We start from the raw sequence: 44,170 nt of genomic DNA on the forward strand, positions 1-44,170 counted from the left end.
CGCGGGGCCGCCGAGGACCTGTGCGCACGCGGTCACGGCATGCTGACTTGCGGCTGCGTCTTCACCACATTACGTTCGCGAACCGCGTGCGCACGGGTCCTCGGCGGCCCCGCGCACCCTACGCATGTTTACGCGCCGCGTGCCGATACGAAGGGCTTCAGGTCGTCACGCTCTGCGCCCACGCCAGCGCCGACAGGTGCGCCTTGTTTACGTCCAGCGGGCTGATGCCCAGCGACAATGCCAGCGAGGCCACCAGGTTCGAGTTCAGCTCGCACGCTTCGGCCAGCGCCAGGTAAGGGCCGTACATGCCTTCGCGCGTGAGCAGCGCGCGCACCACCTCTTCCGGCAGCTGGATCGTGTCCAGCACTTCCTGCATCGGCAGCCCGAGCAGGCGGTCGAGCAGCGAGAACATGCCCGCCACAAACAGGTTTTCGCCCTCCCCGCGCGCGAGGAATTTTTGGCCGAGCAGCTCGGCCAGGCGGCCGCGCACCACCGCCGTTTCCATCAGCACCGGCGAATAGCCGCTGGTGCTGGCGGTGGCGAGCAGCAGCGTCAGCCAGCGGTACAGCGGCGCATAGCCCAGCATGGCGATCGCCTGCCGGATCGACTGGATTTCGCGTCCCGAGCCGAAACTGGCTGAGTTGATATAACGCAGCAGTTTGTAGGTCAGCGCCGGGTCGCGCTTGAGCACGCCCTCCAGCTTGGGCACGTCCTCATTGTTCTGGACCATCCGCATCAGCTGCAGGATGATCTGTTGCGCCGGGTTCATGCCCGCCACCGGACTACCCGGGCGCGGCGTCAGGTGCAGCTTGCCGACGAACGCGTCCAGGCCAAGCGCGGCGCAGGCGTCGAAATCGGCCCAGGTGGTCACGGGACGCCCGACCATGCGCACCGCCGAGTTCTTGGCGGCAGCAAAGGCGCGCGCCTGCGCGGGCACATCGGCGCCGGTGAAGCGCACTTCGGCCCAGGATGCGACCGGGCTCAGGTTGCGGCTCAATAGATTGAGGTCGGCGCCGCGGATCGAAATGCCCACGTTACCGGCGCGCAGCCCCTTGACCGCGGCGCGGATGTCGGCATCGGCCAGGTGGCGCACATTGAGCGACAGCACCGTGTGCTCGGCCGGCAGCGCATGCAGCGCGTCCAGCGACAGCATCGCGGGCACCGCGTCGAGGAACAGGATCTTGTCGCGCAGGAGCCAGCCTTGCTCCTCGTCGAGCACATGCTCGGCCACGAATCCGACCAGCGATTCGAGATCGGCGTCCGTGACCTGCCTGTCGTGCTGCTGCCAGGACAGTTCATAGCCCATCACCCGTTGCTGCGGACTGAGTAACGGTTCACGGACGATAAAGTTTGTTTGATGCATTATTGGCGTGGCTGCGAGGCGGGTGTTGCGATACTTCTCAGAAGCCGAGACTGTCGAGCAGGTCGTCGACCTGGCCCTGGTTGGCCACGACTTCGCTGTTTCCTTCTGGCTTGATTTGCGGGCCGTTGAGCAGGCCGTTGTCGAACTCGCGGCGGATCTCCGCCGGCGCAAAGTCGACCAGCACCTGCACCAGCTGCTGCTCCAGGTTCTGGGCGATGCCCGTGATCCGGCCGATCACCTGGCCGGTCAGGTCCTGGAAGTCCTGCGCCAGCATGATGTCCATCAAATGGCCCTTGGTGGCGCTGGCCGCCTCGCGCGACTGGCCAAGCGCGCCGACGGTGCGCTGCGCGAGCGCGCGCCAGGCATCGGGACCGCCTTGTCCGTCGAGCAGTGCCTGCCACTGGCCCGCCAGCTCGCCCGCCGCGGCGTCGATGCCGTCCTGCAGCGGATTGGCGGCGTCGGTGGCGTCGAGCACCCTCTTGGCCGCTTGTTCCGACAGGCGCGCCACGTAATCGAGGCGATCGCGCGCATCCGGGATGTCGCTGGCCGCCTTTTCGATCAGCTTGTCCAGGCCCAGGCCGCGCAGGCTGTCATGCAGGGCGCGGGTCAGGTGGCCGATCCGGCCCAGCACCTCGTCATGCCCGCTGGCTGGCGCAGTTGGCTCACCCATGTCACGCACCGGCTTTTTCCATTTTCTCGAAAATCTTGTTCAGCTTTTCGTCCAGCGTCGCGGCCGTGAACGGCTTGACGACATAGCCGTTGGCGCCGGCTTGCGCTGCCGCAATGATGTTTTCTTTCTTTGCTTCCGCGGTCACCATCAGCACCGGCAGTTTGGCCAGCGCGGGATCGGCGCGAATGTTCTGCAACATGGTCAGGCCGTCCATGTTCGGCATGTTCCAGTCCGAGACGACGAAGTCGAACGATTCGCTGCGCAGCTTGGCCAGTGCCTGGACGCCGTCCTCTGCCTCGTCGACATTGGCGTAACCAAGTTCTTTCAACAAGTTCTTAACGATGCGGCGCATCGTCGAGAAATCGTCTACAACTAAAAAACGCAACTTTGGATCAGCCATGAAATACTCCGTTGATTCTCTTACTCTGGTTTAATGGTTTGAAATGGCAAACAAGCAGGCTTAAGCATAGCATTTTTGTTGCTCTACGGCGATAAAACCGCGGGGAAATGACAGGACGCGGATCAAACGCGCAACGCGCGGCCGCCATGCGCGGCCAGGTGCCCCAGCACCAGCCCGGGCAGCGCGGTCAATGGCGCGACCTCGTGCGCGGCGCCCAGCGCGATCGCCTCGCGCGGCATGCCGAACACCACGCACGACGCTTCGTCCTGGGCGAAGTTGTGTGCGCCCGCATTGCGCATCTCGAGCATGCCGGCGGCGCCGTCCTTGCCCATGCCGGTCAGGATCACCCCCACCGCGTTCTTGCCGGCCGCCTCGGCCGCCGAGCGGAACAGCACGTCGACCGACGGCCGGTGGCGGTTCACCGGCGGCGTCTGCTCGATCCGGGTCACGTAGTTGGCGCCCGAGCGCGCGAGCAGCAGGTGCGAATGGCCCGGCGCGATGTAGGCATGGCCGGGCAGCACCCGCTCGCCGCCCACCGCTTCCGACACGCTGATCTTGCACAGCGAATCGAGGCGCCGCGCGAACGAACTGGTGAAGCCTTCCGGCATATGCTGGGCGATCAGAATGCCCGGGCAGTCCGACGGCATCTGCATCAAAAATTCGCGGATCGCCTCGGTGCCGCCGGTCGAGGCGCCGATGATGATCAGCTTTTCCGACGAGGTGAGCGGGCTCCTCAAAGCCGGCAGCACCGGCGCCTGCGGACCCTGGTGCACGCTGCGCGGCCTGATGCGGGCGCGGCTGGCGGCGCGGATCTTGTCGGCGATTAGTTCGGCGTACTCGCGCATCCCGGTCTGGATCGACAGCTTCGGCTTGGTCACGAAGTCGACCGCGCCCAGTTCCAGCGCGCGCATCGTGATCTCCGAGCCGCGCTCGGTCAGCGAGGACACCATCAGCACCGGCATCGGGCGCAGGCGCATCAGCTTTTCCAGGAAGTCCAGGCCGTCCATCTTGGGCATCTCGACATCGAGCGTGAGCACATCGGGATTGGTCTTCTTGATAAGCTCCCGCGCCACCAGCGGGTCGGGCGCGACGCCGACCACCTCCATGTCCGGCTGCGAGTTCACGATCTCGCTCATCACACTGCGGATCAGGGCCGAATCGTCGACGATCACTACCTTGATTGTCATGGTTTGTCCCTTTCCTAGAACAGGTCGATTTCGCCGCCCACCGGCTCGACCTTGAGACGCTTGGCGTAATCGAGCTCGCGCCGCGCCAGCGTATCGTTATGGGTTTGCATCAGCTTCTTGACCAGCACCTTGCCGGTGCGCGGGAAGAAGTACACCTTGCGCGGGTGGATGTCGTTCAGGTCCTCGGCCATCACCGGAATGCGCTCGGTCTTGAGGAAGCTGGTGACAAATTGCGCGTTGCGCTCGCCCACGTTCATCGCGGTAAAGCCGCGCAGCACCGCGCCGCCGCCGAACACCTTCGCTTCCAGGTGCTCGCGCCGCGCGCCGGACTTGAGCAGGTCGTTGATCAGCACTTCCATGGCGTAGGTCCCGTAGCGCATCGAGGCCGACACCGGGCCCGAGTCGCCGCCATCGGGCAGCATGAAGTGGTTCATGCCGCCCAGGCCCGTGGTGCGGTCGCGGATGCAGGCCGACACGCACGAGCCCAGCACGGTCACGATCAGCATGTCGCGCCCGGTGTAGTAGTACTCGCCCGGCAGGATCTTCGCCGCGTCGCAATCGAAAGTGCGGTCGTAGTAGACGTTGGTGGCGAAGTGGCTATTCATAATTCATGGTCGCTTTCGTGAAAACGGCTAGCCGGCCCGGTCATCGAGCTGGTAAACCGTCTTGCCGCGCAGGCGCAGCGCGTCCGACACGTACAGGAAGTTTTCGGAGTGGCCGGCGAACAGCAGCGCGTGCGGCTTCATCAGGGGCACGAAGCGCGACAGGATCTTGCGCTGGGTCGGCTTGTCGAAATAGATCATCACGTTGCGGCAGAAGATCGCGTCGAACGGCCCCTTGATCTGCCAACCGTCCTCCAGCAGGTTCAGCTGGCGGAAGGTGACGAGCTGGCGCAGCTCCTGGCGCACCCGCACCATGCCCTGGTTGGCGCCTTTGCCACGCAAGAAAAAGCGCTTCAGGCGCTCCGGCTCGAGCTTGTCGACCCGCTCGATCGGATAGACGCCTTCGCTGGCGGTGGCCAGCACGTTGGTGTCGATGTCGGTGGCGAATATCTGCACCGGCGGAGTCAAGGTGCCGAACGCCTCGCACATGGTCATGGCGATCGAATACGGCTCTTCGCCCGTGGAGCTGGCCGAGCACCAGATCGACAGCTGCCCGCCTTCGCGCTGGCGCACCGCCAGGGCGTGGTCGGCCAGCAGCGGGAAGTGGTGCGCCTCGCGAAAGAACGACGTCAGGTTGGTGGTGAGCGCGTTGGTGAACGCCTCCCATTCATCCTGCATATGGCCGGCCTCGAGGCTGTCGAGGTAGCTGGTGAAGGCCGCAATACCGGTGGCGCGCAGGCGCCGCGCCAGGCGGCTGTAGACCATCTCCTGCTTGCTGTCGGCGAGCGAAATGCCCGCACGCTTGTGGATGAGCGAACGCACGCGCTCAAAGTCGCTGCGCGTGAACTCGAATTCCTTGACCGTTTCCTGTTTTTGCTGCGGCACGTTGCCCTACTTTCGTCTTCCTGTTCGGAGCGCGCGGCACTGGCCGCGATCCCCGCTGCTCGTGCCTACTACCTGCTTACGCCGCGATCTTGTCGATCAGGCCCATTTCGCTGGACGACATCAGCTTGTCGATGTCGATCAGGATCAGCATGCGCTCGTCGACCGTACCCAGGCCCATCAGGTATTCGGTGTTGAACGCGGTGCCCATCTCCGGCGCCGGCTTGACCTGGTCCGGCGTCAGGGTGGTCACGTCCGATACGCTGTCGACCACCATGCCCATGATGCGTCCGCCGATGTTCAGGATGATCACCACCGTGAACTGGTCATAGGTCGGGGTGCCCAGGTTGAACTTGATGCGCATGTCCACCACCGGAATGATGATACCGCGCAGGTTGATTACGCCTTTGATGAATTCGGGGGCATTGGCGATACGGGTGACAGCTTCGTAGCCGCGGATCTCCTGCACCTTCAGGATGTCGATGCCGTATTCCTCGGAGCCCAGGGTAAAGGCCAGGAATTCGCTGCCCGCGCCATCGCGCGCGTCGGGCTTGGTGGTGGGTTGAGTGGACATTCTTCAGTTCCTTTTGTTGATGTCAAACGATTCATAAGACGACGGCGTCGTCGGCGAGTTGGCGCGAGGAGCGCAACAGCGCCGCCACGTCCAGGATCAGGGCGACGCCGCCGTCGCCGAGGATGGTGGCACCCGAAATGCCTGCCACCTTACGGTAATTCGCTTCCAGGTTCTTGACCACGACCTGCTGCTGCCCGACCAGTTCATCCACAAACAGCGCCGCCTTGCGGCCCTCGGTTTCGAGGATCACGACGATCGCGTCGACCGGGTCGGTGAAGCGCGGCTCGATGTCGAACAGCTGGTGCAGCGGGATCAGGGGCAGGTATTCGCCGCGCACCTTGATCACGCGCCCGCGCCCGGAGATGTCCTTGATGTCGTCGCGCGCCGGCTGCAGCGACTCGACGACAAAGCCGAGCGGAAGGATGTAGATCTCGTCGCCGCAGCGGATCGACATGCCGTCCAGGATCGCCAGCGTGAGCGGCAGCGAGATCGAGATCGTGGTGCCGAAGCCCTTGGCCGAACGGATATCGACCGAGCCGCCCATCGCGGCGATGTTACGCTTGACCACGTCCATCCCGACTCCGCGCCCGGAGACGTCGGTGACGGTGTCCGCGGTCGAAAAGCCGGGAGCGAAGATCAGCTGCCAGACCTCGGCGTCGGTCATGTTCTCGTGCACCTGCAGGCCGTTCTGCTTTGCCTTGGCCAGGATCTTTTCGCGATTCAGGCCACCGCCGTCGTCGGCCACCTCGATCACGATGTTGCCGCCCTGGTGGCCGGCCGACAGGAACAGGCGCCCTGCTTCGGTCTTGCCGGCGGCGACGCGCGCGGCCGGCATCTCGATGCCGTGGTCGATGCTGTTGCGAACCAGGTGCGTGAGCGGGTCGACGATGCGCTCGATCAGGCCCTTGTCCAGCTCCGTCGCGGCGCCGTGCGTGATGAAGTCGACCTTCTTGCCCAGTTTCCCGGCCAGGTCGCGCACCATGCGCGGGAAGCGCGAGAACACGAAGTCCATCGGCATCATCCGGATCGACATCACCGCCTCCTGCAGCTCGCGCGTGTTGCGCGTGAGCTGGCTGATCGATCCGAGCAGGCGCTCGTGCGCCATCGGGTCGAGCGTGCTGCTGCGCTGCTCGATCATGGCCTGGGTGATCACCAGTTCGCCGATCAGGTTGATCAGCTGGTCGACCTTCTCCACCGACACCCGGATGGACGACGATTCGGAGTGGGCGGCGTGCGCGGCGCTGGCCGCCTGCGCCTTGTCGTCCTTCCTGGCCGCCCTGGCGTCAGGCGTGGGGGCTTCGGTCAGCGCGGCGGCATTCGGGGCGGCGGGCGTGGCTGGCGCGATGCCGGCCGCGGCGCGAATCTGTTCGATCGGCTGGAAAAAGCCGTAGCCGCGTTCGTCGTCCGACTGTGCCTGCTGCGCGGCCGGCGTCTCGTCGAGCGGATCAAAGAAGCCGTAGCCCTGCTGGTTCTCGATGCGTGCGCGCTCAAGGGCCTCGATCGCCCGCTGTTCGGGGGTGAGCGCCGGCGCTTCGAATATCTTCAGGTCTTCCGGGTCGAGCACGAACGAGCAGATCGCGATCAGGTCGTCCAGGCTCTCGTGGGTGGTGATGATCAGGGCGCTGCGGCCGCCTTCGAGCGGAGTCACCTGGACCCGGCCCAACAGGCCAAGCTCGTCGACCAGCGCATTGATGTCGCGCGGTTCGAGGTGCGGCAGCTCGATCTTGTAGCGGTGCGCGCCCTCCTCCGCATGGGCCTGCGCCTTCGGCTCGGCGTGCAGGAACGACGGCGCAACGCTGGGCGCGGCTGGCATGATGCCCTCGGCCAGGTCGTGCAGCACCATGCGCACGTTGGCAACAAGGTCCTGGTCGACGGCGGTGCCGATGCGGTGCCCGTCGAGCTGCATCTTGAGGATGTCCTTGGCCGCCAGGAACGCGTCCACGTGCGCGGCGGTGAGCGCCATTTCGCCCTTGCGGATGCGGTCAAGCAGCGATTCGAGCACGTGCGTGACTTCGCACATGTCGTTCAGGCCAAACGTCGAGGCGCCGCCCTTGATCGAGTGGGCGGTGCGGAACACTGCGTTCAGGTGCTCGGGATCAGGCGATGCGATATCGACGGCCAGCAGCAGTCGCTCCTTCTCGGCGAGGAGTTCTTCCGCCTCGTCAAAGAAGACCTGGTAGAACTGGCTGATGTCGATGGTCATGATGTTGTCCTGTTACGCGGCACGCGGCACGCGTCAGCCGATGACTTTCTTGACCACCTCGATCAGGCGCTGCGGATCGAACGGCTTGACCAGCCAGCCGTTGGCGCCGGCGGCGCGGCCCTTGGCCTTCATCTCGTCCGAGGACTCGGTGGTCAGCATCAGGATCGGCACCTTCTGGTAGGTCGGCAGGCCGCGCAGCATCTTGATCAGCTGCAGGCCGTCCATGCGCGGCATGTTCTGGTCGGTCAGGACCAGGTCGACGGTCTGCTGTTTCGCCTTGTCGAGACCATCCTGGCCGTCCACCGCCTCCACCACGTTGTAGCCCGCAGCCTTCAGGCTGAAGGCCACCATCTGGCGCAGGGAACTGGAATCGTCGACTGCGAGAATTGTTTTTGCCATCGTATGCTCCTGCTGTTTTATCTCTGGAATATCGGTCCGGGTGTTGTCATTGTCTGGCGTCCAAGCGTCAGAACAGCTCGATGTCGCCGCTCTCAAGGTGACGCTGCTCGACCGACTTGCGCAGCACGCTGCGCAGCTCGAGCGACTTGATCGCCAGCGCCATGCTGACCTTGCCCAGGCGGTCGATGATCTCCTCGTTGCCCGATTCGAGCGTGATGTCGGCGCCATGTTCGTCCAGCGTGCACAGGAACTCGCGCAGGCCCGACACGCGCTTTAAGGTGCGGTCGATCAGCTGGCTGGTCATGTCCTGGAACTGCATGCTGGTGATGGCGGTGTTCACGTGCTGGCCGATCTCGCCCGACATGCCGGCCAGCTGGGCGCTGTCCTCCGCGCTCGGTACGCCGCCCGCGAGCAGGCGGTTGATCGCATCCTGGCGCGCGCCGACCACGCTATGGATCGCCATGAAGCTGCCCGTCAGCTTGTCGATCGCCTCCTCGAGCAGCAGCTCGGTCTGCAGCAGGTCGGTCTCGACCTCGGTCAGGTGCCGGCGCCCATGCGCCGACACGCCGGAGAGCAGGCGCTTGACATGCGATCCCAGAATTTTTTTTCTTTTCATGAGAATGCTCCTCTACTTGGCCGCCTGGCTCGCGGCGGCCGTCAGCGCGCCCGCGCTCGCGGCCGCGCCTTGCACATCGGGCACGTCGAGCGTGGAGCTGTCACGCCGGATCGCCTCCTCGGTGCGCTTGTTCATCACGATGATGCTGATGCGCCGGTTGATCGGGTTGAACGGGTCCTTGCTGTCCAGGTGCACCGCCGAAGCCAGTCCCACCACGCGCAGGATCTTGTCGTCGGCCAGCCCGCCGCGCACCAGTTCCCGGCGCGACGCGTTGGCGCGGTCGGCCGACAGTTCCCAGTTGCTGTAGCCGGTCTGGCTCATGTACGGCGTCGAATCGGTGTGGCCCGACAAACCGATCTTGTTGGGCACCTCGTTGAGCACCAGGCCCAGCACGTCGAGAATATCGCGGGTGTACGGCTGCAGCTCGGCCTTGGCGAGCGCGAACATCGGGCGGTTCTGCTCGTCGACGATCTGGATCCGCAGGCCTTCGCTGGTAATGTCGAGCAGCAGCTGGTTCTTGAACTTGCGGGTCATCGGGTTGGCGTCGATCGCCGCCTCGATGCGCTTTTGCAGCGCCTGCAAGCGCACGTGTTCCTCGTGTTCGAGCGCGGCCTTGGCCGCCTTGAGGTCGTAGGTCTTTTTCTCGGCGGGGGTGTCGCCTTTCTTGACCTGGCCGGTGCGCCGGGTCAGGTCGTTGCCGCCGCCCTGGATGACCGACGAACTGTCGCCGCTGCCCGAGCCGCCCGACATCGCCACCTTGAGCGGGGTGCGGAAGTATTCCGCAATGCCCAGCAGGTCGCCCTTGGTGGTCGAGCCCAGCAGCCACATCAGCAGGAAGAACGCCATCATCGCGGTGACGAAGTCGGCGTAGGCGATCTTCCAGGCGCCGCCATGGTGGCCGCCGCCCTTCTTGATGCGCTTGACGACGATGGGCCGCAAGCCTTCATCTGCCATGGTGACCTCGGGTGTCGAATCGGTTCGGGTGCAGCATCGTGCTTACTTGCTCTTCGCCTTCTTGATGTGGTCTTCCAGCTCGGCAAAGCTCGGGCGCTCGGTCGAGTACAGCACCTTGCGGCCGAATTCGACCGCCAGCGCCGGCGCGTAGCCGTTCAGGCTCGCCAGCAGCGTCACCTTCACGCACTGGAGCATCTTGCTCGACTCTTCCAGCTTCTGTTCCAGCACAGTGGCCAGCGGGCCGACGAAGCCGTAGGCCAGCAGGATGCCCAGGAAGGTGCCGACCAGCGCGTGCGCGATCAGCATACCCAGCTCGGACGGCGGGATGCCGACCGATTCCATCGTGTGCACCACGCCCATCACCGCGGCGACGATGCCGAACGCCGGCAGGCCGTCGCCGATCTTGGCGATCACGTGCGCCGGCACCGAGCCTTCGTGGTGATGGGTCTCGATCTCGTTGTCCATCAGGTTCTCGATCTGGAACGCGTCCATGTTCCCGGATACCATCAGGCGCAGGTAGTCGGTCATGAATTCGACCACGTGGTGGTCGGCCAGCACCGCCGGGTACTTGGAGAACACCGGGCTCTCGTGCGGGGCCTCGATGTCGCCTTCGATCGACATCAGGCCTTCCTTGCGCACCTTGGACAGCACGTCGAACAGCAGCGCCATCAGCTCCATGTACAGCTCACGGGTGTAGCGCGAGCCGTGGAACACGGTGGGCAGCGCCTTGAGCGTCGCCTTGACCGCCTTGCCGTTGTTGCCAACGAAGAAAGCGCCCAGTGCCGCGCCGCCAATCATGAACAGTTCCTTCGGCTGAAACAGCGCGGCCAGGTGCCCGCCCTGCCAGGCAAAGCCACCGAATACCGCCACGAGGACGACGACGTATCCAATAATGACTAACAAGCGCTCACACTCCCAATGCAATATCCGGTTACGGCAAAACCCGGCAAATCCAAAAACGTTGAATTTAGAAAATATTTACGTAAGGAACTACTCTAGCCTGAGAATGACTTAGCGGCAAGAGGAAACCCCGGGATTGTCGCCTAAAAGTGCCATACGTAAAGAGGTAAAGCACCATCTGTAGGTACAACGCAAAGATTTGGCTCATGACCTGGCACAGGGAATTCGTAACTGACAAGCATTGAGCCCGGGCGCATCTCGCGTGCGGCCTTGCGCCACAGCGCCTCCATGGCGGCCGGCGACAGGTAGGCGAAGATCGCGTCGTACTGGCCGAAGTCGAGCGTTTCGTAGTCGCCGCGGAGAAAAACCGCCTGGCTGCCCGAGCAGGCGGCGCGCAGCCGGCTCACCAGCCACGGCAGCGGCGCCAGTTCGATCCCGCTCGCCCTCGACTCGGGACGGCGCCGCGCCAGGTCAAGCACGAGACCACCCAGGCCGCTGCCGATATCGATCACGCAAAGCGGCCGGTCCTGCGGCAACAGGCGCGCAAAGGCGTCGCGCACGGCGCGGCTTGACGGGTAGTACGGCACCTGGGTGCGGAAGGTCGACCAGAAAACCAGCAGCAGCAACAAGAAGGCGGCCATGAAGACCGACGGCGGCAGGTCAAGCCGATGGGCCGCCACGAGCGCCAGCGGGAACAGGAACTGGATCGGCAGCCACCAGCGCGCCAGGCGCGGCCAGCTGATGACGGCGGCAAGCAGCCCCTGCAGCAAGGCCACGTGGACGTAGCCGACGCCAATTCCCGCCCGGGCCGTGACGAACACGGTCAGCAGCATCAGCGGAAAGGCAAGAAACTGGATCAGGAAAGCCCGGACCGCAGGCGCAGTCCGGATACGACGAAGGGCGGGGTTCAATCCCCGCCCTTCCCTGTGAAGATGGTCATGCTCAGGCAGCTTGCAGGGCCGCCGCGTCCCTGGCCTTGCGGGTCTTGCCGGCCCGCGAAGGCATGTGGCACAGGCCGCAACGGTAGCCCTGGTTCAGGTCGAGCGCATTGACGACGAACTTGCCCTTGCACTCCTCGCAGCTGGTCAACCCCAGCATGTCGCTCTGGAAGAAGCGCACCAGGGTCCAGGCGCGGGTGAGCGAGAGCAGCGGCTCCTCGCCCGGCTCGGGCGGCATCTGCTCGAGATACAGCTTATACGCCTTCATCACGGCGTGAATGCCGGTGGCGCCCGCGTGCTCGATCAGGAATTTGTGGATGTTAATGAACAACGAGGAATGGATATTCGGCTGCCAGGTCAGGAACCAGTCGGTCGAGAATGGCAGCATGCCCTTCGGCGGCGAGACTCCCTTGAGCTCCTTGTACAGCTTGAGCAGGCGTTCGCGCGACAGCGACACCTCGGTCTCCAGCAATTGCAGGCGCGCGCCAAGCTGGATCAGTTCGATGGCCAACTGAATTTCCTGAGCCTCCGACACGACGCTTTTCTTGCTCATTTTCCGCTCCCTCGACAACAAGTTAAGCGATCTCTTCCACCGGCTGGCCGGCCATCAGGATCGCCGCGTGCGACTGGGCCAGCGCGCGGTCCTTGTTGTAGTTGGTGAGCATCGACAGGATGGCGGTGTCGTCGAAGCGGAAACGGGCCAGCATCATGTTGCTGCCGGCGAGCTTGAGGATCTGGGCATTGCTCATGCTTTCGATCAGGTCGGCGATCTCGCTCGAAATCCCGAGACGGAAAATAGCGGTGACTTTATCGGCGCGGATCATCTGCTGCGCGAGCATCAGGTAGCTCAGATTAGCATCACGAATTTCAGCCATCATGTCGTTCGCAGTCATTTTCCTTCTCTCCATTGAAACCGTTTTGGAAATCTGGCCCTGAATCAATATTGCCAGTGGGATACATTCTGACTGTCTGGAAACTTTTGCGGTATAGGGGGAAATCTGTATTTTTCGTCCGCGCAAGACGAAGTCGACCCGTAGGAGTTTGTCTGACAAACCCTGCCGGATCGTGGTGGCGCCCCTATGAAAAGGGGACGAAGAAGCGGTGTGAAAAACGGTGCTGACTACACTGGCTGCGAGCGCCTTGACGTGCATCTGAATTGGTTTACGTCAAGCTTTTGGGGAACTTTAGGGTTGTTCCAAAAAAATTTTTGGCCCCATTCACAGTCTTCAGTCAGCTTTACGGCAACGCCAGCGCGAACTTTAGGGTTGTCCGAAAATATTTTTGAATAACCAAGTAATTTAGTCAGGAAATCAACATGGCCGCGATTGCAAACGAAGCGTAAGGGGTGCAAGGCCGCCCAGGAGGCGTGCGCACGCTACAAGGTTAGCTCCAAAAATCGTCGTTCCCGTACGCCTCCGGGAATTTCACCTCCATTTGATAGCAGACTTGCATCCCTCGCGGCCGACCCCCTGCCTTTTCTTGCTAAACTGCGCACTTGAGCCCCCATCCTTGAGGCTTCAACCATCAAAGGGTATTGCATGCAATCTCCTCTACTCTGGGATATCAGTCCGACGATCTCGGCTGATCTCCCGGTCTGGCCCGGCGACACCCCGTTCGCGGCCAGCCCCACCTGGACCATCGGCGGCGGCTGCCCGGTCCACGTCAGCCGCATGACCATGACCACCCATCTTGGCGCACACACCGACGCGCCCTCGCACTACGACCCGCAAGGCGCCGCCATTGACGCCGTCGACCTGACACCCTATCTCGGTCCGTGCCGCGTCATCCACTGCATCGGCGCACGCCTTGTCGAGGCGCGCCACATCGCGGCGCAGCTCGAGAAGGTCCCGCCGCGCGTGCTGCTGCGCACCTACGAACGCGCACCACAAGCTGGCTGGGACAGCTCCTTCCCTGCCATTTCATCCGAGGCGATCGAACTGTTGGCCAGCCATGGCGTGATCCTGGTCGGCACCGACGCCGCCTCGCTCGACCCGCAGGATTCCAAGACGCTCGACGCCCACCACGCCGTGCGCGCCAACCGCATGGCCATCCTCGAAGGCGTCGTGCTCGATGCCGTGCCACCGGGAGACTATGAACTGATCGCCCTGCCCTTGAAGCTGTCCGGCATGGATGCAAGTCCGGTGCGGGCGGTGTTGCGGCCGTTGCCTGCAAGGGAGGCCGCGTGAGGGACCACATCGCAAGCCGCGGGCACTGCCTGGAGCTCGACGCGGCCGACCCGCTGGCGCACCTGAAGTGCGAGTTCGCGCTGCCGCAAGGCGTGATCTACCTGGACGGCAATTCGCTGGGCGCGCGTCCCCGCGCCGCACTGGCGCGCGCGCAGGAAGTGATCGGGCACGAATGGGGACAGGACCTGATTTGCAGCTGGAACAAGGCCGGCTGGTTCGACATGCCCAAGCGCCTGGGCGACCGCCTGGCGCCGCTGATCGGCGCGCGCCCCGGCGAGGTCGTCGTCACCGATACCACATCGCTGAACCTGTTCAAGGCGCTGGCTGGCGCCCTGCGCATGCAGGCGGAGGGTCCGGGTGGACACCGCCGGGTGATCGTCACCGAGCGCAGCAACTTCCCAACCGATATCTACATTGCGCAGGGATTGAGCGAGTGGATGGACCGCGGCTATACGCTGCGGCTCGTCGATTCTGTCGACGAACTGCCAGCCGCGGTCGACGAGCAGTGCGCGGTGCTGATGCTCACCCATGTCAACTACCGCACCGGCTACCAGCACGACATGGCCGCGCTGACCCGCCACGCGCACGACAACGGTGCGCTGGCCGTCTGGGACCTGGCCCATTCCGCCGGCGCGCTGCCGGTCGACCTGCATGGGGCGCAAGCCGACTTCGCCGTCGGCTGCACCTACAAATACCTGAACGGCGGGCCCGGCTCACCCGCCTTCATCTGGGTGCCGCAACGCCACCAGGCACGATTCACCCAGCCGGTGACCGGATGGTGGGGCCACGCTGCGCCGTTCGCGATGTCGCCCGGGTTCGAGCCAGTCGAAGGTATCGGCCGCGCCATGTGTGGCACCCAGCCGGTGGTCTCGCTGGCGATGGTCGAATGCGGCCTCGACGTGTTCGAAAAGACCGACATGCAGTCGGTACGTGCCAAGTCGCTTGCCCTCACCGACCTGTTCATCGAGCTGGTCGAGTCGCGCTGCACCGGCCATCCACTGCAACTGGTCACGCCGCGCGACCACGCCCGGCGCGGCAGCCAGGTCAGCTTTACGCACCCGCACGGCTACGCGGTCATGCAGGCGCTGATCGCGCGCGGCGTGATCGGCGACTACCGGGAGCCGCACATCATGCGCTTCGGCTTCACGCCGCTCTACACCAGCTTTGCCGACGTCTGGGACGCGGTCGAGATCCTGAAGGACATCCTCGACCGCCGGGATTACGATATCAACGCGGCCAGAAGCGCCGTCACCTGAATGCACGCCATGAACCCCAACGACAAACAAGACGCAGATTGGCACGGCGCCAGGATGGACTTCAAGGAGTCCATGAGCTACGGCGACTATTTGGGCCTGGACCAGATCCTCACCGCGCAGCATCCGCTCTCGCCCAACCATAACGAGATGCTGTTCATCGTCCAGCACCAGACCACCGAGCTGTGGATGAAGCTGATGCTGCACGAACTGCAGGCGGTACGCACGGGCATCCGCGAAGGCGAGCTGCCGCCGGCATTCAAGATGCTGGCTCGGGTGGCGCGCATCATGGACCAGCTGGTGCATGCGTGGGACGTGCTGGCGACGATGACGCCGCCCGAATATTCGGCGATCCGGCCCTATCTTGGCGCGTCGTCGGGCTTCCAGTCATTCCAGTACCGGGAGCTGGAATTCATCCTCGGGAACAAGAACCGTGCCCTGCTCGCGGTGCACGAAAAGACACCCGCGGCGCACGCGGCGCTGGAGCGCGAACTGCACGCGCCCTCGGTCTACGACGAAGCGGTGATGCTGCTGGCGCGCAGCGGTTTTGACATCAACCCCGAGCGGCTTAACGCCGACTGGACGCAGCCGACCCGGTCCGACGAATCGGTCAAGGCGGCCTGGCTGGCGGTCTACCAGGACCCGGAACACCACTGGGCGCTGTACGAACTGGCCGAGAAGCTGGTCGACATGGAGACCTCGTTCCGGTTCTGGCGCTTCCGCCACGTGACGACGGTCGAACGGATCATCGGGTTCAAGACCGGCACCGGCGGCACGGCAGGCGTGAGTTACCTGCGCAAGATGCTCGACGTGGTCCTGTTCCCTGAACTGTTCGCGTTGCGCACGGCACTCTGACCACATGGAGGAATGATGAATTGCGACGTACTGATCCTCGCAGGGCTGTGGAACTCGGGGCCGCAGCACTGGCAAACCCACTGGGAGCGCAAGCACCCCGAGTTCAAGCGCGTGCCTCATCGTGACTGGAACAATCCGCAATGCGGCGAGTGGGTCGCCGAGCTCGATGCGCAGATCGCCGACTGCCAGGGCGCACCGATTTTGGTCGCGCACAGCCTCGGCTGCACACTGGTTGCGCAGTGGGCCAATTCGGGCTCGCCCTTGAAGGTCGCGGGCGCCTTCCTTGTCGCACCGAGCGACCCGGAAGCGCCGGGGTATCCGGCCGAGGCGTGCGGCTTTGCGCCGGTGCCGATGCAAAAGCTGCCGTTTCCGAGCGTTGTGGTGAGCAGCGCCAACGACCAGTACGTGACGCGGGAACGGGCAAGCGCGTTCGCCCAGGCGTGGGGCAGCAGGCTGGTTGAAATCGGCGATGCTGGCCACATCAACGGCGACAGCGGCTATGGCGAATGGCCGGAGGGTGAGAAGATGCTGTGGGAGTTTTGCGCGCAGCTGCCGAAGACCTAGAAGCGAGTCTGATCGTACGGCTTGCCCGGATGCGTAGGGGGCGCGCGGCCGGCGAGGACCTGTGCGCACGCGGTCATCGCATGCTGACCTGCGGCTGCTTATGTTACGCAGCGTTCGCAAACGACTTTGGAAGCAAACTCTGTGCAACCGTACAGCGTGCGCACGGGTGCGCACCCTACGGAGGCGTAGGGTGCGTGCGCGTCGGGCAGGACCTTTTTTTACTTAACCGTCGCCAGCAGCATTTCGTTCAGGCGCTTCACAAAGCCTGCCGGGTCGGACAGGTTGCCGCCTTCGGCCAGCATCGCCTGGTCGAACAAAATGTGCGACCAGTCCCCGAAACGCGGGCTCGCCGGATCCTCGTACTTGAGGCGCTGCACCAGCGGGTGGTTCGGGTTGATCTCCAGGATGGGCTTGCTTTCCGGCGCGTTCTGGCCCGCGGCCTTGAGCATGCGCACCAGGTTGGCCGACAGCTCGTGTTCGTCCGCCACCAGGCAGGCCGGCGACTCGGTCAGGCGGAAGGTCACGCGCACGTCCTTGGCCTTATCAAGCAGCGCGCCCTTCATCTTCTCGACCAGCTCCTTGTACGAGCTTTCGGTCTCGGCGTGCTCCTTCTTCTCGGCCTCGTCCTCCAGCGCGCCCAGGTCCAGGTCGCCCTTGGCCACCGACACCAGTTCCTTGCCGTCGAACTCGTTCAGGAACGACAGCATCCATTCGTCGACGCGGTCGGTCAGCAGCAGCACTTCGACGCCCTTCTTCTGGAAGATTTCCAGGTGCGGGCTGTTCCTGGCCGCGTTGTAGCTTTCGGCGGTGACGTAGAAGATCTTGGTCTGGCCTTCCTTCATCCGGCCGACGTAGTCCGCGAACGAGACGTTCTGGTCAGCCGAATCGTTCTTGCTCGACGCGAAGCGCAGCAGCTTGGCGATGCGGTCCTTGTTGGTCGCGTCCTCGCCGATGCCTTCCTTGAGCACCTGGCCGAACTCGCGCCAGAAGGTGGTGTACTTGTCCTTGTTTTCCTGCTCTTCCGAATTGGCCAGCTCTTCCAGCATGCCCAGCACGCGCTTGGTCGAGCCTTCGCGGATCAGGCGCACGTCGCGCGACTCCTGCAGGATCTCGCGCGAGACGTTCAGCGGCAGGTCGTTCGAGTCGATCACGCCCTTGATGAAGCGCAGGTAGGTCGGCATCAGCTGCTCGGCGTCGTCCATGATGAACACGCGGCGCACGTACAGCTTGATGCCGCCGCGCTTGTTGCGGTCCCACAGGTCGAACGGCGCGTGGGTCGGCACGTACAGCAGTTGGGTGTATTCGCTGCGGCCCTCGACGCGATTGTGCGTGTAGGTCAGCGGCGGCTGGAAGTCGTGCGAGACGTGCTTGTAGAACTCCTCGTACTGCTCCTTGGTGATGTCGTTCTTGCTGCGCGCCCACAGCGCGCTCGCCTGGTTGACGGTCTCCCACTCGTCCTTGAGCACCGTCTCCTTCTTCTCCTCGTCCCACTCCTCCTTTTGCATCAGGATCGGGATCGAGATGTGGTCGGAGTACTTGCGGATGATGGACTTGAGCTTCCACGACGACAGCAGTTCTTCCTCGCCGGCGCGCAGGTGCAGGATCACGTCGGTCCCGCGGCCGGGCTTTTCGATCGATTCGACGCTGTATTCGCCTTCGCCGCCCGACTCCCAGCGCACGCCTTCGGATGCGAATGCGCCGGCGCGGCGGGTGTTGACGATCACCTTGTCGGCCACAATGAAGGCCGAGTAGAAGCCGACGCCAAACTGGCCGATCAGGGCCGCGTCGGCCTGCTGGTCACCCGACAGCTTCGAGAAGAATTCCTTGGTGCCCGACTTGGCAATCGTACCCAGGTGCGAGATCACCTCATCGCGGCTCATGCCGATGCCGTTGTCCGAAATGGTGATGGTTTTCGCATCCTTGTCGAACAGGACCTTGATGCGCAGTTCGTTGTCGTCGCCGTACAGGGCGTCGTTGTTGATGGCTTCGAAACGCAGCTTGTCGGCGGCGTCGGACGCGTTCGAAATCAGTTCACGTAGGAAAATCTCCTTGTTCGAATACAAGGAGTGGATCATCAGGTGAAGGAGTTGTTTAACTTCTGCCTGGAAGCCAAGGGTTTCTTTTTCGACAACAGCCATACTGGTCCTCATGGTCTGGGTTAAGCGGATTGCTGCAATATAGGGTTGGCAAGAACCTTTTCAAGAGGGTTTTTATACAATAAATTATTTTTACAGCAATAAGGGCCACCCGGCGGCCGAAACAGGCGGCCGCTGGGCCCAAAGAGGGTTTTTACGAGGCAACGCGCGGATCACGCCGGGGCGTGCGACGAGGGATGCGTGAGGTTATCTTTTATCCAGTTGATCAGCCCGCCCTCCAAGATCAGTTGCACTTGGCGGGGCGACATCACGTGCCGCATCCGGAATTGTTGCTTGCGCGTGAGGTTTTCGACAGTCAGTTCGTGCCCGTGCTCGAGGGCATGCCGCAATCCGCTCAGCCGCAACACATCGCCCTGTTCGATCGCGTCGTACTCGCTTGGCTCCAGAAAGTACAATGGCATGACGCCAAAATTGATCAGGTTCTGCGCATGAATCCGCGCAAAACCTTTCGCCAGCACGGCGCGCAAGCCCAGGTATTCCGGGCCGAGCGCCGCGTGTTCGCGGCTCGATCCTTGTCCGTAATTGGCGCCGCCCACGACGAAATGCCCCCTGGCCTGTTTGAGCGCGCGCTGGGCATAAGTTGAATCGATCACGTCGAAACAGAAATTGGCGATTCTCGGGATATTGCTGCGATATGGCAGCGCCCGCAAACCTGCTGGCATGATCTCGTCGGTGGAAATATTGTCGCCAACCTTGAGCAGCACGGGCAATTCCAACACATCGGGCAGCGGCTCGACGACCGGCAGCGACACAATGTTTGGCCCCTTGACCAGTTCAACCTTCCGCGCTTCTTCCGGCGGCAGCGGAGCGACGAACATCTCGCGGTTGATAATTGGGTCATTCGGTTCCTTGATGTGCGGGTAGCTGATGCCAAGCGTGCGTGGATCGGTGATTTTTCCGGTGAGCGCGGATGCGGCCGCGGTTTCGGGGCTGACCAGGCACACCTTGTCTTCACGCGTGCCGGATCTACCGGGGAAATTACGCGGTACCGTACGCAAGGACAATTCATGCGTCGCCGGTGCCTGCCCCATGCCGATGCAGCCATTACATCCGGCCTGGTGCAGGCGCGCGCCTGCGTGCACCAGGCTTTCGATGTGCCCGTCGCGCATCAGCGTTTCCAGTAATGCTCGCGACGTGGGGTTGATATCGAACGACACCCGCTCTGGAATGCGCCGTCCGCGCACCATCATCGCCGGCATGGCGAAATCGCGATACCCCGGATTGGCCGACGAGCCAATGTAAGCCTGGTAAATCTGCTGCCCCGCGACTTCGCGCACCGGCTTAACGTTGCCGGGGCTGGAAGGCATGGCGATGAGCGGTTCGAGACTGGACAAATCGATTTCCTCGTTCACGTCATAGGTCGCGCCAGGATCGGCAAGCAATTCCGTCCAATCCTGCTCACGCTGCCATGCGCGCAAAAAGCGCCGTACCTCCTGGTCGGAAGGGAAAACGGTGGTCGTGGCCCCTAATTCGGCGCCCATGTTGGCAATCACATGCCGGTCCATGGCGGAAAGCGAATCGAGCCCCGGTCCGTAGTATTCGATGATCCGCCCCAGCCCTCCCTGTACACCGTGGCGACGCAACATCTCGAGAATGACATCCTTGGCGCTCACCCATTCCGGCAGGTGGCCGGTGAGCTTCACTCCCCAAATCTGCGGCATTTTTGTAAAGAACGGTTGGCCCGCCATCGCCATCGCCACATCGATGCCGCCGGTCCCAATGGCGAGCATGCCGATCGAGCCAGCGGACGGCGTGTGGCTGTCGGAGCCGAGCAAGGTCTTGCCCGGCTTGCCAAAATTCTCCTGATGGCAAGGATGGCTCACGCCGTTACCGGGGCGCGAATACCACAAGCCGAATCGCCGGCAGGCGCTGCGCAGAAAAAGGTGATCGTCGGGATTCTTGTAGTCCTCCTGGATCAGGCTGTGATCGATGTACTGGACGCTCAATTCCGTGTGCACCCGATCCAGACCCATCGCTTCCAACTCCAGCATCACCAGCGTTCCGGTGGCATCCTGGGTGAGCGTCTGATCGATACGAATGCCGATCTCTTTGCCCGGCACCATGCTGCCCTGAACCAGATGTGACTGGATCAGTTTCTGAGCCACATTCATACTCATGGTTTTACTCTCATCGCAAAAATACGATTGAAGGAATTAAAGCCAAAGCAGATCAAGTGGATGGCCCTTTTGCGCATGCTTTTTCTCGAATCAGGTTTCCCTTTCAATTGAAAGGCGCGCAGTCTCCATCACATACATGCCGGGCGCAGCCATGAGCACCGGGTAACCTTCATCCGGCGCTCCCATGCGCGGAGGCGGGCAGGCCAAGTCGCCCGATCGCGCCGCAAGCCACGACTCCCACGCGGGCCACCAGGAACCGTCGCGCAATTCGGTGCGCGCGTGAAAGTCATCTGCCTGCAGATATTTCTCGCTTGGTTGCCGGGTATGGATTTGATAGGCGTAGCGATCCTGGCCAGGCGGGTTGACCACACCCACGTTATGACCGCCGGTCGTCAGCGCGAACGTCACCTCGGTCCGGGTCACCCGGTTGATCTTGTAGACCGATTTCCACGGCGCGATGTGATCGCGCACCGTGCCGACGGCGAAAATGGGAATGCGAATATCCAGTAGCATCACCGGTTCGCCATCGATCTCGAAACGGCCCTGGGTCAGGTCGTTGTTGAGGTAAAAATGCCGCAGGTACTCGCTGTGCATGCGATACGGCATATTGGTCGCATCGGCATTCCAGGCCATCAGGTCGAACATCTTGCGCGGTTCGCCCAGCAGGTATTCCCGCACATAGCGCGACCAGATCAAGTCGATCGAATGCAGGAAGAAGAACACTTCTCGCATGCGCACACCACTGAAATAGCCCTGTTCCCACATGACGTCTTCCAGGTAGGCGACCTGGCTGGGATCGATGAACAAACCCAGTTCGCCCGGTTCCGAAAAATCCGTCAGCGATGCAAACAAAGTCATGCTTTGGAGCCGCGCATCATCCACCCGCGCCATCTGTGCTGCGGCCACAGTGAGCAAGGTGCCGCCAAGGCAGTAGCCGACGCCGTGGACCTTTTGACCGGGAATAATCGTTCCGACTGCATCCAATGCCGCCATCACGCCGTGGCGGCGATAGTCGTCGAAATGGACATCGCGCTCTTCCGGCCCCGGATTTTTCCAGGAAACCATGAACACCGTGTAGCCCCGATCGACCAGATACTTGACCAGTGAATCGTCCGGCTGCAAGTCGAGGATGTAGTACTTCATGATCCACGCTGGCACGATCAGGACCGGCTGCGGCCTGACCTGGCTGGTACTGGACTCATATTGGATCAATTCCATCAGGTGATTGCGGTACACCACCTTGCCCGGCGTGATGGCCAGTTCCTTGCCGACGGTATAGGCTTCGGTGCCGCGCGGCGACTCTCCGCGCAGGAAACGGCTGACATCTTCCGTAAATGCGTGAATGCCGCGCTGCAGGTTGCGTCCGTGTTCCTCGATGGTCGCACTGATGACTTCTGGGTTCGTCAGCAGAAAGTTGGATGGCGACATCACGTCCAGCGTTTGCCGGATCAAGAAACTCACCAGGCTCTCGTGATGCGGATGCATGCCGCGTATGCCATGCGTGGCCCATTGCCACCCCTGCTCCTGCAACAGAAACGCCTGGTACAGAAAGTTGAATGGCCATTGGTGCCATTTGTCGTCGAGAAATCGATGATCGAACGGCAACGGCTCGACACAAGGATCAGGGTGTTCCCCCAGCAGTTCACGGGCAGTCCAATGGGCCAGGCGCAGGCACGAGTCGGCCGTCTTGAGCACCAGGTCGCCATGTTTTGCCGCATACATCGCGAAATGCACATACCAATCGGTGAAGGCCAACGCCAGCGACCCTGGGGAAAGCGGTTGAATCGTCCAGGCCAGCAACGCGTGGCGCAGGCGATCGGCGGGATGTGCTGGGTGCGAATCGAAAGCAGCAATCAGATTTTGCAACATGACGAGTTTCTCGGCAGTCACATTGGCGGCAAGCCAACTGAGATATAAACGATAGCACGATCGATGCAAGGCCGGGATACGGATCGGAAGCCGGATCGCGAAGGCCATGCTGGTCATTGCTGGCACCGTATCGGCCGACCACGGTAGGATATGAGACCGAAGGATCCAGATAAATCACTGATCAACCAACAGGAAACCTATGCAGCTTCCCACCCTTGCCGAACTCGATGCCGCCGCGCAGCTGGTCTACGCCGCCGTCCCGCCCACGCCGCAATATACGTGGCCACTACTGAACGACGCACTCGGCGTCGAAACCTGGGTCAAGCACGAAAACCACACGCCAACCGGCGCCTTCAAGGTACGCGGCGGCCTGGTCTACCTGGACCGGCTGGTGCAGCGCCAACCCGATACCCGTGGCGTGATCGCGGCCACGCGCGGCAACCACGGCCAGTCGCTGGCCTTTGGCGCCCGGCGGCACGGCCTGTCGGCCACGATTGTCGTCCCGCACGGCAATAGCCAGGAAAAGAACGCGGCGATGCGCGCGCTCGGGGCGCGGCTGATCGAACACGGCCAGGACTTCCAGGAAAGCCGGGAGCATGCGCAGGCGTTGGCACAGCGCGAGGGCCTGCACATGGTGCCATCGTTTCATGACGACCTCGTGGCCGGTGTCGCCAGTTACTGGCTGGAACTGTTCCGCGCCCAGCCCGAACTGGACCTGGTGCTGGTGCCGATCGGGCAAGGCTCGGGCATTTGCGGCGCCATCGCGGCCAGGCAGGCGCTTGGGCTGCGCACCCGCATCATCGGCGTGGTGTCACAGCACGCGCCGGCCTACCGCCTGTCGTTCGACGCCAGGCGCAGCATCGACGCGCCGGTATCGACGCTGCTGGCCGACGGCCTGGCCTGCCGCGTGCCCGACCCGGATTCGCTGGCCGCCGTGTTCGAGCACGTGGACGAGGTGCTCGCCGTCAGTGATGACGAGGTGGCGGCCGCCATGCGGCTGTATTACACCAGTACCCACAACCTGGCCGAGGGCGCCGGCGCCGCCGCACTGGCCGGCGCGCTGCAACTGCGCGCGGCCAGACGGCTGCAGGCCCGACGCCTCGGTCTGCCGCTGACCGGCGGGAACGTGGACGCGGCACTATTCCGGCAGGTTTTGCAAGCCGGTTGATCATGCCTGAACTGCGTGTGCAATATCCCAGCGCAGTCTGGCAAGTCGTACAATAGCTGTTTTTCACCGCAACCTGGAAATCCCATGTCCGTCTACGACAAACTCAAAGAACTGAACATCACCCTGGCCGCGCCGGCGACCCCGGCCGCCGCCTATGTCATGTACGTGCAGACCGGCAACCTGGTCTTCCTTTCGGGACACATTGCCAAGAATCCGGACGGCAATCCGAACACCGGCACCCTGGGCAAGGACAAGACCACGGCGCAAGGCCAGGAAGCGGCGCGCTCGGTCGCGATCGACCTGATCGGCACGCTGCAGGAAGCCTGCGGCGGCGACCTGAACCGCGTCAAGCGCATCGTCAAGGTGATGAGCCTGGTCGCCTCGACGCCCGAGTTCAACGAGCAGCACCTGGTCACCAACGGCTGCTCGGAACTGCTGGGCGAGGTGTTCGGCGATGCCGGCAAGCACGCCCGTTCGGCGTTCGGTGTGCCGGCCCTGCCGCGCGGCGCCTGTGTCGAGATCGAAATGATTGTCGAAGTCGCCTGATCGCAGTACGCATTACAGCAGTACGTTGTACCCAATGGGGCGGGCCTACCCGGCCTTGCCCTTCGCAAAGTCCACTTACCCAGTGTGGCTTATAATGGCCCAGCACCCCAGCGGTCCCTTCCTGTGAGATTAGTATGAAAATTGAAAATCCAAACCCGATCCAGTGGCAATTTTCAGAGCGCGCCCAGCAGCTGCAAAGCTCGGCGATCCGCGAAATCCTGAAAATTACCCAGCGTCCTGAAATCATTTCGTTTGCCGGCGGCCTGCCCTCGCCCGCCACCTTCCCTGTGGAACGCATGAAAGAGGCGTTCGACAAGGTCCTGACCGACAACGGCAAGGTGGCGCTGCAGTACGGCCCGACCGACGGCTATGCGCCGCTGCGGGAATGGATTGCCAATTACCTGTCCACCAACGGCTCCAAAATCGTTCCGGAACAAATCTTGATGGTGTCCGGTTCGCAGCAAGCGCTCGACCTGCTGGGCAAGGTGCTGATCGACGAAGGCAGCCGCGTGCTGGTCGAAACCCCAAGCTACCTGGGCGCGCTGCAGGCGTTCTCGGTGTACCGTCCCGAATTCCAGTCGGTCGCCACCGACGAACACGGGCTGGTGCCCTCTTCGATCCCGGCGCTGGCCCAGGGCGCGCGCCTGCTGTATGCGCTGCCCAATTTCCAGAACCCGACCGGCCGCACCCTGCCGGTCGAGCGCCGCATTGAACTGGTCGAGACCTGTGCCCGCCTGGGCCTGCCGCTGATCGAGGACGATCCCTACGGCGCCCTGTCGTACAAGGGCGAGCCGATGCCCAAGCTGGTGGCAATGAACCCGGACGGCGTGATCTACATGGGCTCGTTCTCGAAAGTGCTCACGCCGGGCATCCGCCTGGGCTACGTGTGCGCGCCGCTGCCGCTGGTGCGCCGCCTGGAGCTGGCCAAGCAGGCCGCCGACCTGCACACCGCGCAGCTGACGCAGATGGTGGTGCACGAGGTGGTCAAGGACGGCTTCCTGGAGCGCCACATCCCGACCATCCGCACCCTGTACAGCAACCAGTGCCAGGTGATGCTCGACGCCATGGCCGAGCACTTCCCGGCCGGCACCAGCTGGACCCGCCCGGAAGGCGGCATGTTCATCTGGGTGACCCTGCCCAAGCACATCAACGCCATGCAGCTGCTCGACCAGGCGCTGGCCGCGCGCGTGGCCTTCGTGCCCGGCGCCCCGTTCTACGCCAACGAGCCGGAGACCAACACGCTGCGCCTGTCGTTCGTGACGGTGCCGCCTGAGCGCATCCGCGAAGGCATTGCGATCCTTGGCAAGCTGATCAAGGACGCGCTGTAAACCACCCCCTGCGGGCGCCGCTCAGGCGCCCGCACGCATCCCTCGCCCATTGACTGGCGGTCGACATTCCCGGAAAACCATCCGGTTGCAGGCGTACAACAGCTTTCCTTGGACTAAAAGCAACAAAAGTTACCGCGAGAGATTTCGTCGCGGTATCATTTTGGATGCCAAACACGACCGCCCCCACAAGGCCGAGCATGAGCCACCCCAGTTCCGCGCCAGCCGCCCCGGCGCGCCAGGCCGCCATCCTGATCGTCGACGATGCGCCAATCAACCTCGGCGCATTGCACGCGCTGCTGCAGCAACAGGGTTACCAGACCTTTGTTGCCACCTCCGCCGAGCGGGCGCTCGAGCTCGCCCAACGGGTGCGCCCCGATCTGATCCTGCTCGACATCGTGATGCCCGGCATGGACGGCATGGAGGCATGCCGGCGCCTGAAGGCCGATCCCAATACCGCGGCAATCCCCATCATTTTCATGAGCGTGCGCGACGAGGAGGACGACATCGTGGCCGGGTTCGACCTGGGCGCGGTCGACTACATGCCCAAGCCGCTGCACATGGCCGAGGTGTGCGTGCGGGTGCGCGCGCGGCTGCAGGCGGCGCACGCCGGCCAGGCGGCGCTGGTCGATCCGCTCACCAGGATCGCCAACCGCCGCCACTTCGACAGCGTGCTGGCCAAGGAGTGGCAGCGCGCGGCCCGCAACGGCGCCCCGCTGTCGCTGATCGTGCTCGACGTCGACCACTTCAAGCTGTACAACGACGCGCTCGGCCATGCCGCCGGCGACGCCGCCCTGCAGCAGGTGGCGGCGGCGCTGCAGTCGCACGCACTGCGCCCGACCGACCTGTCGGCGCGCTACGGCGGCGAGGAATTCGTGCTGCTGTTCGCCGAAACGGAGCTGGACAATGCCATGCGCATCGCCGAGGCGATCCGCGAGCACGTCGAAGGACTGCATTTGCCCAACCCGGGCGTATCCGGCTCGGCCGTGATCACGGTCAGCATCGGCGTGGCGAGCATCGTCCCGTCGCAACTGGACGCAGTCGAGACCCTGTTCCTGGCGGCCGACCGCGCCATGTATGAGGCCAAGGCGGCCGGCCGCAATCGCGTGCACGCCAGCGCGCCCCGCGAAACGGCGCGCGCCGACTCGGTCATGCGGCTTTACTAGTCCCGCCCGGGCGGCACTTCGAGCCTTCTAGTTGCCGCCCTGGCGCTTGCCCCGATGGCGCAGCCGTGCCAGGTCGTCCAGCGCAGGCACGATCGCCAATGCGCACAGCAGCGCGGCCAATGGCAGCGTGGACAGGTAGCCAACCTGCTTGAACCCGATCGCGCCCACGACCCCGCCGGCAAAAAACGACAACAGCAGAGCGGACAGCAGGCGCAGCCGGTCATGGTTGGCAGCGACCCTGGGCTGGCCCGGATCGGCGTTCCAGTACAGCAGCTTGCCCAGCTCAATGCCGATGTCGGTAACGATGCCTGTCATGTGCGTGGTGCGGATCTCGGCGTGCGACAGTTTGGTGATAACCGCGTTCTGCAGGCCCATGATGAAGCACAGGAGCATGACGGTGAGCGGAACGAACAGCCCCTCGATCCTGGCCAGGCGCGCGCCCAGCACGCCGAAGCCGAGCAACAGGACCGCCTCGAACAGCAGCGGCAGCGCATATTCGCTGTACAGCCGCTGGCGGCGCATGTAATTGATCATCAGCGCAGTGCAGGCGGCACCGGCCACGAACGACAGGATCGCGCCGGCGCCTTCCAGCACCGTGGCGTAGCCACCCAGGGCCAGGTTGTCCGCCATCGCCGACACGATGCCGGTCATGTGCGAGGTGTACTGCTGGACCGCGAGAAAGCCGCCGGCGTTGGTGGCCCCGGCCACGAAAGCGAGGGCAAGGCCAAGGTGGCGGTTGGCGATGGATGTTCTGCGATGCCCGGTCAGGCTTCGCGCATAGTTGATCGGCACGACTGGCGCTCCGGATGGGTGGACTGCTGCTGCTGCCATCTTACTGCAAATCCACTGATCCGGCTGCGCCCGAGCCTGCGGCATCGGATGGAGGAGCTATAATACTGGCACTATTCGCCATGCGCTAACCGGTACCGTCGTGAATCCAAACCTCGAGAAACTGCATCCCTACCCGTTCGAAAAGCTGCGTCAATTGTTCTCCGGCGTCGTGCCCAATCCCGACTATGCCCACATCAGCCTGGGCATCGGCGAGCCGAAACATGCGACTCCCGCCTTCATCGAAAAGGCGCTGACGCACAGCGTAACGGGGCTGGCGCACTATCCGAGCACGCACGGCAGCGAACCGCTGCGCGCCGCGATCGCCGGCTGGATCGAGCGCCGCTACGCCGTCCCGCCCCTGGACCCGGCGGCCATGGTGCTACCGGTGAACGGCTCGCGCGAGGCGCTGTTCGGCTTTGCCCAGTGCGTGATCGACCCGTCCAAAGGTGCGCCGCTGGTGGTGTGCCCGAACCCGTTCTACCAGATCTACGAAGGCGCGGCCTACCTGGCCGGCGCCGAACCCTACTTCGTCAACTCCGACCCGTCGCGCAATTTCGCCTGCGATTACGCGGGCGTGCCGCCCGAGGTATGGTCGCGCGTGCAGCTGCTGTACGTCTGCTCACCCGGCAACCCGACCGGCGCGATCCTGTCGATGGACGACTGGCGGTTTCTATTCGAGCTGTCGGACCGCTACGGTTTCGTGATCGCCTCGGATGAGTGCTATTCCGAGATCTACCACGGCTCGGCGCCGCCGCTGGGCGCGCTCGAAGCGGCGCACCAGGCGGGGCGCAGCGGCGGAGCACACCCGTACCGCAACCTGGTCGTGTTTTCGAGCCTGTCCAAGCGTTCGAACGTACCTGGCATGCGCTCCGGTTTTGTCGCCGGCGACCCGGAAGTGATGAAGAAATTCCTGCTGTACCGTACCTACTGCGGCGGCGCGATGTCGCCGCCCGTGCAGGCGGCGTCGATCGCAGCCTGGAACGACGAACACCACGTGCAGGAAAACCGCGCGCTGTACAAAGAAAAGTTCAAGCTCATCACGCCGCTGCTCAAGCAGGTGATGGACGTCGAACTGCCGGACGCCGGCTTTTACCTGTGGGCCGACGTGCGCCGCACCGGCCTGTCGGACACCGAGTTCGCGCGCAGCCTGTACGCGGCCTGTAACGTGACGGTCCTGCCCGGCAGCTACCTGGCGCGCGAAGCGCACGGGGCCAATCCGGGCCACAACCGCATCCGCATGGCGCTGGTGGCTGAAGTCGACGAAGGCCTGGAGGCGGCCAACCGCATCGTCCAGTTCTGCAAAACCATCGCCGCCCGCGCCCGCGCACACTGATTTTCAACCCAAGACCATCATGACTCAACAACTCCAAACCATCATCGACACCGCGTGGGAACAGCGCGCCGACATCAGCCCGACCAGCGCCAGCGCCGAAGTGCGCGACGCGGTCGCCCACGTCCTTGCCGGCCTTGACGACGGCAGCCTGCGCGTGGCGCAGAAAGACAGCGGCAGCTGGGTAGTCAATCAATGGATCAAGAAGGCAGTGCTGATGTCGTTCCGCCTGGAGAACAATCAAGTAATGGCTGGCGGCGGCCTCGGCGGCAGCCCCCAGTTCTACGACAAGGTGCCGACCAAGTTCGCCAACTACACCGCAGAAGACTTCGCGCGCGGGGGCTTTCGTGTGGTGCCGCCGGCGGTGGCACGCCGCGGCAGCTTCATCGGCAAGAATGTGGTGCTGATGCCGTCCTACGTGAACATCGGCGCCTACGTCGACGAAGGCACGATGGTCGATACCTGGGCCACCGTCGGCTCGTGCGCGCAGATCGGCAAAAACGTGCACCTGTCGGGCGGCGTGGGCATCGGCGGCGTGCTGGAGCCGATGCAGGCCAATCCGACCATCATCGAGGACAACTGCTTCATCGGCGCGCGTTCGGAGATCGTCGAAGGCGTGATCGTCGAGGAGAACTCGGTGATCTCGATGGGCGTGTACATCGGCCAGTCGACCAAGATCTATAACCGCGAGACCGGCGAAGTGACCTACGGCCGTGTGCCGGCTGGTTCGGTGGTGGTGTCGGGCAGCCTGCCCTCGAGCGACGGCAAGTACAGCCTGTACTGCGCGGTGATCGTCAAGCAGGTGGACGCCAAGACGCGCGCCAAGACCGGCATCAACGAGCTCTTGCGCGGGTTCTGATTGTCAAGGCGCGGCTGCGATGAGCGGCTGCGCCACGTGTGAGGAAGGATCGTAGGGTGCGCACTCCGTGCGCACGCGGACGCAAACTCTGCACAACCGTACCGCGTGCGCACGGGTGCGCACCCTACGCGCGACGGCACTAAGAAGAAGGAGACGATGAGATGGCAATGGACCGGCTGTTCCAGCTGATGAAGGAAAAAAACGCGTCGGACATGTTCATCGCGGTCAATTCGCCCGTCCACATCAAGATCAACGGGAACCTCATCCCGATCAACCAGCACAAGCTGGAGCCGGAAAACATCCAGTCGCTGCTGTCCGAAATCTGCACACCCGAGCAACTCGCGGAACTCGAGCGCGAGAACGAACTGAACATGGGTATCCCGGTGCCCAACCTGGGGCGCTTCCGCCTGTCCGCATTCCGCCAGCGCGGCAGCATTTCGGCGGTGCTGCGCTTTGTGCCGGCAAACATCCCGCCGCTGGCCGACCTCGGCCTGCCGCCCGTGCTTTCCGAGCTGATCATGGAAAAGCGCGGCCTGCTGCTCATCGTCGGCGCGACCGGCTCGGGCAAGTCGACCACGATCGCCTCGATGCTGGACCACCGCAACGAACAGCGCAGCGGCCACATCCTCACGCTCGAAGACCCGATCGAGTACCTGTTCAAGAACAAGAAGTCGATCGTCAACCAGCGCGAGATCGGCACCGACGCGGCCAGCTTCGAGACCGCGTTGAAAAACTCGATGCGCCAGGCGCCGGACTGCATCCTGATCGGCGAAATCCGCGACAAGGAAGCGATGGCGGCGGCGCTGGCCTATGCCCAATCGGGCCACCTGGTGCTGGCCACCCTGCATGCGAACAACAGCTACAACGCGCTCAACCGCATCATCAGCTTCTATCCGGTCGAAAACCGCGCGGCGCTGCTGCAAGACCTGGCATCGAGCGTCAAGGCGATCGTTTCGCAGCGGCTGGTCAAGTCCGCGGCCGGCGGGCGGCGCCAGGCGGCGGTCGAAGTCATGCTCAACACCCGCTACATCACCGACCTTATCGAAAAAGGCGAGATCGGCCAGATCAAGGACGCCATGGACAAGAGCCTGTCGCCCGGTTCGCAGTCGTTCGAGGCGGCGCTGCTCAAGCTGGTCAAGGATGGCCTGGTGGCGCAGGACGAGGCGCTGGCCAACGCGGATTCGGCCACCAACCTGCTCTGGCTGCTCAACAACGGACCGGGCACCCAGGCACAGGAGGAGACCAAGCCGGAGCAAGAGCCGGCCGGTCCGTCATTTACCGAGTTCACCCTCGATACCTGAGCCGGGCTGCCCGTAGACCGGCCCCAGGTCCAGCCCCTCGATGCGCACCTTGGTCGTGAAATCGAATGGTATGAAGGTGAGCCGGATATTGCGCTTTTTGGCGACGAACACGATCGCGCCGATCGGAATGATCTCGAACATGCCCGTGCTGCGCATCTCGGCCCAATAGCGTCCGCCCTCGCGGGTGATCCACAACACATCGCCATTGGACAGCCGGTAGGAACCGTAGATTTCCGCCATTTCGGTTGGCGACAGGTAGTAGCCCGTCCCGGCGTCGCAGCCGGGGAGCGACGACAGCAATGCCAAACTGGACAGCACCAACGCGGCGATGCGCATGACGGCCTCCATTTGAAATTGAACGGATGTGTTCAACCTAAGACCGCGAACGCCCCGGTCCGGTTCACGACGGCCGCGTTGCTCCTCGACAACGAAGCGTACCGCTCACCGGAGGCGCAGGGTGCGTCACCTGTGCGCACGCGGTGCAAAGCGTGCTGGCGCTGGCGTTGCCGCGGTCCAAGCAAGCGGTGACCGCGGGAAAAGAGGGTCAGACCCTAATTCTTGTGCAACAAATTGCCCGATAATTGGGGTCTGACCCCACCGCAGATCACGCAGCAGTCAGAATTCGAAGCGGAAAAGAGGGTCAGACCCTATTTTTTTTGCAACAAAATGCTCAACCCCAAACGTGGGGTCAGACCCTAATTCTTGTGCACTAATTCTTGTGCAACAAATTGCTCGATAATTAGGGTCTGACCCCCATTGCAGAGGTCTAACCCCATTGCAGAGGTTTTGTTTGCATGTCACCAATATGACAACATGCGGCCCGCCCAGCCGGCCAAGGGTACAATCGGCCAGCAAGGATGCCCTTGTGCTATCCTCGCGCGTTTCCCGTTCACTAGCGCACGGCGCCGCGCGCCGGCCCCTCACCTACTCATGAATCGAACCCTTTACGGCATTCCCAACTGCGACACTGTGAAAAAAGCCCGGACCTGGCTGGCCGATCAAGGCCACGCCTTCGACTTTCACGACTTCAAAAAGCAAGGCCTGGCGCGCGAACTGGCGGCCGGCTGGCTCGAGCAGCTGGACTGGGAAGTGCTGGTCAACCGCAAGGGCATGACCTGGCGTAATCTCACCGACGAGCGGCGCGCGCAGGTGGTCGACAAGGCCAGCGCGCTTGAGCTGATGCTGGAAAATCCGTCGGTGATCAAGCGCCCGGTGTTAGATAACGGCGGCGCGCTGGCGGTCGGCTTTTCGGACGCCCAGTACCGCGGCATCTTCGAGAACCAGGCATGACCTATTCGCGCACGCTGGAGCTGGCCGAGGAGCTGATCGCGCTGCCGTCGGTCACGCCCGACGACAAGGGCTGCCAGCGGCGCCTGGCCGAGCTGCTGGCGCCGCTCGGCTTTGAGTGCGAGACGATCGAGTCGAATGGGGTGACCAATTTGTGGGCGCGGCGTGGCCGACAGGCGCCGCTGTTCGTGTTCGCTGGCCACACCGACGTGGTGCCGACCGGGCCGCGCGAGCAATGGACCTCCGATCCATTCGCGCCCGCCAAACGCGACGGCAAGCTGTACGGGCGCGGCGCATCGGACATGAAGACGTCGCTGGCGGCGATGGTCGTGGCCTGTGAGGAGTTCGTGGCCAGCCACCCGGCGCACCAGGGATCGATCGCCTTTCTGATCACGAGCGACGAGGAAGGCCCGGCCACCAGCGGCACGGTGCTGGTGTGCGAACAGCTTGAAGCACGCGGCGAAAAGCCCGACTTTTGCGTGATCGGCGAGCCGACCTCGGCCCACGTTCTGGGCGATATGATCAAGAACGGCCGCCGCGGTTCGCTCTCCGGCCATCTGGTGGTCAAGGGCGTGCAGGGGCATATCGCCTACCCCCAGCTTGCGCGCAACCCGATCCACCTGGCCGCCCCGGCGCTGGCTATACTCGCCGCCGAGCGCTGGGACGAGGGTAACGAGTACTACCTGCCGACTTCAATGCAGGTGTCGAACATCATTGCTGGCACCGGCGCGACCAACGTGATTCCGGGCGAGCTGACGATCGACTTCAACTTCCGTTTTTCCACTGCCAGCAGCGCGGACTCACTCAAGGCACGCGTACATGCGATCCTGGACCGCCACCAGCTCGACTACGACCTCAAGTGGACGCTTAACGGCCTGCCGTTCCTGACCCCGCGCGGCACCTTGTCCGCGGCGGTCTGCGCGGCGATCCGCGGCGAGACCGGAATCGATGCCGAACTGTCGACCACCGGCGGCACTTCGGACGGACGCTTCATCGCACGCATCTGCCCCCAGGTGATAGAATGCGGGCCGCCGAACGCCAGCATCCACAAGATCGACGAGCACATCGAACTGCGCTTCATCGATCCGCTCAAGAACATCTACCGCCGCACGCTGGAAAACCTCCTGGCGCCCCAATGAGAACAACACCATGAACACCACATCCTTTTCCACCGCGCGCGACCTGCTGCGCTATGCCGTCACCCGCTTTAACTCTGCCAAGCTGTTCTTCGGCCACGGCAGCCTTGAAGCATTCGACGAGGCAGCCTACCTGATCCTGCATACGCTTAAGCTCCCGCTCGACAAGCTCGAGCCGTTCCTCGATGCCCGGCTGCTGCCGGAAGAAGTGCTGCAGGTGCTGGCCGTGATCGAGCGCCGCGCCACCGAGCGGGTGCCGGCCGCGTACATCACCAACGAGGCCTGGCTGGGCGATTATTCGTTCTACGTGGACGAGCGCGTGCTGGTGCCGCGTTCGTTCATCGCCGAGCTGATCCCGCAGCACTTCGCGCCGTGGGTCGTTGACCCGGACAATGTGGAGAACGTGCTGGAGCTGTGCACCGGCTCCGGGTGCCTGGCAATCATGCTGGCCGACGCGTTCCCGAACGCGGTGGTGGATGCGGTCGACATCTCGAAGGATGCGCTGGCGGTGGCCGAGCACAACATCCGCGAATACAAGCTGGAGGGCCGGGTCAACCCGATCGAATCGAACCTGTACGAGAACGTGCCGTTCAAGAAGTACGACCTGATCGTGACCAACCCGCCCTACGTGAACGCCGAATCGATGACCAAGCTGCCGCCGGAGTACCTGCGCGAGCCGCAGATCGCGCTGGCCGGCGGCGTGGATGGCATGGACCTGGTGCGCAAGATCGTCGAGGGCGCGGCCGACTACCTGACGCCGGAAGGCGTGCTGGTGGTCGAGATCGGCAACGAACGCGAACACGCGGAGGCAGCGTTCGGCCATCTTGGCCTGACCTGGCTCACCACCAGCGGCGGCGACGAACAGGTGTTCCTGCTGACCGCCGACCAGCTCCCGAAAGTCAACGCATAAAACCGCCAGAAGCCGCATGATCCGATTTTCCAACGTCAGCCTGATGCGCGGCACCAAGCCGCTGCTGGAAGGCGCCGACCTGACCCTGAACCCGGGCGACAAGATTGGCCTGATCGGCGCCAACGGCGCCGGCAAGTCGAGCCTGTTCGCGATGCTGCGCGGCGAGCTGCACCCCGACCAGGGCGAGATCGACTTTCCCGCCAGGTGGCGCATGGCCTATGTGGCGCAGGAGACGCCGGCGCTCGATCGCGCGGCGCTCGACTACGCGATCGACGGCGACGTCAATCTGCGGCGCCTGCAGGCCGAGCTGGCGCGGCTGGAGGCTGCGCCGCATACGCTTGAGAACGGCATCGCGATCGGCGAAATCCACGCCGCGCTGGCCGACGCCGAAGCCTACACGGTGCAATCGCGCGCCGAACAGCTGCTGCTGGGCCTGGGCTTTTCGCTGCAGCAGATGCAGCAGCCGGTGGCGAGCTTTTCGGGCGGCTGGCGCATGCGCCTGAATCTGGCGCAGGCGCTGATGTGCCCTTCCGACCTGCTGCTGCTAGACGAGCCGACCAACCACCTGGACCTGGACGCGATCATCTGGCTCGAGGACTGGTTGAAGCGCTATGCCGGAACCCTGATCATCATCTCGCACGACCGCGACTTTTTGGACGAGATCGTGAACGTTGTAGTGCACATCGACGAGCGCAAGCTTAAGCGCTACTCCGGCAACTACTCGGCCTTCGAACGCCAGCGCGCGGCGCAGATCGTGCTGGCCCAGGCCGCGTACGAAAAGCAGCAGCGCTCACGTGCGCACCTCGAATCCTTCATCAACCGCTTCAAGGCCAAGGCCACCAAGGCACGCCAGGCCCAGAGCCGGATGAAGGCCCTGGCCAGGATGGAAGAGCTGGCGCCGCTGCGCGCCGCCGCCGAATTCTCGTTCGAGTTCCGCGAGCCGCTGTCGGCGCCCAATCCGCTCCTGGTGATGGAGGACGTGGACGCCGGCTACCCGGTACTCGACGCTCACGGCGATCGGGTGGGCGAGAAGCCGGTCGTCAGGCGCGTGAATTTTTCGCTGCAAAGCGGCCAGCGCATTGGCCTGTTGGGTGTCAACGGCGCCGGCAAGTCGACGCTGATCAAGACCGTGGCCGGAGAGCTCGCGCCATTAAGCGGCACGGCGACCTTCGGCAAGGGGCTGGTGATCGGCTACTTCGCCCAGCACCAGGTCGAGATGCTGCGCCACGACGAATCGCCGCTGTGGCACCTGATGAAACTTGCGCCGGACACGCGCGAGCAGGAGCTGCGCAACTTCCTGGGCGGCTTCAACTTCCCTGGCGATATGGTGACCAGCCCGATCGCGCCGTTCTCCGGCGGCGAAAAGGCGCGCCTGGCGCTGGCGCTGATCGTGTGGCAGCGGCCGAATCTGCTCCTGCTGGACGAGCCGACCAACCACCTGGACCTGGAGACGCGCGAAGCCTTGACGATGGCGCTGGCGCAGTTCGAAGGCACGCTGGTGCTGGTCTCGCACGACCGGCACCTGCTGCGCGCCACCACCGACCAGTTCCTGATCGTGGCCGATGGCCGCCTGCAGCCGTTCGACGGCGACCTGGACGACTACAAGGAGTGGCTGTTTCAGACCAAGCTGGGCAAGGCCGCTCCCCTGACGCCGGCGGCCACCGGCGGCCAGTCGCCCGCTGCCGCTGCGCCGGCGGTCGACCGCAGGGAACAGAAGCGCCTCGAAGCGGAGGAACGCCAGCGCCTGGCCGCGCTGAAAAAGCCGATCGAAAGCCGGATCAAGCGGCTGGAAGAGCAGATGGCCAAGCTGAATGCGAAAAAATCCGAAATCGACGCGCGCCTGTTGGAGCCGTCGCTGTACGAGGCGCATAACAAGGAAGAGCTGAAAAACCTGGTCGCGGATCAGGCGTTTTGTAGCCGCGACCTCGAACAACTCGAGGCCGAGTGGCTTGAGCTGCAGGAGCAGCTGGAGGGGCTGGCGGCCTGATTGGCCCAGGCCCGACGCCTGCCGTAGGGTGCGCACCTGTGCGCACGCGGTCACCGCATGCGGGCTCGCGGCGCCACGGCCACAACGCACCGTTCGCGAACTGCGTGCGCACAGGTGCGCACCCTACGGCGGCCACAATCTCGATCTGATGGTCTCGGTACTTCCCTGCTTTGACGGTCAGGAAGCCGTGCGGCAGGTAGACACCAGCGCCGATAAGCGCGATGCTCATGCGTATCGCGCAAGTGTTGCGCCAGGCCGTATCGAGGATTTTTTCCGAGTGCCCGATCCATCTCCACAGCTCATCGGCCGGGACGTTGAACGGGTCAGGATAGTGCATGCGCAATAACGTGTAGAGGGGCGGTTTCATAGGCATGGTGTCGCTCGTCAAGATCAGGTGCAACAGCCATCCGGCGGGCACGGCCAGCGCGCCTGCCACATTTCCACGATCAGCACCGCAGCGCGCTCCCGCAACTTGACGGGTGGCCGCCGGCGCAGGTAGGCCACTGCGTCTGCGCGCAGGGACTCAGCCGACTGTTTGGGCAGTTTCACGTGACGGCGGTCGGTGTAGCACCACAAGCCACTCTCGGTAGCGTCGTACACGCCTTTGAGGTACTGGATAGCGCCGTTATCGCGCTGCTCTTCGCTGTAAGCTCTCTGGAAGGTTCAAGCCACGTGGCGCGAGCCGGATATGGCCCCGCGCCCGATCGACATCAGGCGGTCGATGTCGACCAGGATCAGGCGCCGTCCGTCGGCGTTGCCCAGCCCCAGCAGGTAGTCGATGCGTTGGCCGCCATTGCCGGCAATCGGCGAAATCTGATCGGCCCGCAGCGTCAGCACGCCGGTCACGCTGTCGACCACCATTCCCATCACGCAGGCCGAGAGCTTGAGGATGATCACGTCGGTCATCGGATCGGGCTGCGCCGGCCTGCCGCTGAAGGCCGCGCGCATGTCGACGATCGGCATGATCACGCCGCGCGACACAGCCACGCCGTCGATGATCTCGCCATCGGACGCAAACCGCTCCAGTGACTTGAGCACGCGCAGTTCCTGGACCTTGTGAAAGTCGAGGCCGTACTCCAGGCCGCCGAGGGTAAAGGCCAGGAATTGGAGTTCGGGGCTGGCTGTCGCAGTTATCTTGGGCATGGGGCAATCCTTTCTAGACCGAACCAATCGTACGGGCAGAATTGATTGCGATTGTTGATTGCTGTCAATGTTTCCCTTCGACATTTCATTGCCCTGTGGGAACAGTAGAGGCATTACAATGGACGGTAATGACGACATGGGAGGATTGATGATGTTTGCCTGGCTGCAGCGACTGTTTTCCGGCTCCGCGCCCGAACCGGTGCGCTTCTCCGCGCCGGAATCGGAGCGCAGCGCGCCGCCGGAGGTGACGCCGCAGCCGGCGGTCGCTTGCGCCCCCGCCGGGCCTGATCCTGCCGCCGTACCGGGGCCGGCCCCGGTGTCGTTCGAACAGTTCGACCGCGTCAACCGCGCGTGGGAAGGCTGGTTGTTCGCGCGCAGCGGCGAAGACACGGGCCTGGAGATGACCCCGACCGAAGCGCGAGTGCTCGATGCACTGGAAGGGATCAATACATCCCAGCAGTCGGGCGTGGCACTGGTGCGGCGCATGCCGGGCCTGATCCCGCAGCTGCTGCAAAGCCTGCGCAGCGACGGCTTTTCGGGCGCCGCTCTGTCGCGCACGATTTCAAGCGATGTGGTGCTGGTGGCCGAGGTGATCCGCCTGGCCAACAGCTGCTATATCGGTACCGGCACCACCATCACCAGTGTGGAGCACGCGGTCATCCTGATCGGCCAGGAAGGGCTGCGCCAGCTGATCACCAGCGTGGCGTTCCGCCCGATTATCGACATGCATTCCGGGCACTACACGCGCACCCTCGCCCGGCGCCTTTGGGCGCACGCGGAGCGCTGCGCGGTGGCCAACCGGGTGCTGGCCGAGCAGTCGGGCATCGAGCCGTTCGACGCATTCCTGGCCGGTCTGGTCCAAAGCGTGGGGCTGATCGTCGCGCTGCGCATCATGGACCAGGTGGCAAAAGGCGAGCACGACATGGGCTCGGAACTGTTCTGCGCACGCCTGGCCGGCGCGGCGCGCAGCCTGTCGTGCAGCATTGCGCGCGAATGGGACTTTCCGCCGGCGGTCATTCAGGCACTGCAGGAACAGGGCGGGCCGCGCAAAGGGGCGCAGATGTCGGCGCTGGGCCGGCTGGCGATGCTCACGGATTATCTGGCCAGGCTGCAGGCCTTGTCGCGCCTGGGGCTGCTGGCAGGCCTTGATCAGTCGCTGCTCGCGGGACTGCCGCCCGCGGCCACGCACTGCTACCAGCTGCTGGCGGCGGCGCCGGAAGAGCGCGCTGCGTGAACCGGTAGACCGCCGCACGCGCTCAACTTGTGCGCTCTTGCGGCTGCTGCGCCACTACGCTGCGTTCGCGAACCGCGTGCGCACAGGCATCAAAGGCCCCGTGCACCCTACGATGTCTCGGCGCCTCGGGTACCACACTCAAGCGCCGGTGTTGCTCCATTCGAAGGCGCCGTCGCAGCCCGCAAACAGAACGGTCTCCGGCAGCATCTCGCGCACGCGCGCCCTGACCTCGCGCGACGGCAAGTCGAAGACGCTGGCGTCTCCCGGGTGAAACGGCGCCGCGCGCACCTGGGTGTCGCCCGCCACCTGCGCGATCGACACCGTACAGGTCTGCGCGTTCTCGCTGCGCTGGCGTTCGAGCTGGGCAAGCAGCTCCAGCCCGGAACGCTGGTCCGCTTCGGCCGCCTTCATTGCGGCAGACGCGCGCGCGATCTCCTGCAGCGCCGGTGCCACGGCCTGCGCCATTTTGCGGAACTGGGCCTGCTGATCGGCGTTCAGTGTGAGCTCGTTCTTGCGCACGCGCGTTGCCAGCAGCATGTAGCGCCGCACCTCGGGCTGGCCGATCAGGCGCTCCATTGCGGCCTTGTGGTGCGCGGCCAGCTGCGCCAGCTGCTCGACGCGCTCGTGCACCTGCCCGATGGTTTCAATGATCGGGCCGCATTCCGGATACATGGCGAGCACCACCATCTCGGCCTGCCGGCGCGGGGCGGCACTACCGATTGTCACCCGCAGCGCGCCGATCGCGCAGCCTTCGGCCTGCTCGATCTGCACCTCGTCGCCCAGGATGTCGCAGTTGATGGCCTGGCCGATCGTGACCCGGGTGCCGGTCACCACGCAGTTCTCGGCGCGCTGCAGCGCGACCACCCCGCGTTTGGTCTGGACCACCGCGCCAGACGCGACGCCCTTGATGTGAACGTCGCCGTGCTGGTTTTGCACACTGCCGCCCACCAGGTTGCGGTTCAGCCGCACCGTGCCGCCGCGCGAGACGATGTGGCCGAACACGTCGGCATGCACCGTGATGCCCTCGCCTTCGATCACGCGATTTTCCTGCACCTCGCCGAATTCCTCGAAGTCGCCTTCCAGCTTCAGGTTGCCGGTGGTCTTGACGCTCACGCCGTCGTGGCTGACGATCTTGTCGCCTACCGAGAGCCGGCTGGTCTTGGAGTCGACGTTAAGAAAGCCCGACTGCTGCGCGACCAGGAATTCGCCTTCGCCGGTGCGCTCGACGCGGGTGCCGTCGCCGGCGTAGACCGCCAGCTCGAGATCCTTGGGCACGCTGGGCGCGATCGGAATGCCGGACAGTTCGCAGCCGGGCGTGCCGGCAATGGGCGGCAGCTTCTTGAGCAGGCGCTCGCCTTCGCGGATCTGGGGAAAGCGGTTCTGGAAGGTCATCAGGTCCAGCTTGCCGTTGGCGAGCTGGCGCGGCGCGTTATTGCGATGGATGTCGTCCGAGACCTCGATCACGCGCGCGTCCTGCCCCGGCATCGGTTCGAGCCGGCTCGCCACCAGCAGGCGCCCGGCCTGGCGGCTGTCGATCGCAGCGCGCACCGCCTGGACGTCGATGCCGAACCGGATCCCCTTGCACCACATGTCGGCGATGAATTCGTCCAGGTCAAGGCTGGCCGGAATACCGGGCGCATCGGGATCGTCGGGGTCGTCCAGGAAGACCGGCTCGAAATAGTAATCGGCCTGGCCGCCGGCGATCTTCACCGAGCGGTACAGCGCGCGCCGGCGCGGCTCGAACGGGGCGATGTCGTCGGCGATACGCAGGCCCAGGCCAGGCACGGGACGCAGTTCCGGGCCATGCCCGTACAAGGCCCTGATCAGGACTGGGTAGTCGAGCCCGCTGAAATACCGGTCGCTTCCAAAGATGTTGTCGATGGCCGCCAGCAGGCTGGCGCCGAGCAGGTCGAGGTCGGCGTACACGCCGTCGGCCCGCTGGACGATGCACTGCGGCAGGCTAGCGCCGCCCTGGCGACTGCCCTGGCTGGCGAGTAACGTGGCATCTGCAGGTTCGTTCGGCACGTGGGGGCTCCGCACAGGTCCTGCTAACAGCAGGCATCGTGCAAGAGTAGCATGTTGTGCCGATGAAATAAATGACTTACAACAAATTCCGGTTGCGCGGGCCGCAGCAAGCGGCCCGGGGCAAACCGTCAGCGGCGCTGCGGGTTCGGGTACAAATCCATGCCGGCTTCGTTGATCTGGCGCCGCAGGTCGCGCCGCTCGTCCGGCGTCATGCGGCCGCTCCGGCGGTTGTTCTCCGAATTGCGCATCTGTTCCTGCTGCATCTGGGCCTGACGGCGCTGCTCCTCGCGCGCCTCGAAGGCACGCGCGGCGGCGCGATTGTCCTCGCGCGGCAACTGGAAGCGCTCGCTATGCGGCACCGGCTGCGCATCGTCGCGCTGCTCATTGCGTTGGGCGTGCGCGGCGCCCAGTCCCAGGGACGCCAGCGCAACGACCACGACGCCACGACGCAGCAGCCGGGCCAGTTCGGCGCGGCGCGTGTGCCATCTTGCGTCCGGTTGGTTGAGCGCGCTAATCATGGTGTTTCCTCTTCCGCGATGCCTTGTAAACAGATAAGCTGTAATTCAGCCTGATCCCAGTGTATGAGCAATCCCCCTGAGGTATAAGCCGAATTGGGTAAAGTTTGTAACACAATGTAATGCCGCGGTCGTATCCATAACTTTCCGGGCGACGAGACGTTACCATAGCGACATGCATCTGACAAATTTGAACGCCAAATGAACCCAACATCGAGCCCCAATCAAGCCAGCGCAAACAACAACGGCCACACCGCCAGGATCATGGTCGTGGACGACGACGTGCGGCTGCGCGACCTGTTGCGCCGCTACCTGACCGAGCAGGGCTTCCAGGTGGTCACCGCCGAAAGCGCGCCCGCGATGAACAAGCTGTGGTTGCGCGAACGCTACGATCTGCTGGTGCTGGACTTGATGCTGCCCGGCGAAGACGGCCTGTCGATCTGCCGCCGCCTGCGCGGCGCCGGCGACCAGACGCCGATCATCATGCTCACCGCCAAGGGCGAGGACGTGGACCGCATCGTCGGCCTGGAGATGGGCGCCGACGACTACCTGCCCAAGCCGTTCAACCCGCGCGAGCTGGTCGCGCGCATCAACGCGGTCCTGCGCCGCAAGGGGCCGGACGAAATCCCCGGCGCGCCGTCGGAGACCCCGCAGAGTTTCGAGTTCGGCGACTTCGTGCTCGACCTGGGCACCCGCACGCTGAAGAAAAACGGCGAGACAGTGCCGCTTACCACGGGCGAATTCTCGGTGCTCAAGGTGTTCGCGCGCCATGCGCGCCAGCCGCTCTCGCGCGAAAAATTGATGGAACTGGCGCGCGGACGCGAATACGAGGTGTTCGACCGCAGCCTGGACGTGCAGATCTCGCGCCTGCGCAAGCTGATCGAACCGGATCCTTCGAGCCCGCTCTACATCCAGACCGTGTGGGGCCTGGGCTACGTATTCATTCCTGAAGGACAACCGCGCTAGTGTCTTTACGATTCTTCTCGGGGCCGAGCAGTCCGCGCCTGTCGCGCCTGAGGAGCGGGCTGTTCTGGCGTACCTTCCTGCTGCTGTCGGTGCTCACCACGCTGTCGATGGGATCGTGGATCGGCCTGATGAACGTGTACCAGCGCGGCTCGCAGGTGCAGCAGACGGCCGAACAGGTGGTCTCGGTGGTCACCATCACGAAAGCGGCGCTGACCCACTCGGCGCCCGAGCTGCGGCGCGAGCTGCTGTTCGAGCTGGTCTCCAACGAGGGGATCCGCGTCTACAACCTGGAGCCGACCGACCAGATCGAACCGCCTCCGAACACCCCTGAGATGCCGGAGATCGCCGCGCTGGTGCGGGCAAAGCTCGGCCCCGACACCCGCTTTTCGCGGCGCGTCAACGGCGTGGCCGGGTTCTGGGTCAGCTTTGAAATCGACGACGACAAGTACTGGCTGATGCTCGAGCGCGATCGCCTGGAGGCCTTGAAGCGGGTGCAGTGGATCGGCTGGGCGACCGTGGTCGGCGTGCTGTCGGTGCTGGGCGCGGCGCTGATCTCGGGCCTGGTGAACCTGCCGCTGGCGCGCCTGACGGCGGCCGCGCGCGCGATCGCCCAGGGCAAGCGCCCCACCCCGCTGCCCGAGAAGGGGCCGAAGGAAGTACTCGAGGCCAACCGCAGCTTCAACCAGATGGTCGAGGACCTGGCCCAGGTGGAGAAGGACCGCGCGGTGATCCTGGCCGGCATCTCGCACGACCTGCGCACGCCGCTGGCGCGCATGCAGCTGGAAGTGGAGATGGCGACCCTGTCATCCGAGGCGCGCGAAGGCATGCAGTCGGACATCGCGCAGATGGACGCGATCATCGGCCAGTTCCTCGACTACGCCAAGCCGACCGAGGCCGCGACCTTCGTGCCGGTGGACCTGTCGGAGCTGCTGGAGGACTCGGCGCGCGAGGCGGCGCGCCTGCCTGACGTGCGGGTGCAGGCCCAGGTCCAGCCGGGGGTGCACGTGCTGGGCAATGCGACCGACATCCGGCGCGTCATCAACAACATCATCGAGAACGCGCGCCGCTACGGCAAGACGCCGGGCCGGGACGTGACCGAGATCGAGATCGCCTGCCGCGTGCGCACGACCGGGCACGGGCGCCGCGCGACGGTCGACATCGCCGACCATGGCACGGGCATCCCGGCCGACCAGATCGGGCAGCTGCTCAAGCCGTTCACCCGGCTCGACAGCGCGCGCGGCCAGGCCAACGGCGCGGGGCTGGGGCTGGCCATCGTGGAGCGCGTGATCAGCCGCCACAACGCCGAGCTCGTCGTAAGCAACCGCGAGGGCGGTGGTTTGCTGGTGCAGTTCAATCTGCCGCTGGCGACCTGAGCTTGCGGTAGGTGTACGTATCCGAGCCAACGCCTGCACGGCCCCCCGCCCTGCCGAAGCCCGTGGCCGTCGCACATTGTAGGGTGCGCGGGGCCTTTGATGACCTGTGCGCACGCGGTCATCGCATGCTGACTTGCGGCCCGTTTCACTAGCAGCGTGCGCGAACCGCGTGCGCATGGTCGTCGGAGGCGCCGCGGCCGCTACGCCTGAACACGCGGCACGTGTTCGTGCCGGAGCCAACGATGTTCAATCGTAGCCGTGCGCACAGGGCATCAAAGGACGCGCGCCCCTACGCCTATGCACGCGGTGCGTGTTCGTACCGGAACCAACGATATTCAACCGTACCGCGTGCGCACAGGTGCGCACCCTACTCCGATGCA

General features: G+C 64.1%; 41 protein-coding genes and 1 pseudogene. 18 read left to right on the forward strand and 24 right to left on the reverse strand.

Going from position 1 to position 44,170, the window contains the following annotated elements; translation table 11 throughout:
• Positions 1-157: 157 nt before the first annotated feature.
• From E4O92_RS19025 to flhD, 15 genes are all read right to left on the reverse strand, one after another.
• Positions 158-1,363, reverse strand: a complete 1,206-nt coding sequence (locus tag E4O92_RS19025) for an EAL and HDOD domain-containing protein (RefSeq protein ID WP_135191232.1) — start codon at positions 1,361-1,363, stop codon at positions 158-160.
• A gap of 37 nt (positions 1,364-1,400) precedes the next feature.
• A complete protein-coding gene (gene cheZ, locus E4O92_RS19030) occupies positions 1,401-2,033 on the reverse strand; it encodes a protein phosphatase CheZ (RefSeq protein WP_135191233.1) in 633 nt (210 codons plus the stop codon).
• A gap of 1 nt (position 2,034) precedes the next feature.
• Positions 2,035-2,433 (reverse strand): chemotaxis response regulator CheY, encoded by a 399-nt coding sequence (gene cheY, locus E4O92_RS19035; RefSeq protein WP_135191234.1) that lies wholly within the window; start codon positions 2,431-2,433, stop codon positions 2,035-2,037.
• Positions 2,434-2,555: 122 nt separating this feature from the next.
• Positions 2,556-3,620 (reverse strand): protein-glutamate methylesterase/protein-glutamine glutaminase, encoded by a 1,065-nt coding sequence (locus E4O92_RS19040; protein WP_135191235.1) that lies wholly within the window; start codon positions 3,618-3,620, stop codon positions 2,556-2,558.
• Between the two features lie 14 nt (positions 3,621-3,634).
• A complete protein-coding gene (cheD, locus tag E4O92_RS19045; RefSeq protein WP_135191236.1) occupies positions 3,635-4,225 on the reverse strand; it encodes a chemoreceptor glutamine deamidase CheD in 591 nt (196 codons plus the stop codon).
• A gap of 27 nt (positions 4,226-4,252) precedes the next feature.
• Positions 4,253-5,107 carry a CheR family methyltransferase gene (locus tag E4O92_RS19050; RefSeq protein WP_135191237.1) on the reverse strand — a complete coding sequence of 285 codons (855 nt, stop codon included), beginning with the start codon at positions 5,105-5,107 and terminating at the stop codon, positions 4,253-4,255.
• 76 nt (positions 5,108-5,183) lie between these two features.
• Positions 5,184-5,678: a chemotaxis protein CheW gene (locus E4O92_RS19055; protein WP_135191238.1), complete on the reverse strand. Its 495-nt coding sequence runs from the start codon at positions 5,676-5,678 to the stop codon at positions 5,184-5,186.
• 31 nt (positions 5,679-5,709) lie between these two features.
• Entirely contained in the window at positions 5,710-7,881 is a 2,172-nt protein-coding gene (cheA, locus tag E4O92_RS19060) for a chemotaxis protein CheA (RefSeq protein ID WP_135191239.1), read from the reverse strand.
• Positions 7,882-7,914: 33 nt separating this feature from the next.
• On the reverse strand, positions 7,915-8,280 hold the full coding sequence (locus E4O92_RS19065; protein ID WP_135191240.1) for a response regulator: 366 nt from the start codon (positions 8,278-8,280) through the stop codon (positions 7,915-7,917).
• A 67-nt stretch (positions 8,281-8,347) separates the two neighbouring features.
• Positions 8,348-8,896, reverse strand: coding sequence for a chemotaxis protein (locus E4O92_RS19070; RefSeq protein ID WP_135191241.1), 549 nt, complete (start codon positions 8,894-8,896; stop codon positions 8,348-8,350).
• A 12-nt stretch (positions 8,897-8,908) separates the two neighbouring features.
• Positions 8,909-9,850, reverse strand: coding sequence for a flagellar motor protein MotB (motB, locus tag E4O92_RS19075; protein WP_135191242.1), 942 nt, complete (start codon positions 9,848-9,850; stop codon positions 8,909-8,911).
• Between the two features lie 42 nt (positions 9,851-9,892).
• The gene (gene motA / locus E4O92_RS19080) at positions 9,893-10,753 is read right to left on the reverse strand and encodes a flagellar motor stator protein MotA (protein WP_135191243.1); all 861 of its coding nucleotides are present in this window, start codon (positions 10,751-10,753) and stop codon (positions 9,893-9,895) included.
• A gap of 140 nt (positions 10,754-10,893) precedes the next feature.
• Entirely contained in the window at positions 10,894-11,661 is a 768-nt protein-coding gene (locus E4O92_RS19085; protein WP_229483519.1) for a class I SAM-dependent methyltransferase, read from the reverse strand.
• A gap of 31 nt (positions 11,662-11,692) precedes the next feature.
• Positions 11,693-12,241 (reverse strand): flagellar transcriptional regulator FlhC, encoded by a 549-nt coding sequence (gene flhC / locus E4O92_RS19090; RefSeq protein WP_135191244.1) that lies wholly within the window; start codon positions 12,239-12,241, stop codon positions 11,693-11,695.
• Positions 12,242-12,263: 22 nt separating this feature from the next.
• Positions 12,264-12,581 (reverse strand): flagellar transcriptional regulator FlhD, encoded by a 318-nt coding sequence (gene flhD, locus E4O92_RS19095; RefSeq protein ID WP_135191245.1) that lies wholly within the window; start codon positions 12,579-12,581, stop codon positions 12,264-12,266.
• A 645-nt stretch (positions 12,582-13,226) separates the two neighbouring features.
• Here flhD and kynB point away from each other — a divergent pair.
• Genes kynB through E4O92_RS19115 form a run of 4 tightly spaced genes read left to right on the forward strand, consistent with a single transcriptional unit; the run spans position 13,227 to position 16,546 of the window.
• On the forward strand, positions 13,227-13,874 hold the full coding sequence (gene kynB, locus E4O92_RS19100) for an arylformamidase (protein WP_135191246.1): 648 nt from the start codon (positions 13,227-13,229) through the stop codon (positions 13,872-13,874).
• Between the two features lie 8 nt (positions 13,875-13,882).
• Positions 13,883-15,130 (forward strand): kynureninase, encoded by a 1,248-nt coding sequence (gene kynU, locus E4O92_RS19105; protein WP_135191267.1) that lies wholly within the window; start codon positions 13,883-13,885, stop codon positions 15,128-15,130.
• Between the two features lie 9 nt (positions 15,131-15,139).
• On the forward strand, positions 15,140-15,982 hold the full coding sequence (gene kynA / locus E4O92_RS19110; protein ID WP_135191247.1) for a tryptophan 2,3-dioxygenase: 843 nt from the start codon (positions 15,140-15,142) through the stop codon (positions 15,980-15,982).
• 15 nt (positions 15,983-15,997) lie between these two features.
• Positions 15,998-16,546 (forward strand): RBBP9/YdeN family alpha/beta hydrolase, encoded by a 549-nt coding sequence (locus tag E4O92_RS19115; RefSeq protein ID WP_135191248.1) that lies wholly within the window; start codon positions 15,998-16,000, stop codon positions 16,544-16,546.
• Positions 16,547-16,764: 218 nt separating this feature from the next.
• Here E4O92_RS19115 and htpG read toward each other — a convergent pair whose 3' ends face one another.
• The 3 genes from htpG to E4O92_RS19130 all read right to left on the reverse strand — a co-directional run bounded on the left by htpG (position 16,765) and on the right by E4O92_RS19130 (position 22,805).
• Positions 16,765-18,684: a molecular chaperone HtpG gene (gene htpG, locus E4O92_RS19120; RefSeq protein ID WP_135191249.1), complete on the reverse strand. Its 1,920-nt coding sequence runs from the start codon at positions 18,682-18,684 to the stop codon at positions 16,765-16,767.
• A gap of 170 nt (positions 18,685-18,854) precedes the next feature.
• Positions 18,855-20,819: an aconitate hydratase gene (locus E4O92_RS19125; protein ID WP_135191250.1), complete on the reverse strand. Its 1,965-nt coding sequence runs from the start codon at positions 20,817-20,819 to the stop codon at positions 18,855-18,857.
• A gap of 90 nt (positions 20,820-20,909) precedes the next feature.
• Positions 20,910-22,805, reverse strand: coding sequence for a PHA/PHB synthase family protein (locus tag E4O92_RS19130; RefSeq protein ID WP_229483523.1), 1,896 nt, complete (start codon positions 22,803-22,805; stop codon positions 20,910-20,912).
• 82 nt (positions 22,806-22,887) lie between these two features.
• On the opposite strand from E4O92_RS19130, the gene E4O92_RS19135 reads away from it, so the two are divergent.
• The 4 genes from E4O92_RS19135 (at position 22,888) to E4O92_RS19150 (ending at position 26,893) form a co-directional block, all read left to right on the forward strand.
• Entirely contained in the window at positions 22,888-23,856 is a 969-nt protein-coding gene (locus tag E4O92_RS19135; protein WP_135191251.1) for a threonine dehydratase, read from the forward strand.
• An 84-nt stretch (positions 23,857-23,940) separates the two neighbouring features.
• Entirely contained in the window at positions 23,941-24,402 is a 462-nt protein-coding gene (locus E4O92_RS19140) for a RidA family protein (RefSeq protein ID WP_135191252.1), read from the forward strand.
• Between the two features lie 134 nt (positions 24,403-24,536).
• Positions 24,537-25,730: an aminotransferase-like domain-containing protein gene (locus tag E4O92_RS19145; protein ID WP_135191253.1), complete on the forward strand. Its 1,194-nt coding sequence runs from the start codon at positions 24,537-24,539 to the stop codon at positions 25,728-25,730.
• Between the two features lie 197 nt (positions 25,731-25,927).
• The gene (locus E4O92_RS19150; protein ID WP_135191254.1) at positions 25,928-26,893 is read left to right on the forward strand and encodes a diguanylate cyclase; all 966 of its coding nucleotides are present in this window, start codon (positions 25,928-25,930) and stop codon (positions 26,891-26,893) included.
• Between the two features lie 27 nt (positions 26,894-26,920).
• On the opposite strand, the gene E4O92_RS19155 is transcribed toward E4O92_RS19150, so the two are convergent.
• Entirely contained in the window at positions 26,921-27,685 is a 765-nt protein-coding gene (locus E4O92_RS19155; RefSeq protein ID WP_135191269.1) for a YoaK family protein, read from the reverse strand.
• Positions 27,686-27,824: 139 nt separating this feature from the next.
• Here E4O92_RS19155 and dapC point away from each other — a divergent pair, with 139 nt between their 5' ends.
• The 3 genes from dapC to E4O92_RS19170 all read left to right on the forward strand — a co-directional run bounded on the left by dapC (position 27,825) and on the right by E4O92_RS19170 (position 31,214).
• Positions 27,825-29,057, forward strand: coding sequence for a succinyldiaminopimelate transaminase (gene dapC, locus E4O92_RS19160; RefSeq protein WP_135191255.1), 1,233 nt, complete (start codon positions 27,825-27,827; stop codon positions 29,055-29,057).
• A gap of 19 nt (positions 29,058-29,076) precedes the next feature.
• Positions 29,077-29,913, forward strand: coding sequence for a 2,3,4,5-tetrahydropyridine-2,6-dicarboxylate N-succinyltransferase (gene dapD, locus E4O92_RS19165; protein ID WP_135191256.1), 837 nt, complete (start codon positions 29,077-29,079; stop codon positions 29,911-29,913).
• A 161-nt stretch (positions 29,914-30,074) separates the two neighbouring features.
• Positions 30,075-31,214: a PilT/PilU family type 4a pilus ATPase gene (locus E4O92_RS19170; protein ID WP_135191257.1), complete on the forward strand. Its 1,140-nt coding sequence runs from the start codon at positions 30,075-30,077 to the stop codon at positions 31,212-31,214.
• On the opposite strand, the gene E4O92_RS19175 is transcribed toward E4O92_RS19170, so the two are convergent.
• Positions 31,185-31,550: a hypothetical protein gene (locus E4O92_RS19175; protein WP_135191258.1), complete on the reverse strand. Its 366-nt coding sequence runs from the start codon at positions 31,548-31,550 to the stop codon at positions 31,185-31,187. The two genes, E4O92_RS19170 and E4O92_RS19175, sit on opposite strands and share 30 nt — an antisense overlap.
• 594 nt (positions 31,551-32,144) lie before the next feature.
• Between E4O92_RS19175 and E4O92_RS19180 the strand changes: the two genes are divergently transcribed.
• From E4O92_RS19180 to E4O92_RS19195, 4 genes are read left to right on the forward strand one after another with little or no spacing between them, the layout of a single operon-like run.
• On the forward strand, positions 32,145-32,504 hold the full coding sequence (locus E4O92_RS19180) for an ArsC family reductase (RefSeq protein ID WP_135191259.1): 360 nt from the start codon (positions 32,145-32,147) through the stop codon (positions 32,502-32,504).
• Entirely contained in the window at positions 32,501-33,640 is a 1,140-nt protein-coding gene (gene dapE / locus E4O92_RS19185; RefSeq protein WP_135191260.1) for a succinyl-diaminopimelate desuccinylase, read from the forward strand. The genes E4O92_RS19180 and dapE overlap by 4 nt, the downstream gene beginning before the upstream one ends.
• 10 nt (positions 33,641-33,650) lie before the next feature.
• Positions 33,651-34,547: a 50S ribosomal protein L3 N(5)-glutamine methyltransferase gene (gene prmB, locus E4O92_RS19190; RefSeq protein WP_135191261.1), complete on the forward strand. Its 897-nt coding sequence runs from the start codon at positions 33,651-33,653 to the stop codon at positions 34,545-34,547.
• A gap of 16 nt (positions 34,548-34,563) precedes the next feature.
• Positions 34,564-36,534, forward strand: a complete 1,971-nt coding sequence (locus E4O92_RS19195; protein ID WP_135191262.1) for an ATP-binding cassette domain-containing protein — start codon at positions 34,564-34,566, stop codon at positions 36,532-36,534.
• 390 nt (positions 36,535-36,924) lie between these two features.
• Here E4O92_RS19195 and E4O92_RS25510 read toward each other — a convergent pair.
• Together E4O92_RS25510 and E4O92_RS19200 are read right to left on the reverse strand one after the other, a co-directional pair.
• Positions 36,925-37,164: pseudogene (locus tag E4O92_RS25510) on the reverse strand (Rap1a/Tai family immunity protein); the annotation flags it as partial.
• Between the two features lie 33 nt (positions 37,165-37,197).
• Positions 37,198-37,677 carry a chemotaxis protein CheW gene (locus E4O92_RS19200; protein WP_135191263.1) on the reverse strand — a complete coding sequence of 160 codons (480 nt, stop codon included), beginning with the start codon at positions 37,675-37,677 and terminating at the stop codon, positions 37,198-37,200.
• A gap of 118 nt (positions 37,678-37,795) precedes the next feature.
• Here E4O92_RS19200 and E4O92_RS19205 point away from each other — a divergent pair, with 118 nt between their 5' ends.
• Positions 37,796-38,911, forward strand: coding sequence for an HDOD domain-containing protein (locus tag E4O92_RS19205; protein ID WP_229483525.1), 1,116 nt, complete (start codon positions 37,796-37,798; stop codon positions 38,909-38,911).
• Between the two features lie 138 nt (positions 38,912-39,049).
• On the opposite strand, the gene E4O92_RS19210 is transcribed toward E4O92_RS19205, so the two are convergent.
• A complete protein-coding gene (locus tag E4O92_RS19210) occupies positions 39,050-40,936 on the reverse strand; it encodes a flagellar assembly protein A (protein WP_229483527.1) in 1,887 nt (628 codons plus the stop codon).
• A gap of 128 nt (positions 40,937-41,064) precedes the next feature.
• A complete protein-coding gene (locus E4O92_RS19215; RefSeq protein ID WP_135191264.1) occupies positions 41,065-41,454 on the reverse strand; it encodes a hypothetical protein in 390 nt (129 codons plus the stop codon).
• Positions 41,455-41,652: 198 nt separating this feature from the next.
• On the opposite strand from E4O92_RS19215, the gene ompR reads away from it, so the two are divergent.
• Both ompR and E4O92_RS19225 read left to right on the forward strand, forming a co-directional pair.
• Positions 41,653-42,417, forward strand: a complete 765-nt coding sequence (gene ompR, locus E4O92_RS19220) for an osmolarity response regulator transcription factor OmpR (RefSeq protein WP_135191265.1) — start codon at positions 41,653-41,655, stop codon at positions 42,415-42,417.
• Positions 42,417-43,790, forward strand: coding sequence for a sensor histidine kinase family protein (locus E4O92_RS19225; protein WP_229483529.1), 1,374 nt, complete (start codon positions 42,417-42,419; stop codon positions 43,788-43,790). Before ompR ends, E4O92_RS19225 begins: the two co-directional genes overlap by 1 nt.
• The last annotated feature ends 380 nt before the right edge of the window (positions 43,791-44,170 follow it).

The organism is Massilia horti (assembly GCF_004614195.1).
Lineage (GTDB): Bacteria > Pseudomonadota > Gammaproteobacteria > Burkholderiales > Burkholderiaceae_D > Telluria > Telluria horti.

Coding starts and splice junctions, on each gene's coding strand:
- E4O92_RS19025 (WP_135191232.1), bottom strand. CDS start 1,363: ATGCATCAAACAAACTTTATCGTCCGTGAACCGTTACTCAGTCCGCAG.
- cheZ (WP_135191233.1), bottom strand. CDS start 2,033: ATGGGTGAGCCAACTGCGCCAGCCAGCGGGCATGACGAGGTGCTGGGC.
- cheY (WP_135191234.1), bottom strand. CDS start 2,433: ATGGCTGATCCAAAGTTGCGTTTTTTAGTTGTAGACGATTTCTCGACG.
- E4O92_RS19040 (WP_135191235.1), bottom strand. CDS start 3,620: ATGACAATCAAGGTAGTGATCGTCGACGATTCGGCCCTGATCCGCAGT.
- cheD (WP_135191236.1), bottom strand. CDS start 4,225: ATGAATAGCCACTTCGCCACCAACGTCTACTACGACCGCACTTTCGAT.
- E4O92_RS19055 (WP_135191238.1), bottom strand. CDS start 5,678: ATGTCCACTCAACCCACCACCAAGCCCGACGCGCGCGATGGCGCGGGC.
- cheA (WP_135191239.1), bottom strand. CDS start 7,881: ATGACCATCGACATCAGCCAGTTCTACCAGGTCTTCTTTGACGAGGCG.
- E4O92_RS19065 (WP_135191240.1), bottom strand. CDS start 8,280: ATGGCAAAAACAATTCTCGCAGTCGACGATTCCAGTTCCCTGCGCCAG.
- E4O92_RS19070 (WP_135191241.1), bottom strand. CDS start 8,896: ATGAAAAGAAAAAAAATTCTGGGATCGCATGTCAAGCGCCTGCTCTCC.
- motB (WP_135191242.1), bottom strand. CDS start 9,850: ATGGCAGATGAAGGCTTGCGGCCCATCGTCGTCAAGCGCATCAAGAAG.
- flhC (WP_135191244.1), bottom strand. CDS start 12,241: ATGAGCAAGAAAAGCGTCGTGTCGGAGGCTCAGGAAATTCAGTTGGCC.
- flhD (WP_135191245.1), bottom strand. CDS start 12,581: ATGACTGCGAACGACATGATGGCTGAAATTCGTGATGCTAATCTGAGC.
- kynB (WP_135191246.1), top strand. CDS start 13,227: ATGCAATCTCCTCTACTCTGGGATATCAGTCCGACGATCTCGGCTGAT.
- kynA (WP_135191247.1), top strand. CDS start 15,140: ATGAACCCCAACGACAAACAAGACGCAGATTGGCACGGCGCCAGGATG.
- E4O92_RS19115 (WP_135191248.1), top strand. CDS start 15,998: ATGAATTGCGACGTACTGATCCTCGCAGGGCTGTGGAACTCGGGGCCG.
- htpG (WP_135191249.1), bottom strand. CDS start 18,684: ATGGCTGTTGTCGAAAAAGAAACCCTTGGCTTCCAGGCAGAAGTTAAA.
- E4O92_RS19125 (WP_135191250.1), bottom strand. CDS start 20,819: ATGAGTATGAATGTGGCTCAGAAACTGATCCAGTCACATCTGGTTCAG.
- E4O92_RS19130 (WP_229483523.1), bottom strand. CDS start 22,805: ATGACCAGCATGGCCTTCGCGATCCGGCTTCCGATCCGTATCCCGGCC.
- E4O92_RS19135 (WP_135191251.1), top strand. CDS start 22,888: ATGCAGCTTCCCACCCTTGCCGAACTCGATGCCGCCGCGCAGCTGGTC.
- E4O92_RS19140 (WP_135191252.1), top strand. CDS start 23,941: ATGTCCGTCTACGACAAACTCAAAGAACTGAACATCACCCTGGCCGCG.
- E4O92_RS19145 (WP_135191253.1), top strand. CDS start 24,537: ATGAAAATTGAAAATCCAAACCCGATCCAGTGGCAATTTTCAGAGCGC.
- E4O92_RS19150 (WP_135191254.1), top strand. CDS start 25,928: ATGAGCCACCCCAGTTCCGCGCCAGCCGCCCCGGCGCGCCAGGCCGCC.
- dapD (WP_135191256.1), top strand. CDS start 29,077: ATGACTCAACAACTCCAAACCATCATCGACACCGCGTGGGAACAGCGC.
- E4O92_RS19170 (WP_135191257.1), top strand. CDS start 30,075: ATGGCAATGGACCGGCTGTTCCAGCTGATGAAGGAAAAAAACGCGTCG.
- E4O92_RS19175 (WP_135191258.1), bottom strand. CDS start 31,550: ATGCGCATCGCCGCGTTGGTGCTGTCCAGTTTGGCATTGCTGTCGTCG.
- E4O92_RS19180 (WP_135191259.1), top strand. CDS start 32,145: ATGAATCGAACCCTTTACGGCATTCCCAACTGCGACACTGTGAAAAAA.
- dapE (WP_135191260.1), top strand. CDS start 32,501: ATGACCTATTCGCGCACGCTGGAGCTGGCCGAGGAGCTGATCGCGCTG.
- prmB (WP_135191261.1), top strand. CDS start 33,651: ATGAACACCACATCCTTTTCCACCGCGCGCGACCTGCTGCGCTATGCC.
- E4O92_RS19195 (WP_135191262.1), top strand. CDS start 34,564: ATGATCCGATTTTCCAACGTCAGCCTGATGCGCGGCACCAAGCCGCTG.
- E4O92_RS19200 (WP_135191263.1), bottom strand. CDS start 37,677: ATGCCCAAGATAACTGCGACAGCCAGCCCCGAACTCCAATTCCTGGCC.
- E4O92_RS19205 (WP_229483525.1), top strand. CDS start 37,796: ATGGACGGTAATGACGACATGGGAGGATTGATGATGTTTGCCTGGCTG.
- E4O92_RS19215 (WP_135191264.1), bottom strand. CDS start 41,454: ATGATTAGCGCGCTCAACCAACCGGACGCAAGATGGCACACGCGCCGC.
- ompR (WP_135191265.1), top strand. CDS start 41,653: ATGAACCCAACATCGAGCCCCAATCAAGCCAGCGCAAACAACAACGGC.